36 protein-coding genes, 1 tRNA gene and 2 pseudogenes are annotated in these 44,426 nt (G+C 36.6%); 30 read left to right on the top strand and 9 right to left on the bottom strand.

Annotation, left to right across the window (positions count from 1 at the left end):
• The coding region (locus JM172_RS20475) for a fibronectin type III domain-containing protein (protein WP_483297267.1) at window positions 1-1,431 on the top strand (1,431 nt) is incomplete at its 5' end.
• 473 nt (window positions 1,432-1,904) lie between these two features.
• On the top strand, window positions 1,905-2,750 hold the full coding sequence (locus JM172_RS20470) for an MBL fold metallo-hydrolase (protein ID WP_214484234.1): 846 nt from the start codon (window positions 1,905-1,907) through the stop codon (window positions 2,748-2,750).
• 318 nt (window positions 2,751-3,068) lie between these two features.
• Here the strand turns inward: JM172_RS20470 and JM172_RS20465 are convergent, their stop codons facing one another.
• From JM172_RS20465 to JM172_RS25695, 3 genes and pseudogenes are all read right to left on the bottom strand, one after another.
• Window positions 3,069-4,439 (bottom strand): nucleoside recognition domain-containing protein, encoded by a 1,371-nt coding sequence (locus JM172_RS20465; RefSeq protein WP_352223919.1) that lies wholly within the window; start codon window positions 4,437-4,439, stop codon window positions 3,069-3,071.
• Window positions 4,435-5,166 (bottom strand): annotated as a pseudogene (locus tag JM172_RS20460) (FeoB small GTPase domain-containing protein). Before JM172_RS20460 ends, JM172_RS20465 begins: the two are co-directional and overlap by 5 nt.
• 82 nt (window positions 5,167-5,248) lie before the next feature.
• Window positions 5,249-5,326 (bottom strand): FeoA domain-containing protein, encoded by a 78-nt coding sequence (locus JM172_RS25695; protein ID WP_483297269.1) that lies wholly within the window; start codon window positions 5,324-5,326, stop codon window positions 5,249-5,251.
• A gap of 309 nt (window positions 5,327-5,635) precedes the next feature.
• On the opposite strand from JM172_RS25695, the gene JM172_RS20450 reads away from it, so the two are divergent.
• From JM172_RS20450 to uvrA, 4 genes are all read left to right on the top strand, one after another.
• Window positions 5,636-5,968: an ArsR/SmtB family transcription factor gene (locus JM172_RS20450; protein ID WP_214484232.1), complete on the top strand. Its 333-nt coding sequence runs from the start codon at window positions 5,636-5,638 to the stop codon at window positions 5,966-5,968.
• Window positions 5,969-5,990: 22 nt separating this feature from the next.
• Window positions 5,991-8,057 carry a heavy metal translocating P-type ATPase gene (locus JM172_RS20445; RefSeq protein ID WP_214484231.1) on the top strand — a complete coding sequence of 689 codons (2,067 nt, stop codon included), beginning with the start codon at window positions 5,991-5,993 and terminating at the stop codon, window positions 8,055-8,057.
• Between the two features lie 879 nt (window positions 8,058-8,936).
• Window positions 8,937-10,913, top strand: a complete 1,977-nt coding sequence (gene uvrB, locus JM172_RS20440) for an excinuclease ABC subunit UvrB (RefSeq protein ID WP_214484230.1) — start codon at window positions 8,937-8,939, stop codon at window positions 10,911-10,913.
• A gap of 10 nt (window positions 10,914-10,923) precedes the next feature.
• Window positions 10,924-13,803 carry an excinuclease ABC subunit UvrA gene (uvrA, locus tag JM172_RS20435; protein ID WP_214484229.1) on the top strand — a complete coding sequence of 960 codons (2,880 nt, stop codon included), beginning with the start codon at window positions 10,924-10,926 and terminating at the stop codon, window positions 13,801-13,803.
• A gap of 136 nt (window positions 13,804-13,939) precedes the next feature.
• On the opposite strand, the gene JM172_RS20430 is transcribed toward uvrA, so the two are convergent.
• Both JM172_RS20430 and JM172_RS20425 read right to left on the bottom strand, forming a co-directional pair.
• Window positions 13,940-15,271, bottom strand: a complete 1,332-nt coding sequence (locus JM172_RS20430) for a sodium-dependent transporter (RefSeq protein WP_214484228.1) — start codon at window positions 15,269-15,271, stop codon at window positions 13,940-13,942.
• Window positions 15,272-15,805: 534 nt separating this feature from the next.
• Window positions 15,806-17,527 carry a methyl-accepting chemotaxis protein gene (locus JM172_RS20425; RefSeq protein ID WP_214484227.1) on the bottom strand — a complete coding sequence of 574 codons (1,722 nt, stop codon included), beginning with the start codon at window positions 17,525-17,527 and terminating at the stop codon, window positions 15,806-15,808.
• A gap of 561 nt (window positions 17,528-18,088) precedes the next feature.
• Here JM172_RS20425 and JM172_RS20420 point away from each other — a divergent pair.
• From JM172_RS20420 to JM172_RS20390, 7 genes are all read left to right on the top strand, one after another.
• Window positions 18,089-18,397, top strand: coding sequence for a DUF4870 domain-containing protein (locus tag JM172_RS20420; RefSeq protein WP_214484226.1), 309 nt, complete (start codon window positions 18,089-18,091; stop codon window positions 18,395-18,397).
• A gap of 116 nt (window positions 18,398-18,513) precedes the next feature.
• On the top strand, window positions 18,514-19,623 hold the full coding sequence (locus JM172_RS20415; RefSeq protein WP_214484225.1) for a DUF4097 family beta strand repeat-containing protein: 1,110 nt from the start codon (window positions 18,514-18,516) through the stop codon (window positions 19,621-19,623).
• A gap of 512 nt (window positions 19,624-20,135) precedes the next feature.
• Window positions 20,136-21,065, top strand: coding sequence for an HPr(Ser) kinase/phosphatase (hprK, locus tag JM172_RS20410; protein WP_214484224.1), 930 nt, complete (start codon window positions 20,136-20,138; stop codon window positions 21,063-21,065).
• Window positions 21,066-21,109: 44 nt separating this feature from the next.
• Window positions 21,110-21,922 carry a prolipoprotein diacylglyceryl transferase gene (gene lgt / locus JM172_RS20405; RefSeq protein WP_214484223.1) on the top strand — a complete coding sequence of 271 codons (813 nt, stop codon included), beginning with the start codon at window positions 21,110-21,112 and terminating at the stop codon, window positions 21,920-21,922.
• Between the two features lie 114 nt (window positions 21,923-22,036).
• Window positions 22,037-22,981 (top strand): nucleoside recognition domain-containing protein, encoded by a 945-nt coding sequence (locus JM172_RS20400; protein WP_214484222.1) that lies wholly within the window; start codon window positions 22,037-22,039, stop codon window positions 22,979-22,981.
• Complete coding sequence (gene ppaX, locus JM172_RS20395; RefSeq protein WP_214484221.1) at window positions 22,971-23,618, top strand: pyrophosphatase PpaX; 648 nt, start codon at window positions 22,971-22,973, stop codon at window positions 23,616-23,618. The genes JM172_RS20400 and ppaX overlap by 11 nt, the downstream gene beginning before the upstream one ends.
• Window positions 23,615-24,148 (top strand): acyltransferase, encoded by a 534-nt coding sequence (locus JM172_RS20390; protein WP_214484220.1) that lies wholly within the window; start codon window positions 23,615-23,617, stop codon window positions 24,146-24,148. The genes ppaX and JM172_RS20390 overlap by 4 nt, the downstream gene beginning before the upstream one ends.
• A gap of 277 nt (window positions 24,149-24,425) precedes the next feature.
• Here JM172_RS20390 and JM172_RS20385 read toward each other — a convergent pair whose 3' ends face one another.
• Window positions 24,426-25,586, bottom strand: coding sequence for a cation:proton antiporter (locus JM172_RS20385; protein WP_214484219.1), 1,161 nt, complete (start codon window positions 25,584-25,586; stop codon window positions 24,426-24,428).
• Window positions 25,587-26,666: 1,080 nt separating this feature from the next.
• On the opposite strand from JM172_RS20385, the gene JM172_RS20380 reads away from it, so the two are divergent.
• The 9 genes and pseudogenes from JM172_RS20380 (at window position 26,667) to hisIE (ending at window position 33,443) form a co-directional block, all read left to right on the top strand.
• Window positions 26,667-27,836 (top strand): ATP phosphoribosyltransferase regulatory subunit, encoded by a 1,170-nt coding sequence (locus tag JM172_RS20380; RefSeq protein WP_214484218.1) that lies wholly within the window; start codon window positions 26,667-26,669, stop codon window positions 27,834-27,836.
• Window positions 27,837-27,894: 58 nt separating this feature from the next.
• Window positions 27,895-28,533 (top strand): ATP phosphoribosyltransferase, encoded by a 639-nt coding sequence (hisG, locus tag JM172_RS20375; protein WP_250886800.1) that lies wholly within the window; start codon window positions 27,895-27,897, stop codon window positions 28,531-28,533.
• The gene (gene hisD, locus JM172_RS20370; protein ID WP_214484217.1) at window positions 28,530-29,816 is read left to right on the top strand and encodes a histidinol dehydrogenase; all 1,287 of its coding nucleotides are present in this window, start codon (window positions 28,530-28,532) and stop codon (window positions 29,814-29,816) included. Before hisG ends, hisD begins: the two co-directional genes overlap by 4 nt.
• Window positions 29,816-30,400, top strand: a complete 585-nt coding sequence (hisB, locus tag JM172_RS20365; protein WP_214484216.1) for an imidazoleglycerol-phosphate dehydratase HisB — start codon at window positions 29,816-29,818, stop codon at window positions 30,398-30,400. Before hisD ends, hisB begins: the two co-directional genes overlap by 1 nt.
• The gene (hisH, locus tag JM172_RS20360) at window positions 30,401-31,027 is read left to right on the top strand and encodes an imidazole glycerol phosphate synthase subunit HisH (RefSeq protein ID WP_214484215.1); all 627 of its coding nucleotides are present in this window, start codon (window positions 30,401-30,403) and stop codon (window positions 31,025-31,027) included.
• A pseudogene (locus JM172_RS20355) lies at window positions 31,024-31,305 on the top strand (HisA/HisF-related TIM barrel protein); the annotation flags it as partial. The gene hisH and the pseudogene JM172_RS20355, both read left to right, overlap by 4 nt.
• Window positions 31,306-31,327: 22 nt before the next feature.
• Entirely contained in the window at window positions 31,328-32,065 is a 738-nt protein-coding gene (gene hisA / locus JM172_RS20350) for a 1-(5-phosphoribosyl)-5-[(5-phosphoribosylamino)methylideneamino]imidazole-4-carboxamide isomerase (RefSeq protein ID WP_214484213.1), read from the top strand.
• Entirely contained in the window at window positions 32,062-32,820 is a 759-nt protein-coding gene (gene hisF / locus JM172_RS20345; RefSeq protein ID WP_214484212.1) for an imidazole glycerol phosphate synthase subunit HisF, read from the top strand. The genes hisA and hisF overlap by 4 nt, the downstream gene beginning before the upstream one ends.
• Window positions 32,817-33,443, top strand: a complete 627-nt coding sequence (gene hisIE / locus JM172_RS20340) for a bifunctional phosphoribosyl-AMP cyclohydrolase/phosphoribosyl-ATP diphosphatase HisIE (RefSeq protein WP_214484211.1) — start codon at window positions 32,817-32,819, stop codon at window positions 33,441-33,443. The genes hisF and hisIE overlap by 4 nt, the downstream gene beginning before the upstream one ends.
• Window positions 33,444-33,573: 130 nt before the next feature.
• Here hisIE and JM172_RS20335 read toward each other — a convergent pair whose 3' ends face one another.
• Entirely contained in the window at window positions 33,574-35,085 is a 1,512-nt protein-coding gene (locus JM172_RS20335; RefSeq protein ID WP_214484210.1) for an MDR family MFS transporter, read from the bottom strand.
• Between the two features lie 541 nt (window positions 35,086-35,626).
• On the opposite strand from JM172_RS20335, the gene JM172_RS20330 reads away from it, so the two are divergent.
• The 7 genes from JM172_RS20330 (at window position 35,627) to JM172_RS20300 (ending at window position 42,677) form a co-directional block, all read left to right on the top strand.
• Window positions 35,627-37,117 carry a tetratricopeptide repeat protein gene (locus tag JM172_RS20330; RefSeq protein ID WP_214484209.1) on the top strand — a complete coding sequence of 497 codons (1,491 nt, stop codon included), beginning with the start codon at window positions 35,627-35,629 and terminating at the stop codon, window positions 37,115-37,117.
• Window positions 37,118-37,428: 311 nt separating this feature from the next.
• Window positions 37,429-38,370 carry a thioredoxin-disulfide reductase gene (trxB, locus tag JM172_RS20325; protein ID WP_214484235.1) on the top strand — a complete coding sequence of 314 codons (942 nt, stop codon included), beginning with the start codon at window positions 37,429-37,431 and terminating at the stop codon, window positions 38,368-38,370.
• 466 nt (window positions 38,371-38,836) lie between these two features.
• A complete protein-coding gene (locus tag JM172_RS20320) occupies window positions 38,837-39,295 on the top strand; it encodes an 8-oxo-dGTP diphosphatase (RefSeq protein WP_214484208.1) in 459 nt (152 codons plus the stop codon).
• A 22-nt stretch (window positions 39,296-39,317) separates the two neighbouring features.
• Window positions 39,318-40,205, top strand: coding sequence for an RNase adapter RapZ (rapZ, locus tag JM172_RS20315; RefSeq protein WP_214484207.1), 888 nt, complete (start codon window positions 39,318-39,320; stop codon window positions 40,203-40,205).
• A gap of 3 nt (window positions 40,206-40,208) precedes the next feature.
• Entirely contained in the window at window positions 40,209-41,189 is a 981-nt protein-coding gene (locus JM172_RS20310; RefSeq protein ID WP_214484206.1) for a gluconeogenesis factor YvcK family protein, read from the top strand.
• Between the two features lie 248 nt (window positions 41,190-41,437).
• Window positions 41,438-42,391 carry a DNA-binding protein WhiA gene (whiA, locus tag JM172_RS20305; RefSeq protein ID WP_214484205.1) on the top strand — a complete coding sequence of 318 codons (954 nt, stop codon included), beginning with the start codon at window positions 41,438-41,440 and terminating at the stop codon, window positions 42,389-42,391.
• A gap of 28 nt (window positions 42,392-42,419) precedes the next feature.
• Window positions 42,420-42,677, top strand: coding sequence for an HPr family phosphocarrier protein (locus JM172_RS20300; protein ID WP_214484204.1), 258 nt, complete (start codon window positions 42,420-42,422; stop codon window positions 42,675-42,677).
• A gap of 55 nt (window positions 42,678-42,732) precedes the next feature.
• Here JM172_RS20300 and clpP read toward each other — a convergent pair whose 3' ends face one another.
• The gene (clpP, locus tag JM172_RS20295; protein ID WP_214484203.1) at window positions 42,733-43,317 is read right to left on the bottom strand and encodes an ATP-dependent Clp endopeptidase proteolytic subunit ClpP; all 585 of its coding nucleotides are present in this window, start codon (window positions 43,315-43,317) and stop codon (window positions 42,733-42,735) included.
• A 208-nt stretch (window positions 43,318-43,525) separates the two neighbouring features.
• On the opposite strand from clpP, the gene JM172_RS20290 reads away from it, so the two are divergent.
• Window positions 43,526-43,597: transfer RNA gene (locus JM172_RS20290), tRNA-Arg, on the top strand.
• A gap of 85 nt (window positions 43,598-43,682) precedes the next feature.
• Here the strand turns inward: JM172_RS20290 and JM172_RS20285 are convergent.
• Window positions 43,683-44,426, bottom strand: a 744-nt coding sequence (locus JM172_RS20285; RefSeq protein WP_214484202.1) for a transposase, incomplete at its 5' end; no start/stop codon positions are given.

Here is a 44,426-nt window from a genome sequence, read left to right as displayed (position 1 = left end):
GTTGCCCAAAATGTGACTGCAACAAACTATATTGATGTAGACATCACGAACAACACGACGTACTACTACGTAGTAACGGCAGTGAATGAGCATGGAGAAAGTGGATATTCAGAAGAGATATCTGAAACTCCAGAAGTTCAGGTTCCATCAGCACCAACAGATATAACAATCGTAAATGAGGAAGGACAAGTTACTGTATCGTGGGGAGAAGTAACGAACGCAACGACATATAACGTTTACCGCTCCACAACGATCAATGGTCCGTACATCTCAGTTGCTCAAAACGTCAATGAAACAAACTATATTGATGTAGACATCACGAACAACACAACGTACTACTACGTAGTAACGGCAGTAAATGAGCATGGAGAAAGTGGATATTCAGAAGAGATATCTGGAACACCTGGAGTGCTAGTTCCATCAGCACCAGTAGGTATTAGTATATTGAATGGAGACGGGGAAGTTACTGTATCATGGGGAGAAGTGACGAACGCAACGACATATAACGTTTACCGCTCCACAACGGTCGATGGTCCATACATCTCAATTGCTCAAAACGTGACTGAAACAAACTATATTGATGTAGACATCACGAACAACACGACGTACTACTACGTAGTAACGGCAGTGAATGAGCATGGAGAGAGTGGATATTCTGAAGAGGTATCTGGAACACCTGGGGTGCTAATCCCATCAGCACCAGTAGGTATCAGTATATTGAATGGAGACGGGGAAGTTACTGTATCGTGGGGAGAAGTGACGAACGCAACGACATATAACGTTTACCGCTCCACAACGGTCGATGGTCCATACATCTCAGTTGCTCAAAACGTGACTGCAACAAACTATATCGATGTAGACATCACGAACAACACAACGTACTACTACGTAGTAACGGCAGTGAATGAGCAAGGAGAAAGTGGGTACTCTGAAGAGATATCTGGAACACCTGGAGTGCTAGTTCCATCAGCACCAACAGATATAACGATCGTAAATGAGGAAGGACAAGTTACCGTATCGTGGGGAGAAGTAACGAATGCAACGACATATAACGTTTACCGCTCCACAACGGTCGATGGCCCATACATCTCAGTTGCTCAAAATGTCAATGAAACAAGCTACATTGATATAGACATAGCAAACAACACAACGTACTATTATGTAGTAACGGCAGTGAATGAGCATGGAGAGAGTGAGTATTCAGAAGTTATTGTTGCTGACCCAGAGGCGACAATAGCAAACCTTGTTATTACTATGGAAGATGGCGCTATATTTAGTTACGATTTATCTATTAATCAAATAAATGATTTCGTAACGTGGTTTGAGAATAGAGCTAATGGTGAAGGACAGGATTACTATAAATTTGAATACGATAACAGAGTAGATTACATCGTATACGAATATATTATGTATTTTAGTATCACTTACTAAACCTGAATTTTATAAAAGTAAAATTTATAGTAATATTTATCTCTAGATAGAGTCGCTTAGGCGACTCTATTTTTTAACGATTTAGGATTGTATGTAAATGTAAACAAAATCCTTTACTAGTAGTAGCCTTCTATGCAAAAAAACTAGTGACAGCAAGTTACTCTGTTTATCCTTTTATCAGGCGCTTCAGATAACTACTCTGATTGTATTATAAATACCAAAGGTGTTTTGAAATGGTCATTTATAGTTTACCTAAACGGTTAAATATGATTAGTTATTATCAAAATAAGGAATAATTTATTAAATCTAATACAATTTATGTGATCCATTCACTTAGGACATTTTTTAAAGCATACAAACTATATAAATCTAAGTTAATATTCAGTTCAGTATGCAATTTTTGATAAGTTATTTTTTAAGTTGCTTTCTGTTAGTATATAAACCATGAGTCATTATTATAGGAGGAATTAATGATGTTACATACTCTTACAAAAAATATATATTATATGGATTTTAATCAAGAAACAGATCAGCCGATTTTATTACTTGTCGTAGGTAAAGAAAAAAGCCTTGTCATAGATGCTGGAAATTCACCAAAACATGCGGAAAAATTTTTAGAGGAAGTCCGGCAACTAAATGTTCCAAATCCAAGCTATTTAGCTATTACACATTGGCATTGGGATCATGTTTTTGGAATTGAGACAATGAATCTCCCTACAATCTCACACGAAATGACGAAAGAAAAGATTGAGGAAATGAGCCGATTTGAATGGGACGACAAATCAATTATAGAGCGTGTTCAAGCAGGGATAGAAAGTGAATTTTGTCAGGATTACCTATTAAGAGCGATGACAGAGGATGAAAGAAAACAATTAACAATACAGCTTCCAGATATGACGTTTTCAGGTGAATTAACTATTGACCTAGGTGGAGTGACTTGTATATTGGAACATGTAGGTGGAGACCATGCACCCGATTCTATCGTGATCCATGTACCTGAAGAGAGAGTGCTTGTTATCTCGGACTGCTTATGGGTTGATATTTATGAACGATCATTTAAATATTCAAAAGAAAATATATATCCCCTAATAGACAAAATATTAAGCTATGATGTCGATTACTATGTCTCATCACATATAAATCCTGAAACGAAACAGCAATTGGCCGACTATTATCTAAATGTAGTAAAAGCGATAGGGGATTTAGTGGAAAGTAACGACACAGAACAACAGGCAATCCAAAAATTCGTAAACCACTACAACAGAAAACCAAATGAAGATGAACTATTCTTACTAAAAGCATTTATCAAAGGAGTCTGACCCCCGCTGCTGTAGCGTTAAATGAGTGGGAGGTCAAATCCTTTAATTTTATTTTGGTAGTATGAAAACTCAATTTATGTATGATATATACAGTTGTATCTAAGTCTCAATGATAAAAAAGTGAGCATGGTCTTTTTCGCATTAATTGTTGCTTTTATTCTTACATATAAGCATGTCTAAACCTAGCGTTCGTTGCATCTTTTCTATTGTACAACGATGACTAACATAATAAATCACTTTTTTAGTACTAATTTGATAACAAAGGTTAAAAAGAACCCCATCACTTTTACACTTTAAAAGTGATGGGGGTTAGACCTGTTATACTAGGCCTAGACCTCTTACGACTTGTGCGATAATAAATGTTACACCCACAGCAATCAGTGTAGGAATGAGAAATGATAAAAATGTCCATTTTGCACTTTTAGTTTCTTTATATATATTTACTAATGTTGTTCCACAAGGATAATGGAGCAATGAGAACAGCATGACATTAAGGGCTGTTAACCAAGTCCATCCGTTATCGATGAAGATATTCTTTAAAGAATTTAAATCTTCTACCTCTAGCATAGCACCTGTAGATAAATATCCCATTAATAAAATTGGCAAGACAATTTCATTTGCTGGTAACCCTAAAATAAATGCCATTAAGATAAAGCCGTCAAGACCGAGCAGCTGTGCAAATGGATCTAAGAAATTGACTACATACATTAAGATGCTCGTATCCCCAATGTAAATGTTTGCAAAGACCCATGTGAGTACACCTGCTGGTGCAGCGATAATAATTGCTCGTTTCAACACAAATACAGATTTATCAAGCGTAGCTCTTACAATCGTATTCCAAAATTGTGGCTTACGATAAGGTGGCAGCTCTAACGTGTAGTGAGTTGGAACACCTTTTAAAGCCGTTTTAGATAACACCCACGATACTGATAATGTTACAACGATACCAAATAAGACGATGCCCATAACAGTTGCTGCTGTAACAAGTGTGGCAGTACCTCCAGTGTAGCTTGCAGCCATAAACAATGAAGCCATTAAAATAATTGTTGGCCAGCGTCCATTACAAGGTACAAAGTTATTTGTAAGAATGGCTAGCATTCTCTCCCGTGGAGATTCTATAATTCTAGTCGACATGATTGCCGCGGCGTTACATCCAAAGCCCATCGCCATCGTTAACGACTGTTTTCCATGTGCGCCTGCACGCTTGAATAACCGATCCATATTAAATGCTACACGAGGCAAATACCCATAGTTTTCTAGTAAAGCAAAGACAGGGAAGAAAATCGCCATTGGTGGTAGCATGACGCTTATGACCCAAGATGTCCCTCTATATAGTCCTAATACTAAGACCCCATGTAACCAATCTGGTGCATTTACCGCATTAAATGCAGCCGTAATGTAACCTTCGATGGTGCCAAAAAATGTGGCTAGCATAGAAGATGGGACGTTCGCGCCTGCGATTGTTAGATAAAATATGAGCCCTAAAATTGCTAGCATAATCGGGAAGCCCCAAATAGGAGAAGTGAGAATTTTATCTATCTTTTCAGATCTTTGAAATCTATCTTGCTGATCGAACGTCAAAACATCTGATGTAATGGCATTTGATGTTTCATAAATTTTAGAAACAATTTGATCTCTCGTTCTATCGTCAGAAGAGCTTACTGATCCTTGAGCAAATAATTGATCAATGGCATCCTGGTTGAACTGAATTTGACTCTGCAAGGTGTTGAACCTCCTTTTTTCCTGATAAATGAAGCTTAAGTTCTTCTATTAAGCTCGTATCTCCATCTAAAATACGCAGTGCAATCCATCTCAAAGGTAAGTGAGTGCCAAGCACATTTTGAATTTTTGGAATGAGGTTATTAATCTCCTCCTCCAATTCATCGTTATATTAAATTTGGTATGGTTTAGTTTCTATTTGTCCAAGGCACATTTTATTTATTTGATCTAACAGAGTATTAATTCCTGTTTTGTTTCTGGCAGAGATTTTTACTACAGGAACGCCAAGAGTTTTAGCTAGTTTTTCTTCATTAATATGAATTCCTTTTCTCTTAGCTTCATCAATTAAATTGACACAGACAATTACTCGGTCTGTCATCTCCATAATTTGTAGCGCTAAATTTAAATTTCTTTTTAGCGCAGTTGCGTCTATAACAACGACTGTAACATCTGGCTTTTCAAATAATATATAATTCCTTGCTACTTCTTCGTCGGATGAATTTGAGTATAATGAGTATGTTCCTGGTAAATCTATCACTTTAAATTGGTTTTCTTGATATTCAAAATCTCCTTCAGCTCGCAATACCGTTTTTCCTGGCCAGTTACCAGTTTGTTGACGTAAGCAAGTAAGAGTATTAAATAACGTGCTTTCTCCGGTATTGGGGTTCCCTGCGAGCGCAATCGTAAATGTACTCAATGTGATTCCTCTTCTATTTTTGTAGCATAAATTTTAGAGCTTTTTTCTTTTCTTAGTGTCACTGACCGCAAATGCAATTGGATCACGAAAGGGCTACGCTGTGTAGGACTTTTACGATCGCTCCAGGAACGAAGCCCAAGTCTAGTAATCTTCTTCTCATTGCTCCAGAGATATGTAACCTCTCAATTTTCACTGCATCTCCAGAAGTAAAATGGTATCATTCATTTGTTTTATTGGATGTCCTCATGAATATTCCCCCCTGGCCTAAATGTAGGGGTGAAACTTAATATGTTTCCCTCGATCAACTTTTAGTTACATCATATGTAGTAAGTGCCCAATTGCCAACTTTATATGATTAATTGCAAGAATTTTATTGACGATTATAAGAAAGCTATGGTAGTTTTAAATCAAATTATTGTCAATATGAACATATGTACATATAAATATTATAGAAAAGGTGTGATATTGAATGACTGACAAAAAAAATCACATTGATATAAAAACAGCTTATGAGGAATTAGATGAAGAAACGTTATTTATCGTTTCTCAAACGTTCAAAGCATTATCTGATCCTACAAGAATTCGAATTCTCCATTTGTTATCGGCTCAAGAATGCTCAGTAAATGAAATTGCTGATAAATTAGGCTTACTGCAATCAACTGTATCTCATCAGCTACGCTTTTTAAAAAATTTACGATTAGTGAAATACAGAAGGGCAGGCACAACTTTATTCTATTCTCAAGACGATGAACATGTAATGGATATTCTTGAACAAACTATAAACCATGCTCTACATCATTAGAATAGTAAAAAGGAGCTAGACAATGAAAGAGTACAAAATTGAAGGTTTGAGCTGCGCGAATTGTGCAGCTGATATGGAAAAGCAGATTAAAGGGCTAGATCATGGTGAATCAGCTGCCTTATTATACAACTCGTCTAAGCTAAAGGTTGATGAAAGCATCGACCTCAACAAAGTTAAAAAAATTCTTGCTAGTGATGGTGCAGCCCTTATAACGACTCAAGATCATGATCATTCACATGCCCATTCCCATAACACAAATAAAATAAAGGTATACTTAGGGATTTCTACGACATTATTTTTGTTAACTATTTTATTTGAATCATCAATACCAACTCTACTAGCTGTTTCGTTATATCTTGTGGCAATTGTCATCAGCGGATATCAAACATTTTTAAAAGGTGCTAAAAATTTGGCTCGTTTTAAATTCAATATTGATACGTTAATGACGATCGCTTTAATTGGAGCAATTTCAATCGGTGAATGGAAGGAAGCGACAATTGTTGCCATCTTGTTCGGTTTAAATGAATACCTTGAAGGTCTCGGTATGGAAAAGGCCAGAAAATCAATGGAGAAATTACTACAAGTTGCGCCAAAAGATGCAATATTAATTAAGAATGGTGTTGAACAAGTCGTTCCTATTTCAAATTTAACAGAAGGTGATATCGTTCTAGTGAAGTCTGGGGCAAAAATACCTTCTGATGGTGTAGTAATTGATGGGAAAAGCTCGGTAAATGAAGCAGCGATTACTGGTGAATCATTACCAGTAGAAAAAGAAGCAAGCACCAATGTGTTTGGTGGCAGCATTAATAATGAAGGTGTCCTTAAGGTGAAGATTTTAAAAGCATATGAGGATTCATCCTTGGCCCAAATCTTACACCTTGTGCAAGAAGCACAGGAAACGAAGACACCAACTGAGCAGTTTATTAACAAATTTGCTAAGTACTATACACCAATTATCATGATCATTTCTTTACTTGTTATGCTTGTACCCCCATTGTTATTCGGGGATGCTTGGGGACCATGGCTTTATCAAGGTTTAGCTGTATTAATCGTAGGCTGCCCTTGTGCTTTAATATTATCTTCACCAATTGCGATAGTATCTGGGATTACACGCAATGCACGGAACGGTATTCTCGTAAAAGGTGGTGTTTTCCTAGAGCAGTTGGGGAAAATTGAATCCATCGCATTTGATAAAACAGGTACGTTAACAAAAGGACAACCTCACGTAGAAACAATTATCGAGTATGATAACAATTTGTTAAACATTGCGGGAGCTGTTGAAAGTAAATCTTCACATCCATTAGCAAAGGCGATCATGAAAAAGGTAGCAGAAAAAGAAATAGCTTACGGTGAGGCAGATGATATAGAAACGGCAACTGGACGTGGTGTCATTGCGAAAATTAGTGACAAAACTTATTTTGTCGGTAATGAAAAAAGCATGCCTCACATACACTTTGATGAAAAAATACAGTTAGATATTGATCGCCTAAAGAGCGAAGGGCTCACACTAGTTATCGTCGCTGATCAACAGCATGTATTAGGAATCTTTGGTATATCTGACGAAATACGTGAGGAAAGTAAACATGTTATGAAAGAGCTTCACAAAAAGGGTATAAAACATACCATTATGCTTACAGGGGATCACGGAAAAACAGCAGAAAAGGTAGCAGGCATAGTAGGCGTAACAGATTTTTATGCAAACCTTCTTCCAGAGGAAAAAGTCGATAAAATAAGAAATATACATGACCATGGAAAAGTAGCGATGATTGGTGATGGTATAAATGATGCACCTGCTCTAGCGATCGCTGATCTAGGCATAGCGATGGGAAAAGGAACAGATAGTGCGATTGAAACGGCTGATATTGTTTTAATGCAAGACCATCTAGGTAAACTACCAAGCGCTGTATCCATTGCGAAAAAGGTGAATAGAACGATCAAACTCAATATCACTTTAGCACTAGGATTAAAAGTCATTGCGCTCTTATTAACAATCCCTGGCTGGCTTACTTTATGGATTGCCATTCTAGCAGACATGGGCGCCACAATCCTCGTGACACTCATCAGCTTAACAATTATGCTAGAAAAATAAGGGGTCTGACACCTGCTGCGTTTATGAGTTGGAGCAGTTAGGGTCAGACCCTATAGCTTTGTAAAACGCGTATTGATTTAGACTAAATTCAGTAATAAGTCAGTACTTTTGCGGAAATAAAAATAGATCCTATTGTAGAGATGAGACCATAATTATCCCCAACCTTCAACAAAGGAGTATTTATGTATAAGCAAGGTGTAGCTCAAAAAAGCTGTAATTGCCACTGTTTATCACTTTTCAATATATACTGTATATTTAATGAGAAAATGAAGCTTTTTCTTAGGTGTGAGTTACAATTTATTTATTCGATTTCCCTGTAATTACTAAGTTTTCTATAAAACGCCACATGACATATTACCATTCTTCTATAAAAAATATGCGCTTTACCACAAGTATAAACCACGTAGCTATCCATTTTCATGTTAATTTCATTTTCATTCATTTCAACCCTTTATCAATAAAAAATGTTGTTTCGTACTAACATATAAAGAAGTATAGATTTGTTAGATTCAAATAAAACCTCTTTTATTGTCTATTGTTAGTAAAAATAGTCAATAATCCTCCCAGTAATGAATAAACTGGGCAACAATTATTTATCAATTTAGGAAATATACATGTACACAACTAAAGTTTCGTAGCATCTTTTTTTCTGTAAAGTGATGGCTAACATATAAAGCCACTTCTTATGGGGCCAATTTGGTGATAATAGTAAAAAGGTTTACGAAAGATTCTTTCGAAAAGTGCCCTGTTATTTTCTTTCTTTTAAGTAATGGGGATTTGCTAAAAAAACGAATATAAGTTCGTATTTTTGTTTAATTAATGATAAAATATGGTACAATGTTAATACAACTATTACGGGATTGGAGGCTTTCATCAAAAATGGATCAGTTCGAGTTAGTCTCAGCTTTTAAACCGTCTGGTGACCAGCCACAGGCAATTACTGAAATTGTAGACGGTATTAAACAAAAGAAAAAGCATCAAACATTATTAGGGGCAACTGGTACGGGAAAAACGTTTACGATCTCTAATGTAATTAAGGAAGTTAATAAACCTACTTTAATTATTGCTCATAATAAAACGCTTGCAGGACAGCTATATAGTGAGTTTAAAGAGTTTTTTCCTAATAATGCTGTAGAATATTTTGTTAGTTATTATGACTATTATCAACCTGAAGCGTATGTTCCACAAACGGATACTTTTATTGAAAAGGATGCCAGTATAAACGATGAAATTGATAAGCTGCGTCACTCAGCAACTTCTTCATTGCTAGAACGGAAAGACGTTATTATTATTGCGAGCGTATCATGCATTTATGGTCTAGGTTCCCCAGAGGAATATAGCGAGCTCGTCGTATCATTACGTGTTGGAATGGAAATTGAGCGTGATCAATTGCTTAGAAAACTTGTCGATGTTCAATATGATAGAAATGATATTGACTTTAAGAGAGGAACGTTTCGCGTACGTGGAGACGTAGTTGAAATCTTTCCAGCATCACGAGACGAGCATTGTATGCGTATAGAGTTTTTTGGAGATGAAATTGATCGTATACGTGAAGTCGACGCTTTAACAGGAGAAATTATCGGTGAACGTGAACACGTGGCTATTTTTCCTGCATCACATTTCGTAACACGAGAAGAAAAAATGCAAATTGCCATGAAAAATATTGAACAAGAGCTTGAAGAGCGTTTGAAAGAGCTTCGTGACAATGACAAATTACTTGAAGCTCAAAGAATAGAGCAACGTACTAGATATGATCTGGAAATGATGAGAGAAATGGGATTTTGTTCTGGTATTGAAAATTATTCGCGTCATTTAACACTCCGTGAACCGGGATCTACACCATATACGCTGATCGATTATTTTCCAGATGATTTTCTAATTGTTATTGACGAATCACATGTGTCATTACCACAAATTCGAGGTATGTTTAACGGTGATAAAGCCCGAAAGCAGATGCTCGTAGATCATGGTTTTAGGTTACCATCAGCTTTAGATAACCGTCCGTTACGTTTTGAAGAGTTTGAGGAGCATGTGAAACAAATAGTCTATGTCTCAGCAACGCCTGGTCCTTATGAGTTAGAGCATTCCCCTGAAATGGTTCAACAGATCATTCGTCCAACAGGGCTTTTAGATCCATTAATTGATGTACGTCCAATTGAAGGACAAATCGATGACCTAATCGGGGAAATTCAAGTGCGTATAGCGAGAAAGGAACGCGTGCTAGTTACAACATTGACAAAGAAAATGTCAGAGGACCTAACAGATTACCTCAAAGAAATAGGCATAAAAGTTACATATCTCCACTCAGAGATTAAAACGCTTGAACGAATAGAGATTATACGTGATCTCCGACTCGGCAAATTTGATGTCCTCGTTGGTATCAATTTATTAAGGGAAGGTTTAGATATACCGGAAGTTTCTTTAGTTACTATTTTAGACGCGGATAAAGAAGGGTTCTTAAGATCGGAAAGGTCGTTAATCCAGACAATGGGAAGGGCTGCACGTAATGAAAATGGTAGAGTCATTATGTATGCTGATCGTGTGACCAACTCAATGGATGTTGCAATTAAAGAGACGAAGCGGCGCCGTGAAATACAAGAAGCTCATAATAAAAAGCATGGCATTACGCCAAAAACAATAAGAAAAGAAGTCCGAGATGTCATACAGGCAACTTATGCAGCGGAAAAGCAAGAAACTTACGAAACAGACAAGCCAAAAGTAACAATGACCAAAAAAGAACGAGAAAAGCTAATTGCAGATATGGAAAAAGAAATGAAAGATGCTGCAAAAGCACTCCACTTCGAACGTGCAGCTGAACTGCGTGACATCTTGATCGAGTTAAAAGCGGAAGGATGAAAATAAGAGCATGGTAAAGGATAAAATCATTGTCAAAGGAGCTAGAGCTCATAATCTAAAAGACATCGACGTCACAATACCTAGAGACCAGCTTGTTGTCTTAACTGGTCTTTCTGGTTCAGGTAAATCTTCGTTAGCATTTGATACGATTTATGCGGAAGGCCAACGGCGCTATGTTGAATCATTATCAGCATATGCACGCCAATTCTTAGGGCAAATGGACAAACCTGATGTCGATGCAATCGATGGGCTTTCTCCGGCCATATCGATAGACCAAAAAACAACAAGTCGTAACCCTCGATCAACAGTCGGTACAGTTACTGAAATATATGATTATTTAAGGCTATTATATGCTCGTGTAGGTCGTCCGGTATGTCCTAATCATCATATAGAAATTACATCTCAAACGATAGAGCAGATGGTTGATCGCATTTTGCAATACTCTGAGAGAACGAAAATGCAAGTTCTTGCTCCAATCGTTTCTGGGCGTAAAGGGACACATGCAAAAACTTTTGAGGAAATTAAAAAGCAAGGCTATGTTCGTGTTCGTGTTGATGGGGAAATGACCGAGCTTACAGAAGATATAACATTAGAAAAAAACAAAAAGCACTCAATTGAAGTCGTCATCGATCGGATTGTCATCAAGGATGGCATTGCTTCAAGGCTATCAGATTCACTAGAAACGGCTTTGAAGTTAGGTGAAGGTAAAGTAATCATTGACGTAATAGGCGAAGAGGAGCTGTTATTTAGTGAGCTTCACGCATGCCCGCATTGTGGATTTTCAATAGGGGAATTGGAGCCGAGAATGTTCTCATTCAACAGTCCATTTGGAGCGTGTCCAAGTTGTGATGGACTAGGTACCAAGCTTGAAGTAGATCTTAGCTTAGTCATTCCTAATTGGGATCTATCATTACTAGAACATGCTATTGCTCCTTGGGAACCACAAAGCTCTCAATACTACCCTCAATTATTAAAGGCTGTTTGTGATCATTACGGAATAGATATGAATGTCCCAGTAAAGGACATACCAAAGCATTTGTTTGAGAAAGTATTGTATGGTAGTGGGAATGACGAGATCTATTTCCGTTATGAGAATGACTTTGGGCAAGTGCGCGAAAATCATATTATTTTTGAAGGGGTCATACCTAATATTGAGCGGAGATATCGTGAAACGAGCTCGGATTATATTCGTGAGCAAATGGAAAAGTATATGGCACAGCAGTCTTGCCCAACATGTAAAAGCTATCGCTTAAAGAAAGAGAGTTTAGCTGTTTTAATTGATCAGAAGCATATTGGTGAAATTACTTCTTTTTCCATTACAGAAGCGTTGGATTTCTTTGAAAACCTTAAATTGACTGACAAAGAAATGACAATAGCTAATATGATTTTAAGAGAGATTAGTGAGCGCTTAGGCTTTTTAAACAACGTTGGACTAGATTATTTAACTTTACACCGGTCAGCTGGAACACTTTCTGGGGGAGAAGCCCAAAGAATTCGTTTAGCGACACAGATTGGTTCAAGGTTAACGGGTGTTTTATATATTCTAGATGAACCTTCGATTGGATTGCATCAACGTGATAACGACCGCCTTATTCAGACGTTAAAAAACATGAGGGATATCGGTAATACATTAATCGTCGTGGAACACGACGAGGATACTATGCTAGCAGCTGACCATTTAATTGATATTGGCCCAGGCGCAGGAATCCACGGTGGTCAGGTTGTTTCTGCAGGTACGCCTGAAGAAGTTATGAATGATCCAAAATCATTAACTGGTCAATACTTGTCGGGAATCAAGTTTATTCCTCTACCAACAGAACGTCGTAAGCCGGATGGCCGTTATATTGAAATCGTTGGTGCAAAGGAAAATAACTTAAAAAATGCGAAAGTCAAAATTCCTTTAGGTACATTTATATCTGTTACAGGTGTGTCTGGATCAGGGAAAAGTACACTGATTAACGAGGTTTTACATAAATCATTAGCCCAAAAGCTTCACAAGGCAAAATCAAGACCTGGTGAGCATAAAGAAATTAAAGGAATTGACCATTTGGACAAGGTTATTGACATTGATCAATCCCCAATCGGACGAACTCCACGTTCAAACCCAGCTACATATACTGGTGTGTTTGACGACATTAGGGATGTATTTGCCGCAACAAATGAAGCAAAGGTTAGAGGATATAAAAAAGGGCGTTTTAGCTTTAATGTTAAAGGTGGTCGCTGTGAAGCGTGCCGTGGTGACGGAATTATAAAAATTGAAATGCATTTTTTACCTGATGTTTATGTTCCTTGTGAGGTATGTCACGGGAAACGTTATAATCGTGAAACGTTAGAAGTAAGGTATAAGGATAAGAATATATCAGAGATATTAGAAATGACTGTAGAGGATTCACTCTCTTTCTTTGAAAATATTCCTAAAATAAGGCGAAAGCTTCAAACGATCTACGATGTTGGTTTAGGTTATATCACGCTTGGACAGCCTGCTACGACGTTATCAGGCGGTGAGGCTCAGCGGGTAAAATTAGCATCGGAACTACACCGACGCTCAACGGGAAGGTCTCTTTATATTTTAGATGAGCCAACGACTGGTTTACATGTAGATGATATTTCAAGGTTATTAAAGGTACTTCAAAGACTTGTAGAAAATGGAGATACAGTTTTAGTTATTGAACATAACCTAGATATTATTAAAGCAGCTGATTATTTAATTGATCTTGGCCCTGAAGGTGGAGATAAAGGTGGGAAAATTATTGCAACAGGGACACCTGAACAGGTAGTTAAGCAAGACGCTTCTTATACTGGGAGATATTTAAAGCCTATTTTAGAACGAGATCGAAAGCGTATGGAAGAAATGATAAAAGAAAAAGAGGAGCTTGTCCTGAAAAAATAAGGCTGTTCGTAAACTTAAAGACTTAATTATATTGGCAAGATGTGTTTATGTGCGATTAGCATCGTTTTATTAGCTTAAATAAAGAATTATATTTAAGACACTGGGATAAATCCCAGTGTCTTTTGCTCGTTAAGTATTAAGCTCCTAAAAATAGAACTAGGAATATGCCTAACGGGATGAGAAAGCGAACGCTAACATACCAAAATCGAAATAAATAGCTCCCAATCTGTGATGAAACATTAAAACTTTTTTCTAGTATTGGACGAGATACTTGGTAACCGACAAATAACGAAATAAGTAATGATCCCACAGGTAGAGATATGTTGCTAACAAAGTAATCTGCTAAATCAAATATTGTTTTATTAAATACTTTGATATCTTTCAACATTCCAAATGATAATGCTGACGGGATACCTACAATGAAAATAATGATCCCACCAATCCAAGTAGCGACTTTTCTTTTTTCTTGTTGTTCTTTAATCAGCGCAGCTACGATGATTTCTAAAATTGAAAAGGAGGAAGTTAACGTTGCAAATAATAGCAGTAATAAGAATGTTGTTAGGAATAATCCCCCAAATGCTATCTCATTAAATACAGCAGGTATAACGACAAATATTAGTCCTGGACCAGTATCTGGCTCGAAACCAAGAGAAAAAACAGCTGGAAATATAGCTAGTCCTGCTAATAAAGATATGACAATATTCAATGTTACAATCCATGACGCTGATTTAACAATATTTTCTTCTTTAGGTAAGTATGAACTATATGTAACCATGATGGAAATTCCAAGGCTTAATGAAAAAAGTGATTGCCCTAGTGCTAGAAAAACGGTCTCTTTTGTAACTTCACCTACATTTGGCTGTAAGAAGAATTTTACCCCCTCTATCGCACCATCAAGTGTTAATGAACGGATAACTAAGATGATAAAAAGAAGAAATAGAGCCGGCATCATAACACGGCTAGCTCGTTCGATTCCTTTTTGTATCCCACCTTGCACAACAAGTATAGTTAAGAGAATAAATGAAAATTGTGCAATCGTTGCTTCTAGTGGACTTGCAATGATTGAATCAAATAGTTGTCCATAAGATTCAGTTGGAAGGTTGCTCAGTTTCCCCGATGCACTTCTAATCAAATATAAAATGATCCAGCCACCCACAACACTATAAAAAGATAATAATATAAAACTTGCAATGACACCTAAATAACCAATTCCGTACCATAGGGATCGAGGGGCTAATTGTCTAAAAGCGGAGATGGCATTTTTACCTGTTGCTTTGCCAATGACAAACTCAGCCAACAACATAGGCATGCCGATAAGAAGTGTAAAAAGTAAAAATAGGAGAAAGAAAATCCCGCCCCCATTTGTGCCGGCCATATATGGAAACTTCCAAACAGCTCCTAGCCCGATTGCTGAGCCTGCAGCTGCTAAAATAAAACCTAGCTTTGAATTCCATTGTTCATTCTTCATGATGTATAAATCACCTTTCTTTGCGATATGCTAAAAGCTCTTTTTGTATGGTTCATTGTTGTTAACAAAATAACAACGATATATTATACCCTTTTGTCAGACGTTTATAGTAGAAAAGATTCGTGTTTACTACTATCAGTACGAAAATAGCCAAGCTAAAAAAGTTAATGAATACATTAACATGAAACACAATCGAATTCAAATTAGCCATGAAAAGTGAACGAGTATTAGTAAGCGTAAAATGTGATGAGTACTCCACCCCATATATAAAGGTCTTATTTTTCAACGCTCTTTTCATTGTTATTATTACTTGACTTTTTATTCTAATATTGGATATGCCACGAACTTAAGTGGTATCCCGTTAAATTCCTTCGTAAGAAAGACAACAACGAAGGTGAATCTCTATAACAAAAAGGTCTGCACCCTTGCTGTGCTATGCAGCGTGGGTGCAGACCTTGAATATAGGTTGTTAGGAAACCCATTGTAGGAACTAAGCATGGATATGATTAGTAAGGTCCCAAGAAATAATTGTTCTTACATTTTAAATTGACTAGACTTTTCACTTAGTTCATTAGCCAATGTCACTTGCTCATTCGTGTAATCTGCTATTTCCTTCATCGAATCGACTTGTTTTTCAAAACTGCTGGAAATCTCTTGCATAACAGCGCTTGTTTGCAAACTTGTTGCACTTGTTTCGCTTACGTTATTTTGGATCATAGTCGCCTTTTCTTGAACGTCTATAAGGTTATTATTTATTAGTGCTAGTTCCTCTAGCATAGCATTAAAACGAATACTAACGTCTTCAAAGCTATTCATGACGATTGTTGTGTTTTTACCATTTTCTTCATTTTTATTATTTGCAAATTGTAATAATTGTTGGAAATTAGCCATTTTATCAACATTCACTTTCACAACTTCTAAAATTTCTTTAGAAACTTCTGATGTTTGTGTTGATAAGTTTCTTACCTCTTCTGCCACTACATTAAAGCTTTTACCATCTGCCCCTGCTCTATTAGCTTCAATTGATGCATTTAAGGACACAATTTTAATGCTGGAAGCAATATTTACAATTTGTTTAGATAACTCATCTATATTTTCGAAACTGGACAATAACTCTGTAAATGAAACTAATAATGTGTTGTTCGTTTCTTCTACGTCTTTAGAATTATTTGAGACATTAGCTAAACTCTTAGAAAAAGAGTTAATCTCATCATCTGTTTTAGTTACATTCTTCTTAAACATGTCCAACGATTCAACCGTTACATGGAGTTTATCTGTTAATTCAGTTACGTGTAGTAAAGAATCCTCAGCTGCACTGGCTTGTTGATCTACCCCTCTAGTTATTTCCTCTACTGCCCCTGCAGTATTTTCAATATTGGTATTACTACTTGTCATATTAGTCTTTGTCTTTACAGAAAGGTTCTGTAATTTCTCAACAAATTCTTTTATATCCAAAAAGGTTGTTTTCAATACTTCTACTAAACCATCAATATTATCAGCTAGTTTGCCTAATTCATTCTTTTTATTTGAGCCTGTACTAATTCTAAAATCACCAGATGATAAGCCTTTGTATTTATTAATAACCTTTACAATATCCTTAGAAGTGCTTATATAAACCCAGCTAGCAAAAGAAATGATAAGTATTACTAATGTAATAGAGAATATGATGACTGTGAAAATGATGTTCTCAGCAAGCTTTTCTAACTCTGTTTCAGTTTGTAAAAGGTATTGGAAGGAGGCTCTGTCATGAGTTGAAAATGCTTGCATTAATGTAAGGTAACTATTTTTTTCTAAATCATAGTCTATTAAAAAGGTTTCTAATTCAAAATTAAGCATTTGCTCTCTTATAGATTTTAAACTGGATTCAAATTGACTGTAATTTTTTATTATGCTATCTAGGTGTTGTGAATCTTCCGTGCTGTAATAATCTAATAACGGGTTTTCCGTGAATTGGTTTAATAAACTATCAATCAGTTCCATCGATTTATCTAAATCTGTAACCATTGATTCATCATACGATTTAGAAAAATCGACAACGATCCCATGGGCTTCATCAATTTTGCCAAGTATGAAATGTAAATCCTCAATAACGGCTAAACGATTATTGTATTTCTCTTCAATGTGACCTTTATAGCTGTTCATACTTACAATGGGGCTGATGGCTAGTGTGATAACAGTAATTGTGACAAAAACCATGAGTAAAATGAGCTTCATTCTTATTGTCATATCAAAGATTTTAGTAAAAAAAGAACGCATAAATAAATTCTCCTCCTATAAATTATTGTGAGCCAACTAAATCAAGCATCATTCTCATGTACGTGAGTAATTTATTGTTCGTTATAATTGAATGCGTTTCCAATTAGGTGTATCGAAAAAATTCTTTGTCTTGCTAATTTGCGTACAGAAAAAAATTCGTAAAATATGTGAGATAGTGCATGCTGTTTAGTTCCTTAGTACTAATTAATAGAAAACATGTAAAAAATATCCGGATTTTGTCATATAATATTTATCCATACCGAAACAATTCGGCATAATTTGATAAAATCCCTCTATTCACGAAATTTTTATCTTATTTATTTTACCATTTTGTAAAACACATAAGGAAAAAATATTTTATTTTTAATTGCTTTTCACTAAATTGACAAGATGTCCCATTGGTTGTGTTGTAATCAAACTTTTTTCCTATAAAAATAAGGACAACAAATAGAAAATTTAATATTTAACCATCATTTATTAATTTTTAAATAGTTTTAGGAAAATTCATGAAACTTCTTCTGGCTCATATTCGTATAATAGGCTAAAGGAGATGATGTCATTGTGGATATAAATAAATTATTGTCTTCATTAAGTTATTTCAGCGTGTTTTTTGCACCATTTTTATTTCCGATTGTTGCATATTTTGTAACTGAAAGTAATGAAGTTAAATCACATGCGAAGAGTGCTTTTGTTTCACACCTATTACCGTTTGTATCTATCATACTTGCTATCATTATTGCATTTATAGATATATTTTCTGGAGGTGTAGCTTTTACAACAGTATTTTGGCCAATAGTCATCATTATCATTGTAAATGTAGGAGTAGTTATTTGGAATATTATTAGAGGCATCCAAGTACTGATTCAATAAACTGTAAGTAAAATAGAGTGAATGGAGTATTGTTATAGGTCCAATCTCTACTGAAAAACTAGCTTAATAAAAAACTTTAATTAAAAAAATCGAAGAGAAAAGTGAGGGTGTTTTAAATGGTTGAAGATCGTAAACGGATATTGAAAATGGTTGAAGAAGGTAAATTATCACCTGATGAAGCGTTAACACTTTTAGAAGCACTAGATGATCAGAAGGAAAAGGGAAAAGCGGAGCAAGAAGTAATTACGGACTTATCGACAGATATTGACTATGAAAATGCTCAACAACGTCCGTACAGTCATGAAACAAAGCAAGCTTCAACGAAAGAAAAACTCATTGATTTCATGAATACAGCAGTAAAGAAGGTGAAGAATTTAGATTTAGACTTTAATTTTGGACCTTCGGTTGACGTGCATCATATCTTTCAAAATTCAAACGTATTCATTGATAAGGTTGATTTAGATGTGTATAACGGGAGTGTTGAGCTAATACCGTGGAATGAAAATGATGTTCGAATTGAATGTGAGGCGAAAGTATACAAAGTCGAAAATAATGAAGAAGCAAGAAGAGTATTTTTACAAGACGTGTTATTTTCCACTGATAATAGTCTAATGCGTTTTGCTGTTCAGAAAAAACAAATGAAGGTTCATACAAAAATTTATATTCCTGAGAAAGATTATAGCCAGATCAGAATTCGAGTATTCAATGGGCCAGTTATTAGTACAGGGTTTAAGGTGAAAGACTATAAAGCAAAGACATCTAACGGTTCAGTGACATTAGAACGCATGCATGTCGATGAGATGGAAATTGAGACCACGAATGGAGCTGTTGACGTGTTCGATAGCTATAGTCGGAACTGTGAGGCTGAAGTAGTTAATGGTGGTATTAATGTTAGAGGTAGCTTTGAAAGAGTAGACCTACAAAGTGTTACTGGCAGTATCAAATGTAAGATAAACAATGAAAAAGCGCATACCGTTTTTGCTAAGACGACAACGGGTAGTATAGATATTACTGTCCCAGACGGATTGACAATGGAAGGTGATTTGAAGTCAAGTGTAGGTAAAGTAAAATGTTATGTGCCTAATATTAATATTATTGAGGAAAAAGACGAAATTGTGCAAAAAATATTAAGGTTTACGGTAAATGATAAGGCAACTGAACCGCTTCATTTATTTGCTGATTCAAAAAGTGGCTCAGTACACGTTACTACACATAGTAACGATTAACGAGGATTACTTTTCTACACTCCGTTTTACAAAGGGGATTACCTTTGTGAAGTGGAGTTTTTATCGTTTACCGATCACTTCAATTAAGGGTCTGATAGATATTAATTCGAAGCACCTTCAGCCACTCTCCTTCATACGAAAAAAGTCAATAAGTGCTTTTATGGATGGAGACTCAAGACTTGTAAGGTTTGCTAAGTTCTTTAGGTTGTCTAGCTCCAGCGCCCATCACGTTGAGTCGCTTCACCGTTTCAAAAAGTGCCTTCAAATGAAAGGGATCCATTACTGTTTACGGGTTTCATGGCGCTTAGGCATTTCTTCTTTGTCTAGCTTCGTCTCCTATTTCTTCGAGATCACTTCATCATTTCATTCGAAGTCAAAAACGCTTTAAAATGAAATGCTTCTAGTGCCAGTCGGGACAAATCTATAGGCTAAGGTATTTCTTCTTTGTTAGTAAGGAAAAAAACTGATAAAATAAAGAAAGTGTTTGTGAGTGTTCAAAAAGGAGGATTTCTATGCCTAAGGTTAGAACGATAGACATTATAGATAAGTTTCAGTTAGAGTTGATAAGTGGAGAAGATGGGGTAAATAGACCGATTATTACGAGTGATTTATCTAGACCTGGGATTGAAATGGCGGGATATTTTACTTATTATCCAGCAGAACGAATACAGCTATTAGGTAAAACAGAGCTTTCATTTTATGATAAGTTAACAAAATCGGAAAAACAGCTTCGTATGAATAAATTATGTACTGATATTACACCTGGGATTATTATTTCAAGAGATTTGGACATTCCTGAAGAGTTAATTGAAGCTTCTGAGCGTGAGGTAGTACCTGTTATGCGTTCATCAATGAAGACAACACGCTTAACGAGCCGTTTAACAAACTATTTAGAAAGTAAGCTTGCACCTACAACTGCGGTTCATGGTGTGTTAGTAGACATATACGGTATAGGTGTATTAATTACAGGAAAAAGCGGTGTTGGAAAAAGTGAAACTGCTCTTGAATTAGTGAAGAGAGGGCATAGACTAGTTGCTGATGATTTAGTTGAGATTCGTGAAGAAGACCAAAACACCTTAATAGGAAACGCACCAGATCTGTTGGAACACTTACTAGAAATTCGTGGCTTAGGAATTATAAATGTCATGACATTGTTTGGTGCAGGAGCAGTTCGGAATTTTAAAAGAATTTCTTTAGTGATCACGTTAGAGCTTTGGGATCAAGCTAAACAATATGACCGTGTTGGTCTTGATGAAGATAAAATGAAAATTATTAATTCAGAAATAACACATTTAACAGTTCCTGTTCGTCCAGGAAGAAATTTAGCAGTCATTATTGAAGTAGCAGCTATGAATTTTCGATTAAAGAGGATGGGTATGGATGCTGCAGAACAATTTTCAAATAGATTAGCTGATGTCATTGAAGATAGTGAAGAGCTATAAGGTATACATATTTAATGTAGAAATAAATATTAGGAGTTGAGAGGATGGAAGAGCAAATACAGCCGTTAGATCGTGTTTTTCTTGAACTTGGTCCATTGTCGATTCAATGGTATGGAGCGATCATCGGTATCGGTGTCATTTTAGGTTTATATTTAGCTGTCAAGGAATCTGAAAAGAGAGGTCTTCATAAAGACACGTTTGTAGACTTAGTATTATTTGCAGTACCAATTGCTATTATTTCAGCAAGACTTTATTATGTTATTTTTAAGTGGGATTATTATTCAGAAAATCTTTTAGAAATTGTTATGATTAATCAAGGTGGCTTAGCCATTCACGGTGGTTTAATTGGGGCAGTATTAACGGCTATCGTCTTTGCGAGGAAAAAAGGTATTTCTTTTTGGAAGCTTGCAGATATCGCTGCACCAAGTATCATTTTAGGACAAGCTATCGGTAGATGGGGGAACTTTGTTAATCAAGAAGCACACGGTGGTGTTGTGACAAGGGAATTTCTGGAGAACCTACAGTTACCAGACTTTATTATAAATCAGATGTATATTAACGGGGCGTATTATCACCCAACTTTCTTATATGAGTCAATTTGGAGCCTCACTGGATTTATAATATTACTACTGCTAAGAAAAGTTAATTTAAAACGTGGTGAGCTATTCTTAACGTATGTCATTTGGTATTCATTTGGCCGCTTTTTCATTGAAGGAATGCGAACAGACAGCTTAATGCTAACTGAAAGCTTACGTGTTGCGCAGTTTATCTCGTTGTTATTAATTGGTCTTGCAATTGCTATGATTATAGTCCGAAGAGTAAAAGGGTATGCAGATAAAAGGTATAAAGATTCATAGAAGCTAAACAGTATAATAAGTGACGTTCAAAGTGAACAAATGTAAAGCAATTGGGTATTTACCAATTGCTTTACATTTTGTTATTATTCTAATTAAAAAGCTAGGAGTGGGAATTTGGTTGGGTCAGTTAAAAAGGGGTTTATTGTAGGGTTACAGACAACATGGACATTAGGGAAAATCATTTTTCCAGTTACATTAATAGTGACGATTTTACAATACACTGTTATTCTACAATGGATTATGAAAGGCATATCACCTTTGATGGGCTTGTTTGGACTATCAGGAGATGCAGCAATCCCGTTGGTTCTAGGGAATTTTCTCAATCTGTATGCTGCTATCGGTGCGATTTTAACACTTGATTTGACTGTAAAAGAAGTATTTATTTTAGCTGTGATGTTATCGTTTTCTCATAACTTGATAATAGAGTCAAGCGTTGCTGCAAGAGTAGGGGTAAAGCTCTGGATAATGATGGTTACTCGTATAGGATTAGCAGTTATATCAGCTTTCATGATTAATATTCTGTGGGCAGGCGGAAATGAGTTAGCTCAATATGGATTGATATCCAAGGAAGAAGAAGTTGTTACAGGCTGGGGAAGTATCATCATGGCTGGGGTAGAGAAGGGCTTAATAGGTATTTTACAACTTGCACTTATCGTTATTCCACTTATGATCGGTATACAAATATTAAAAGATCTAAAGTGGTTAGAGACGTTCTCCAAGTGGATGTCACCCTTGACGAAATTATTAGGTATGAAGGAGAATACGTCAACAACCTTAGCAGCTGGACTTTTATTTGGACTTGCATATGGATCTGGTGTGATGATTCAAGCAGTGAAGGAAGACGGTGTGTCTAAAAAAGATACTGTACTTGCATTTATATTTCTCGTTTCATGCCATGCTGTTATTGAAGATACACTCGTATTTATACCTTTAGGAATTCCAATTTTACCATTGTTATTAATACGTGTTTTCGTTGCAATACTATTAACGATGATTGTCGCTTTTATATGGAAAAAAGCAGAGTTGCATAACAGAAAGGAAGCTAACTATGACCATTAAGACGATACTGTTTGATTTAGACGGAACATTGATTGACACGAATGAATTAATTATCCAATCGTTTATGCATACATTAGAACAGTACTACCCTAATGATTACTCAAGAGAAGATGTGCTCGAATTCATTGGCCCACCGTTGTACGAATCATTACACTCAGTAGATAAAGATCGTGTTGAGGATATGGTAAAAACCTATCGCGAGTTTAATTTAGCAAATCATGATTTACTCGTAAAGGAATATGATAGTGTGTTTGATACCGTTAAAGCACTACACGAGCAAAAATTCAAGTTAGGAATTGTGACAACAAAAATGAGGTTAACGACAACAATGGGGCTAAAGCTCACAAACCTAGATCAGTTCTTTGATGTTGTCATTACTTTAGATGATGTTGAACGTGCAAAACCAGATCCTGAGCCAATTCATAAAGCATTACAGCAACTGAATGCTCTTCCACATGAAGCGATTATGGTCGGTGATAATCATCATGACATGTTGGCAGGGCAAAATGCTGGAACAAAAACTGCCGCCGTAGGGTGGGCGATTAAAGGTAGAGAACATTTAACACAATACAGCCCAGATTATGTTTTAGATAAAATGAGTGATTTACTCTCCATTGTAAAGGCTGAGAATCAGTGAGAAAAACAACAAGATATCCTGTAAATGGAGCCAATTCATTATGGCATGTATATAAAACAGTACCCTTTTGGAAAGTAGTAAAAAACTTTATCGTTATCCAAACAGCCCGCTATACGCCATTTTTAGGGATGAAAAACTGGTTATATCGTACATTTTTAAGAATGAAAGTTGGCGAACAAACATCTTTTGCATTAATGGTAATGCTAGATGTCATGTTTCCAGAAAAAATTACTGTAGGACGAAATACTGTGATCGGCTACAATACGACTATATTAGCACATGAATACTTAATTGAAGAGTACCGTCTTGGCGATGTTATAATTGGAGATGAGGTGCTAATTGGGGCTAACTCCACTATTTTACCTGGTGTAGTAATTGGTGATCGTGCGATAGTGTCTGCAGGGACGCTTGTACATAAAGACGTACCTGCTGGAGCATTTGTAGGCGGGAATCCCATGCAGATTATTTACACGAAAGAAGAGATGGAAAAACGTATTGAAAATGGTGTTAACGATAAAATCATGAGTTAATGCTTACATAGCAAAGAACCTGTTTCAACAAACAGGTTCTTATTTATGATATAGGCTTTTCTCGAGTTGGTAGCTACTTTTGGTGCTAGTAATAAATATTGCCTATTTAAAGTTTAATCTTTAAGTTAGTAAAAATGGTGCGTTAACCTAGTCCCTTCAGATCACTTCATCCTAAAGTAAATTGTACCTTCAGTGCTTCACGGGACTTCGAACAAGCCTTTCAATTTTTACAGCTTTTTAGCTACTTGGGGAAAATGCCCTCTCATGCTTGATGAGACTACCCAGTCGTCTCCACTTTATTGTTTTCATGCTTGTTTTCAGAGAAAAACCACTTCATCATAGGTGGTGTAACGATTGTTGTAATTAGGACTACAACTACAATTACTGCAAATAATTCTTGGCTTAGCAATGCGGCTTCTAGTCCTATCGCTGCAATAATTAATGCTACTTCACCTCTTGATACCATACCAGATCCGATACCCATAGAACTTCTCCAATTGAACCCAGCGGCTTTTGCACCAACTGCTGAACCAAGCAGTTTTGTAAGGATAGCTACGATACTAAGAATGACGATTAGTCCAATGTTATCACCAATGCCGAATAATTCTACAGTAACACCAATTGATGTGAAAAATACAGGTACAAAAATCGAGTAGCTGATTGTTTCTACTTTTTCGAACACTTCATGTTTATGATTAGTTAAACTGATCGCAACACCAGCGATGTAGGCACCAATAATTGCTGCAACACCTGCATACTCAGCGATAAACGCATAGGTAAAACAAATGATTAAGGCTGCAGAAATGACTGACTCAGTTACTTTTAATGGTGCAAACTTATTTAATACCCAAGGGACTACTTTCCAAGCTAAACCTATAGCTACGGCGAAGAAGATAACTTTCTTTATAATTACTTCCCCTAAATGAACATCCCCACCTGCTAAGCTCATTAAAAAGGCCAATGATACGATAACGAGAATATCATCAATGACAGCTGCTCCTAATATCGTTGCACCTTCTTTTGATTTAAGCTTATTCATTTCTTTCAATGCTTGGACTGAAATACTTACGCTTGTAGCAGAAAGTAATAATCCAAGAAATATAGCTTCAAATGTAGGTAAACCAATAATTACTCCTGATAAATATCCGATTGATAAAGGTACGATGATTCCAAGTACACCTACGTAAGTTGAAGCTTTTCCAGTGCGTTTAAATTCATCAACATCGGTTTCTAAACCCGCAATAAACATTAACAAAATGACACCGATTTGACTAATTTCACTCAAGATTTCTGTATCGTTAACGATTCCTAAAACGGTAGGGCCTAATACAATCCCTATTAATAACTTACCTAGAACAGATGGCTGGCCTAGCCTGACACTAATATCCCCTGCTATTTTTGAAGCAAATAAAATAGCTGCTAATTCAATAATAAGCACTGGTTATCTCCCCCTCTTTGTATACGTAATAATCAACTATAGTGCTCGTAGAATTCTTTTTCCCTAGTAAAAGACCTTTAAAAAGTAATAATTCCTCAGTAAACATCCGTGTTTAGTGGTGTTTTTGTCAATATTACTCCAATGTTTAATACGACTCACTTCTTAAAAAGATTCAAGAATTCATGATTTCTTTCGTAATATTCAACTTGTGTAATAGTAGGCTATATTAGTATCTCTCCTTTCCATCATTTTTTATCTAGAATGAATGAAGTAACTTTTGGTACTCTATTCATTATTTTTCTCACAAAAAAACCCTTACCAATGATGGTAAAGGTTTTTTACATAAAAAGGCCTTTACCAAATGATAAAGGTCTCGCTAACAACGTATGTTGCCAACAAAGCCGAGAGTATGATACTCCGTAATGACGACTTTGCTGTAAAAGCTACTCCCCTTTAGGAGAAAATTTAATTATATAAATGATCATAAAATAAACATTATAATTTTGTCAATGAATTAGGCTCAGTTGGTAAAAATTGTTGCTGTAGCTTCTAAACTATAAGCTGAGATTTGTTTTATCGAGGAAAAGGTGCCATCAGTTTTAGTTGTCTACGTGTTTGTTTTTTATTACGAGAAACAAATATTTAGGTAAACAGCCATTTATTAATATGGCTTTTTACCCATTATTTGTATATTTAATGCTGTATCTATGCAATATGGTATTTTTTAACTTATCGCAGACACCTTTTAGAATACAGCTACCTGTAGGTCACTACAGTATAAGCAGAAGAAGATTAAATTAATAAGCTCTATATAATATTATTTCAAAATAATAAAACCTCATTGTGAACAAATTAAATCATGAGCAATATATAACAATTTGTATCTTGACGGATGATAAAAGCCAAGTTACAATACTAAAAACTTTAATTTATTAGCAAATTAGCGAACTAAAGTGTTTTGGTTCAATTTTGGAATAAATTTCTATGTAGCTAGCGCATAATTGACATGGCCTCCGTTGCTTGTAAGGGATGCATAAGGCGCTGAAGCTTCACAAATTATTAACTAAAGGGCGGATTGAAATGCAGAAGCTTTTTATGTTTGAAAAGCCATTAGGTATGAGAGACACATTACCTTCTTTGTATGAAACTAAAAAAGAACTTAGGAGTGAGTTACTAAGGGGGATTGAGCAATGGGGTTATCAGCTAATTGAGACGCCAACGCTAGAGTATTATGATACCGTAGGGTCATCATCAGCGATTGCGGATAGGCAGCTGTTTAAACTCTTGGACCAGCAAGGTCATACGTTAGTTTTACGGCCGGATATGACAGCCCCTATTGCTAGGGTAGCTGCATCAAAATTATTAGCAAATAAGAACCCGTTACGTCTTGCCTATTCAGCAAACGTTTATCGCGCTCAACAACGCGAGGGGGGACGTCCAGCAGAGTTTGAACAGGTTGGAATTGAGTGTATAGGTGATCAGACACTAAGTGCAGACGCCGAAGTGATTGCTCTGCTAGTATCCTTATTACAAAATATTGGGTTAGAGACATTTGCAGTTACTGTTGGTCACATCGGATTTGTTAATGAATTATTTTTAGAAACGGTCGGTAATGAAGAACGTGCTAACACGTTGCGACGCTTCTTATATGAAAAAAACTTTGTCGGATATAAAGAACATGTGAAAGGTTTGTCTCTATCATCTATTGATAAACAACGTTTATTACAATTATTACATTTACGTGGTGACGAAAATATCATAGAGGATGCTATGCAGCTTGTTGACGGGGAGAGAGGTAAACAATTGCTTCTGGAATTGCAACTAGTATGTGAGCACCTACGATCGTTTGGTGTTTCCCAATTTATAAAATTAGATCTTACATTATTGAGCCATATGAGCTATTATACAGGTCTTTTATTTGAAGTATATGCAGAAAAAGTAGGTTTCTTACTTGGAAACGGTGGGCGCTATGATAATCTACTATCCAAATTTCATGTTGATGCACCAGCAACAGGGTTTGGAATACGAATAGATCGTCTATTAGAAGCGCTTGGATATTGTGGTCAAGAACCTCTTATTCATAGCGTCATTTACAGCTCTGATAACTTAAAACGAGCAATCGAGTTTGCAGACGAACGTAGAAAGAATGGTGAGCGTGTCATACTCCAAGATATATCTGGCCTTACGAACGTCGATGCTTATACAAAATCTTTTGCACAGGTTTCTTTTTTTATAGGAGAACAAAGCTGAAATTAATATATTGTATCTCATCACAGAAGGGAGATGAATAGGCTTGCTTACTATTGCTATGCCAAAGGGGCGCATTTTTACGGAAGCAGTTGAATTACTGAGAAAGGCTGGCTATCGGTTGCCTAATAAATTTGAAGCTTCACGTAAGTTGATTATAGATGTAGAGGAAGAACAAATTCAATTTATCCTTGCTAAGCCGATGGATGTGACAACGTATGTTGAATACGGTGTAGCTGATCTCGGTATCGCAGGCAAGGATGTCATGCTCGAAGAAGAGAGAGATGTATATGAGCTACTTGATCTTTATATTAGTCATTGTTACTTAGCAGTTGCTGGATTGCCCGGTGTAAAAACAACATATGTCTCACCCAAAGTAGCGACAAAATATCCAAATATTGCATCTACGTATTTTAGAGAGCAGGGAGAGCAAGTTGAAATTATAAAACTGAATGGTTCTATAGAATTAGCACCACTCATCGGCTTAGCTGATCGCATCGTTGATATCGTTTCAACAGGTCAGACTTTGCGGGAAAATGGACTTGTTGAAATGGAGCATATAGGACATGTAACTTCGAGACTAATTGTAAATCCAGTAAGCTATCGAATGAAGGAACAACAAATTGATGAGCTTGTTGAACGTCTTGCATCAATTATTGAGCAACTCGATTTTGCGATGGATGGTGAAAAAATGCTATGAACATAAAACGGGTATCAAAGGACATGACGTTGAAGCGAACAATTGATAGTGGAACAGAACAGCAGAGACAGTCAGTATTATCAATTATTGAGCAAGTTAAAGCAGATGGAGATGTAGCTCTTAGAGATTTAACAACGAAGTATGATGGTGTTCAGCTATCCTCTTTTCGTGTGACTGATGAAGAAATCTCAACTGCTTATGAAAAAGTAGATCAAACACTCATACAAGTAATGAGAGAGGCAGCAGAAAATATCCGAGATTATCACCAACGTCAAGTACGACAAACATGGATATCGATGAAAGAGGACGGATCATTATTAGGGCAAAAGATTACGCCGCTTGATGCTGTAGGGGTATATGTTCCTGGGGGAACGGCGGCTTACCCGTCTTCTGTCTTAATGAATGTCATACCCGCACAGGTTGCAGGCGTTGAACGCATTGTTATTGTTTCACCTCCTCAACATGATGGAGCGTTACCTCCCGCAGTTATTGTAGCTGCACATGAAGCAGGAATTAAAGAAATATATAAAATTGGAGGAGCACAAGCCATAGCGGCGCTTGCGTATGGGACTGAATCAATTCGTTCTGTTGATAAAATAGTCGGTCCAGGAAATATATATGTAGCACTTGCGAAACGTGAAGTGTTTGGGCATGTTGCTATTGATATGATAGCGGGACCTAGTGAAATTGTTGTATTAGCAGATGATACAGCTAATGCAAATGAAATTGCTGCTGATTTATTATCTCAAGCAGAGCATGATGCATTAGCCTCAAGCATCGTTGTGACACCGTCTATAGAACTTGCAAAACAAGTACAGCATGAGATTGAAAAACAACTTGAAACATTACCGCGTAAAGAAATCGCTCATGCATCATTACGAGATTATGGAGCGATCTATGTCACAAATAATTTAGTGGAAGCCATTGATGTTGTAAATGAACTTGCACCAGAACATCTAGAAATTATGACCATAGACCCAATGTCTATTGTAGCAAGTATTCGTCATGCTGGTGCTATTTTTCTTGGAAGGTATAGTTCAGAGCCAGTTGGTGATTATTTTGCTGGACCGAACCATGTACTTCCGACTAATGGGACTGCGCGTTTTTCAAGTCCTCTTTCAGTGGATGACTATGTTAAAAAATCAAGCATTATTTTATATAGTAAGGATGCGTTAATTACTAACGGAGCAAAGATTGCCTCTTTTGCACGAGCTGAAGGATTAGAAGCACATGCCCGTGCCATAGAGGTTCGTTTACCAACAGCTGATAAGGAGGGGTCATGATGAGGAATACGAGTGTAAATAGAGAGACGAATGAAACATCGATTCAGCTATCATTTGATATTGATGGAAAGGGAAATGCTGACCTTGAAACGGATGTTCCATTTCTAACACATATGTTAGATCTGTTTACCAAGCATGGACAATTTGATTTAGCAATACGTGCAAATGGTGACACTGAAATCGATGATCATCATACAACAGAGGATATAGGTATTTGTCTAGGACAGGCGCTAAGAGAAGCTCTTGGTAATAAGAGTGGAATTAAAAGATACGGAAATGCTTTCGTACCTATGGATGAAGCACTAGCACAGGTTGTCGTTGACCTCAGTAATCGCCCTCACTTTGTAATGAAGGGCGACTTGCCTAGTAAACGTGTCGGTTCTTTTGATACTGAGCTCGTTCATGAATTTCTTTGGAAGCTAGCGCTTGAGGCGCGTATAAATTTACATGTGATTATTCATTATGGTCATAATACACATCATATGATTGAAGGGGTATTTAAAGCATTAGGTCGAGCGCTTGATGAAGCAACTATGATCGATCCGAGAGTAAAAGCGGTACCATCTACGAAAGGGTTGTTATAAATGATCGGCATTGTTGATTATGGTATGGGGAATTTATATAGCGTGAGTAAAGCATTAGAACGGATGGGTGTTGACTATGTTATAACAGATGACCAGCGTCTGCTAAAACAAGCGAAAGGTTTGATTCTTCCGGGCGTTGGAGCATTTAAAGACGCGATGGCAATTTTAAACGACAGCGGATTGACTACATTTTTGAAGGATTCTGCTCAGCAAAGGAAACCACTCCTCGGTATTTGCCTAGGTATGCAGTTATTGTTTGATGAAAGTGAAGAAAATGGACTAACAGAGGGGCTTGGCTTAATTAAGGGACGTGTCGTCCGCTTTCCTCAAAATGACGCTTATAAAATACCACATATGGGATGGAATAAACTACATGTTCGCCAACCTTCATCACTTCTAGAAGGTGTGAAAAATGGATATGTATATTTTGTACATTCTTATTATGTTCAAGCAGGTAATCAGTCAGATGTGATTGCAAGTAGTGAGTATGCTGTGGATGTTCCAGCTGTGGTTGGTAAGGGCAATGTCTTTGGAGCGCAATTTCACCCAGAAAAAAGCAGTGATACAGGCTTAAGAATACTAGAAAACTTTGTAGCGCTTGTTGAAGGGAAGGTGTTGTCGTCATGAAACAATTTATGATTTATCCAGCGATTGATATTAGAAATGGCAAATGCGTTAGATTATTACAGGGCGACTACGCAAAAGAAACGATTTATGGAGAATCGCCATTAGCAATGGCGCAGCTCTTCGAAAATCAAGGAGCAACTTGGATTCATACTGTCGATTTAGATGGAGCAAAAGAGGGAAAGCCAGTGAATGACAGTAAAATCATTGACATTGCTGAACAATTACAAGCAAACGTACAGGTTGGTGGTGGAATTCGAACAGAGGCTGACATCGTCTATTTGAAGGGAAGGTGTTGTCGTCATGAAACAATTTATGATTTATCCAGCGATTGATATTAGAAATGGCAAATGCGTTAGATTATTACAGGGCGACTACGCAAAAGAAACGATTTATGGAGAATCGCCATTAGCAATGGCGCAGCTCTTCGAAAATCAAGGAGCAACTTGGATTCATACTGTCGATTTAGATGGAGCAAAAGAGGGAAAGCCAGTGAATGACAGTAAAATCATTGACATTGCTGAACAATTACAAGCAAACGTACAGGTTGGTGGTGGAATTCGAACAGAGGCTGACATCGTCTATTATCTAGAGAAAGGTATTAAGCGCATTATTTTAGGAAGTGCAGCAATTAACAACCCACCTTTTGTCAAAGAAATGCTTAAGAAATATCAGCAACATATTGCCATAGGTATCGATGCAAAAGATGGTTATGCAGCGATAGAAGGTTGGCTGGAGACTTCGACAATCAAAGCGACTGTAATTGGTAAGGAGCTTGCAGAACATGGAGCGGAAACTTTTATCTTTACAGATATTAAGACGGATGGCATGCTGTCAGGTCCTAACACCAATGCCGTCGTTGAAATGGCACAAGCTACGAATAAGCAGGTTATTGCATCAGGTGGAATTTCCTCACTTGATGATGTGAAGAGCTTAATGCAATACAAGCAAATAGGTGTAAGTGGTGCGATTATTGGAAAGGCGCTATACACGAATCAATTTACTGTAAGTGAGGCAGTGAGTGCGGTGAAAGACATATGATTACGAAGCGAATAATTCCATGTTTAGATGTCAAGGAAGGAAGAGTTGTGAAGGGAATCCAGTTTGTTGAACTACGTGATGCAGGTGACCCTGTTGAATTAGCCTCCTTCTATGATCAAGAGGGTGCAGATGAGTTAGTCTTTTTAGACATATCCGCTTCACATGAAGGAAGAAAAACGATGGTTGACGTCGTGCAAAGTGTTGCTGGTCAGCTAGCCATTCCGTTCACGGTTGGTGGTGGCATTAATAGTTTAGCAGATATGAAAAAGATGTTGCGTGCAGGTGCGGACAAAGTTTCAATAAACACAGCGGCTGTTAACAACCCTCACCTTATCACTGAAGGGGCAAATTATTTTGGTTCACAATGCATTGTCGTAGCGATTGACGCAAAATATGATCAAACGATTCAAACATGGCGAGTGTTTACACACGGAGGAAGGCAGGCAACTGAATGGCGCGTTATTGACTGGGCGAAAGAGGTTGTTAGACGCGGGGCAGGAGAAATTTTATTAACGAGTATGGATAGTGATGGTGAAAAGAGTGGTTTTGATATTGATTTGACGAAAGAAGTAAGCATGGCGGTTTCTGTACCTGTAATCGCATCTGGGGGAGCGGGTCGTGCAGCTCATTTTGTCGAGGCATTTACTGAAGGGAAAGCTGATGCTGCATTAGCTGCATCAATTTTTCATTACAAGGAAACATCAGTTAGAGAGGTGAAAACCTTTTTACATCAGAAGGGGGTGCATGTAAGGTGACGGTACCACATCTTACATTTAATGACCAAGGATTAGTGCCTGCAATTGTTCAAGATATCGTCAGTAAGGAAGTATTAATGTTAGCATATATGAATGAGGATTCTTTAGAAAAGTCTATCGAGACGGGAGAAACGTGGTTTTATAGTCGCTCTAGACAACAGTTGTGGCATAAAGGCGCAACATCAGGAAACACTCAAAAAATTATTGAAATGAAGTATGATTGTGATAAGGATGCATTACTAGTACTCGTTGAGCCAGCAGGTGTAGCTTGTCACAAAGGCACATATACATGCTTCACAGAAGAAATCGTAAGTGCAAAAGAACAGCTAGGACATGAACGCTTTGCTATTATAAATCAGTTAGAGCAAATTATAGCAAAAAGAGAAACAGAACGTGAAGAAGGCTCTTATACTACGTATTTATTTGATAAAGGTGTAGATAAAATATTGAAAAAGGTAGGAGAAGAAGCCGCGGAGGTCATTATTGCAGCAAAAAATCGTAATAGTGATGAACTTACTTGGGAGACAGCTGACCTACTTTATCACTTACTCGTATTGTTACGTGAGCAGAAGCTTCCATTAGATGATGTGCTAAATGTTTTAGAAAAAAGGCATAAGCAATAAATTGAACTTTCCAATCTCGAAGGTTTATTTAGGAAAGAGAAGAAATTGTGTCAAAGACGATAAAATTCCACCTAGTATTTTTGAGTATAGATCAAGCTAGGTGGAATTTTGACGTTGTTCAATTGATATACTAAGCAGTATCTTTTTTAGGCAGTAGCGCAATTAATATTAGACTAACAATGGCAAATCCGAGAACAACATAATATACAGAGTGAAGAGAGAAGGTTAGTCCATCTTGAAGTATTTGTTTTACACCTTCAGACAGCTGATTCCTTTCTTCCTCATTAAGTAAAATATTTGCTGAATTAATCGTTAACCCTTCAGTGTTGGTTCCCTGTTCATGAATATATTGCTGAAACTGATTGTTTAAGATTCCTCCAAGTAGAGCGGCACCTATTGTATTACCAACATTTCGCATGAACATGTTTGCTGCTGTGGCGACCCCGCGTTGTTTCCAGTCAACTGTACTTTGAATAGAAACAATAAAAGAAGTAGTCGTTAATCCCATCCCTACACCGATAAAAAATGAGCCAGTGGCAGCAGTAATAGGTCCTGCATCAGGAGACATGAAAACAAATATCATGCTTCCGAATATTAATGAAGCCCCACCGAACAAGGATGTTGTTCTAAAGCCAATTTTCAATAATAACCTACCAGCAACGGTCGCTGCAATTGGCCAACCGATACTCATCGTCGTCAATGTAAAACCAGCAACAATCGGTGACTGTTCCATGACCCCTTGTACAAATGCAGGTAGGAAACTAGAAATTCCGATAAGCATGATGCCTGTTGTCAAAGAAGCCATATTAGCAATAAATATGGAGCGCTCTTTCCATAAGTTAAAGGGCATCATCGGATCTACAGCACGTCTTTCTTGAAAAACGAATAACGTAATTGCAATGATTCCTATCGTTAGTAGACCTAATGTAGGTAGTGAAGTCCAAGACTGATTATTACCGCCTTCGACGAGAATAAACATAAAGGAAGCAATTGAAATGGTCAATAGTATAGCACCAAGGTAGTCAATGTCATGTTTCTTTTTTTCAACGTCTTCATGAAGAAAAGTCCATAAAGCGATGATCGCCAAAATACCAAGTGGTATATTAACCCAAAAGACATACCGCCAGCTAACGTACTCAACTAATAGCCCGCCTAAAGCAGGGCCGGTAATTGCAGAAATTCCCCAAACACTTGATAAATATCCTTGGATTTTGGCTCTTTCCTCTTTTGTATAAATATCACCGACAATGGTTGAAGCGATCGGCATAACAGCTCCTGCTCCAAATCCCTGTATGACACGAAAAAGAATTAGCATGCCCATTGATTGAGCAAATCCACATAATATAGAGCCTAATAAGAAAATGATAATACCAAAGGTAATAACTGGTTTGCGACCAAATAAATCAGACAGTTTACCATAAATAAGTACTGTAACAGCATTCATTAATAAATATCCAGAAAAAACCCAGCTATATAAAGAGAAACCCCCTAATTCTCCAACAATGACTGGCATAGCTGTAGATACAATGGTAGCTTCGATAGCAGCCATAAACATAGCAAGCATCACAGCAGCCAGGACTAAAGGTTTTTTTGTTTGCTTTTTCATTGGGACATTTGCAATATCATCTGCGGCTTGTCTCATAGGGTTGCTCCTTCCTCTTTAACGCACATTATTATAGTATTATAACCTAAAACTTACACTGTTTTTGGACAACATATGTATGTTATACTACCATCGGTGAAATGAACTTAATTTTAAGTATTTAATTTAATAAGTAGTAGAAATTATTTATGGCTGTTTACACTTTAAATGTTGTTTTTTGTGCTAAGAGTTAAATCTGTATACCATTAGGTTTGTGAATGTGACTACTCTCATCATAAATGGTTTTGGGTTATTAGTACCAACAAGCAACAAATTTTCTGAAAAGAGCCAGTTTAAATATTAAGCCAGAATTGTATGTTTGCCTCAGGCACCATCAATGCGAGGTCATAAAGTCAAAATGCAAGAAGATTAACAAGCAATCTTCCTGTCATTTCATCTAATTTAGCAGATATATTAATGAGTAGTATTGTCCACAAGGCGTGGACTGATTTTGGTGAATCTAGCACCTTATGTTTAACAGGAAATACACTTTTGAACAAATTGAGTGTTCAAGTAGGAAGATATTTTTATGGAGGCACGAATGGGGAAAAACTCAAAACAATCAGCGATTATCATTCCATTTCAAGATGATGAGAAACTTTTCTTGAAAGGAAAAAAAGCTTATCGAAATAGCGATTTATATAAAGCGAAGAAGTATTTATCTCGTGCAATACAACTGAAACCAAATGAGCCGGAGTATTTATGTCAAATGGCGATCGTTCTTATGGAGAATGGAGAGTTTCAGCAATCAAATATTATGTTAACTAATATATTGGAAAATGTAGACCCAACGATGGTGGAATGTTCATATTTTATGGCAAATAATTATGCTCACCTAGGGTTATTTCAAATGTCACGCAAATATGCGCTTGAGTATCTTAAACAAGCTCCAAATGGAGATTTTAGTGAAGATACTGAGGATCTACTCGAGCTGTTAAGTATTGAATATGATGTAAGCACAGAAGCGCAAGATAGTGAGGAAGATGCGCTCATCTTAAATCAAGAAAGAGCGCGAAGCTTGTTAGAAGATGGTCAGTTTTCAGAAGCTATACAATTATTAAACTCTATGATTAAGGAAAACCCTGAATTTTGGTCAGCTTATAATAATTTAGCGTTAGCCCATTTCTACTTAGGCGATTTAAATCGTGCTATACAAACCCTTGACGAGGTTTTTGATAAAAACCCTGGGAATCTACACGCGCTTTGTAATATGGTTATCTTCTTTTATTACCATAAAGAAGATGAGCTTGTTAAGCCACTTATCAATAAACTTGAAAAAGTATACCCAATCACGGTTGAGCATCGCTACAAGCTTGGAGCGACCTTTGCGCTAGTAGGAGAGTCAAAGCTAGCGTACAAGTGGTTAAAACAGCTTTATAGACAAGGGTTTGAAGGTGATGGCACGTATTATTATTGGCTAGCAAATGCCGCGTATTACTCTGATCACGAAAGCTTTGCAAAGAATATATGGAAAAAAGTTATTGAACTCAGTCCAGATAGGCACGGCACAGAGCCTTGGAAAGTTCATATTGCTCATGAGGTTGTTAAAGGTGCAAACTCACTATTGAAGAGTGAAAATAAATATGAACGATTGTATGGTTTGTTTTTAGTTAGTCAAGGAGGTAAAGTTGAACCAACTGGGATTTATCAAGAAAATGATCAAACAAAATATACAACATTTGAAAGTGAGTTTGCTCAATATATGACTGATAAAATTAGCCAGAAGGGATTAAATAGTCATACAGGCTACATTAAGAATTCATACATGATATTGGATCATATTTTTAAAAGTAATAAACTGAGTCATGTAGAAATGGCTGACCTTTTCAACAAGGCATGCTTAGTATTTGATAATGGAATAATTATGAAATATGAACTTTTGAATACACAAGCTTGGGCTGCAGCAATTGAATATAAATGGAAAAAGTTATTACGTAAAAAAGTTACTCAACGAGAGGTTGCCTTAAAATATGATGTTTCGGTAAAAACTGTTTCAAAATATGGTGAATTTGTGAATGTTCTTCTTCAGTGAGCAGATTATTGGACGATTCATTCAGTGTCTTATAGGATACAATTAAGGAAAGGCGCTTTTCGTATACTTTGTTGGTATGTTAAAAACTAAAACAGCACATAAGTATTTATGAGATTATCATCGTTAATAAAGATAAAAGGATGCCTGGAACTTTACGTGCTTATATCTTAATACGAAAAGTAACAATCAATGCGAAAACAGCCAAAGGAAAAGGTATTATATATTCATTGACTTATAGAGATGTTCTAAGTGAAAGAATATTTTATAACATTCTTATGAGTGAATCAGTTAATAATGAAGGAGTGAATAAAATGGCAGAAGATACAATTTACGATGTAGTAATTATTGGAGCAGGACCTGCTGGAATGACAGCAGCGGTATATACATCAAGAGCTAATTTGTCAACGATTATGGTGGAACGTGGTGTTCCTGGTGGTCAAATGGCGAACACTGAGGACGTTGAGAACTTTCCGGGATTTGAATCAATCTTAGGGCCAGAGCTATCTGATAAAATGTTCGAGCATTCGAAGAAATTTGGTGCTGAATATGCATATGGCGATATTAAGGAAATTATAGATGGTGAAGAGTATAAAACTGTGGTCACTAGTAGTAAGGAATTAAAAGCAAGAGCAGTTATTATTGCCACTGGTGCAGAATATAAAAAACTAGGCGTGCCTGGTGAAAATGAATTAGGTGGTCGAGGTGTATCATATTGCGCAGTTTGTGATGGAGCCTTTTTTAAAGGAAAAGAACTGGTTGTTGTAGGTGGTGGAGATTCTGCAGTAGAGGAAGGGGTATACCTAACTCGTTATGCATCTAAAGTGACGATTGTTCATCGTCGTGATCAGCTTCGAGCGCAACAAATACTACAACAGCGTGCATTTGATAATGACAAGATTGATTTTATTTGGAACCATACTGTGAAACAGGTTAATGAAAAAGACGGAAAAGTGGGTAGTGTGACACTAGTTGATACTCAAACAGGTGAGGAACAAGAATTTAATACTGATGGTGTGTTCATATACATCGGTTTAAATCCATTATCAAAACCGTTCGCAAACCTTGGTATTACGAATGAAAATGGATATATTGAAACGAATGAGCAGATGGAGACGAAGATTCCTGGTATTTTTGCATCAGGAGACATTCGAGAAAAAACTGTTCGACAAATCGTTACAGCTACTGGTGATGGAAGTGTTGCAGCCCAAAGTGCAGCGCATTATATTGAAGAGTTAAAAGAGAAATCGAAATAATTATAACAAAACCGTAATAACGTTTTAACCGAGTTGTAACACAGGTGCAACAATTATTAGGTACTATAAATATAAGTAATTGACCCCCTTTTATAAATATATCCTTGGCACGGGAAATGACCCCGTGCCCTTTTTTTATATTACCTTAATTCGTGAGATCCTCTAATTTTGAACGTTAGAGGTATACGTACTTATTTCTAAGACCGGAAAAGTAATAATTAATGCGAAAACTACATTATATAGGTATGTTATAAGCTATATTCTCTGTTTGTCATTTATGACAATACAACGACCTGAACGCAATGTCCTTTGCTTGTCTTCTGAAACAGATGATGCCAATCGTTAGCGATAGGACGGTTGATATTGAGTGGAAATGAGTGCCTTCCGTATTTCTTTTATACCATTTATTGTGACGAGCTAGTAGAAATAGTATAATTAATGGTATAAATACAACGAGGTGAAAGGCGTGCAAAGAGTAACTAATTGCGTCTTAGTTCATGAAGGTCAAGTATTACTTTTACAAAAGCCTAGTAGAGGCTGGTGGGTAGCACCTGGTGGCAAAATGGAACAGGGAGAATCCATTAGAGAATCTTGCATACGTGAATTTCGTGAAGAAACAGGTATATTTATAAAAGATCCAAGCATCAAAGGTATTTTCACAATATTGATAAAAGAGCAAAATCAAATCATTTCGGAATGGATGATGTTTACCTTTCTATCCACACAATTTGATGGTAGCAATGTGAAAGAGTCAGAGGAAGGGAAGGTTGCATGGCAGAAAGTGGATCAAATATCCAAGCTACCTATGGCGCCAGGTGACTATCACATTATTGACTATATGGTTAATGGAAAAGGTATCATTTATGGTACTTTCACATATACGCCGAACTTTGAGTTGCTTTCTTATCGATTAGATCCTAGTTAAACGTGTTTGAGGGGGTAATAGTATGAGTACTGGCTCAATGAGTGATATCCAAATGGTCATTATTACAGGAATGTCTGGTGCAGGGAAAACGGTAGCCATACAAAGCTTTGAAGATTTAGGATATTTTTGTGTTGATAATCTACCGCCTTCTTTACTTCCGAAATTTCTAGAACTTATGAAGGATTCCGGTAATAAGATGAATAAAGTAGCACTTGGAATGGACTTAAGAGGAAGAGAATTTTTTGAAACACTATTTGAAGCACTAGATGATATGGCAGAGAAATCGTGGATCACACCTCAAATCTTATTTTTAGATGCCAAGGATGCGACTTTAGTTAGTCGTTATAAAGAGACGAGGAGATCTCATCCGCTGTCTCAAGAAGGACTTCCTCTTGAAGGTATTCAGCTAGAAAGAAAAATGTTGGAAGAATTAAAGGGAAGAGCACAGCTGATTTATGATACATCTGATTTAAAACCTCGTGACTTGAGGGAAAAGATATTACAGCAGTTTGCAACCCAAGGTAAACAAATTTTTACTGTTAATGTTGTATCTTTTGGCTTTAAATATGGTTTGCCGATAGATGCTGATTTAGTCTTCGATGTTCGTTTTTTACCGAACCCTCATTATATTGATCATATGAGACCTAAAACTGGTCTCAATGAAGAAGTTTCATCATATGTATTAAAATGGAACGATACGCAAAAATTTTTAACAAAAGTTGTTGATTTATTGACTTTTATGCTGCCACATTATAAAAGAGAAGGAAAGAGCCAGCTCATCGTTGCAATTGGATGTACTGGTGGTCAGCACCGCTCCGTAACACTAGCGGAGTATTTAGGTCAATATTTTGAAAATAGCTATAAAACTCGTATATCTCATCGAGATATTGACAAGCGAAAGGAAAAATAATACATGGAAAGAAAAAAACAGCCTAATATTGTAATTATAGGCGGAGGTACAGGCTTACCTGTCTTATTGCGGGGCTTAAAGCAATACCCTGTGAATATCACCGCTATCGTTACAGTGGCTGATGATGGTGGGAGCTCAGGAAGACTTAGAAACGAGCTTGACATTCCACCACCTGGTGATATTAGAAATGTGTTAGTAGCTTTATCAGATGTTGAACCATTGGTTGAAGAGTTGTTCCAGTATAGGTTTGAGGATGGCAATGGTTTGTCTGGACATTCATTGGGAAATATTATCTTAGCTGCAATGACAAATATAACAGGCGATTTTGTTCATGCAATTGGAGAAATGAGCAAAGTGTTAAACGTGAGAGGTCAAGTGTTACCAGCTGCTAATAGAAGCGTTAATTTGCATGCTGAAATGGCAGATGGAACATTGGTATCTGGAGAATCAAAAATACCTGATTATGGAAAGAAGATCCAACGTGTCTTTTTGACACCTGAAGATGTTAAGCCGCTTTCTGAGACAATAGCAGCAATACGCGAAGCAGATTTAATTGTTATTGGCCCCGGAAGTTTATATACAAGTATTTTACCTAACCTATTAGTTTCTAATATAGGAAAAGAGGTTTGTGCTGCAGCAGCAAAAAAGGTCTATATGTGTAATGTGATGACTCAGTTTGGAGAAACATCAAACTATACAGCAAGTGACCATGTTAGAGCACTTTATGATCATATGAAATGCGATTTTCTTGATGTGATTATGGTGAATGAAGAGGAAATCCCTGCGTACATTATGGATAGATATGCAAAAGAAATGGCTCAACCAGTCATATATGATATCGAACGATTAAAGGATTTAGGGTTAGATATTATTCACGATAATATTATTAGCTTTGAAGATGGAGTCATTCGACATGACACAAAGAAAGTAGCATCTCTCTTATACTCACTTTTACAGAATGTTCACAAAATCCATGGAATGTAACGGTCGTATACAAAGTACTCATTTACCTTTTATGTACGAGTGTGATAGCATTTTAATGGAACTACTTAATTTTTGAATGCAAAATACAATTTTGTTTGTATTTGCATATACTAGTTATATTGGAAGGAGTCAAGGAGGTTGCTCAATGTAAGTAACCTCAGAGGTGACAGAAGCTATACCGCCTTATTCTGCGTCGACCTTTTTGTCCTCCTATTTAACGCGCATATAGATAAAAGGGGCTGAGAGGTATGTCATATGCATCAGAGACCAAAAAGGAACTCACAAATATTGAAATTAAAGATTGCTGTGCAAAGTCAGAGCTCTCTGCATTAATAAGAATGAATGGGTCATTAACTTTTTCAAATCGTAAACTCATTGTAACTATCCAAACTGAAAATGCAGCAATCGCAAGACGTATCTATACATTGCTAAAGAGATTGTATGATGTCTCAGTTGAACTATTAGTTAGAAAAAAAATGCGTTTGAAAAAGAATAATGTATATATTGTTCGCTTAATTGAAAGCGCTAAAGGTATTCTTGAAGACTTAAAAATCATCGATGAAGGTTTCTCGTTTCTTGGAAGGATTTCAGATGACTTAATTAAGAAAAAATGTTGTAAAAGATCTTATTTGCGTGGAGCTTTTTTAGCAGGCGGATCGATCAATAATCCAGAAACGTCTTCATACCACCTAGAGATATTTTCGTTATATCGGGAACATAGTCAAGCACTTTGTGAATTAATGAACACCAGCTTTCAATTAAATTGTAAAATGATTGAAAGAAAAAAAGGCTTTGTAACGTATTTAAAAGAAGCTGAAAAGATTGCTGAATTTCTAAATATTATCGGTGCCCATAGTGCATTGTTAAGATTTGAAGATGTCCGTATTGTTAGAGACATGAGGAATTCAGTTAATCGCTTAGTGAACTGTGAGACTGCCAATTTAAATAAAACAGTCGGTGCAGCTATTAGGCAAGTAGAAAATATTCGGTATATTGATGAAACAGTAGGGCTTAGTTCACTTCCCGACAAGCTTCGAGTTATTGCAGAGCTAAGAATTACTTATCAAGATGTTACATTAAAGGAACTAGGTGAAATGCTACCTGGTGGAAGCATAAGTAAATCAGGGATTAATCATCGCCTTCGAAAAATAGATGAAATCGCAGACAAGCTGCGATCAGGTCATTCTATTAAAACAAAATAATAGCTTTTGAAAAAGGGAGGAACATGAAATGGTTGAAAAAAAAGTAGAGGTACAATTGAAAACAGGATTACAAGCTCGACCAGCAGCTCTATTTGTTCAAGAGGCGAATCGTTACGCTTCAGATATTTTTTTAGAGAAGAATGGCAAAAAGGTAAATGCTAAAAGCATTATGGGCTTAATGAGCTTAGCGGTTAGCAATGGTTCAACAATTACATTGTATGCTGATGGGCAAGATGAAGAAGAAGCACTTGAAGCATTATGTAATTTTGTTATTCAAAATGGCTAAATAAAACCCTCTCACAACAGTGAGAGGGTTTTTTGCTTATTTAGTAAGTAGATGATTACTTCGCAGGATCTAGAACTTTATCGATTAAGCCGTATTCTGTGGCTTTTTCTGCAGTCATAAAATTATCACGCTCTGTATCACGTTCGATCACTTCTAACGGCTGACCAGTACGTTCAGAAAGGATACCATTTAATTTATCACGTAAGAATAAAATGCGCTTCGCAGCAATTTCTATTTCGGTTGCTTGACCTTGTGCACCACCTAGTGGTTGGTGAATCATCACTTCACTATTTGGTAAAGCAAAACGCTTGCCTTTCGTACCAGCAGCTAGTAAAAATGCACCCATCGATGCAGCCATACCAATACACATTGTTGAAACATTCGGTTTAATAAACTGCATCGTATCATAAATAGCCATACCAGCAGTAATTGATCCACCAGGACTATTTATATATAACGAAATATCTTTATCAGAATCTTCTGCTGTTAGAAATAATAATTGTGCTACAATTGAATTTGCTACATTATCATCAATTGCACTCCCCAATAAAATAATACGATCCTTTAATAATCGTGAGTAAATGTCATATGCTCTTTCTCCGCGATTTGTCTGTTCGATAACAGTAGGAATTAGATTCAATTCAATTATCCTCCTTTTTAAACTTTATTTAGATATTTATGTAATTTTTATCATACACCTATGGTCAATAAAGGTCAAACGAAAAGTACTAACAATACTATCTTATTCATGTTTTTTTAAATCCATACCTGCTATACCTAAATACTACTGAATTCTGCTTGCATTGTACATCAATCTAACATATAATATTGAAAGCAATCTGTTATATGCCCTCGTAGTGTAGTGGATAGCACGAGAGATTCCGGTTCTCTTAGGGTGGGTTCGAATCCTGTCGAGGGCGTTACATAAGAGAAAAGAGGCTGGGACATAACTAGCCTCAAAAAATTCACCTTTTTTCTATTTAGAGTGGTAGGGCCTCTATTACCTTATTTGTTGGCAGTGATTTTGTTTAAATTCACAGCCATTAACGCAATGCCCATTTCGTTTTCCACCTTCGATTTTCCACGTACAGAAAATCGAGAGAAACACAAATTCGCCTTCAAAAATCCAAAAACTGGTTCCACATCGATTTTTCGTTTTCGATAGATGGCACTCGTTTTCTCTTCTGAAAGCTTCGCTCTTACATATTCTTTTTGCTGTTCCCATTTTTCATTCACCATTAGTTTTCGATTGTTGCCTTCTTTTGCTTTTGTACATAATGAACGGAATGGGCATGAGGAACAGTCTTCACACTCATAGATTTTGAACTTCCGTTCAAAACCTGTACGGTCATTGCGAATAGAATGATATTGAAATTGAAGACGTTTTTGATTAGGACATGTATAGGTATCTGTTTCCTCATCATACTCCCAGTTGTCAGGATTAAATGTGTTTTGTCGGTACTTTTTCTTTTTTTCTTTTAAATATAGGTTATATGTAATAAGTGCTTCTCGTTTTCTATTAGAAAGGATATCATTATAGTTCTGTTCACTGCCATAACCTGCATCTGCAACAATGTGGTTCGGTAACTCGAAATAGTGTTGCTCAATTTCATCTAGAAATGGAATTAACGTACGTGTATCTGTTGGGTTTGTAAACAAACTATAGGCAAGCGTGTATTGACCTTCCGTTGCGATTTGTACATTGTAACCAGCTTTCAATTGTCCGTTTTTCATATAATCATCTTTCAT

The organism is Bacillus sp. SM2101, assembly GCF_018588585.1.
Taxonomy (GTDB): domain Bacteria; phylum Bacillota; class Bacilli; order Bacillales; family SM2101; genus Nanhaiella; species Nanhaiella sioensis.
This window is presented reverse-complemented; position numbering and strand designations above follow the sequence as displayed.

Coding starts and splice junctions, on each gene's coding strand:
- JM172_RS20470 (WP_214484234.1), top strand. CDS start 1,905: ATGTTACATACTCTTACAAAAAATATATATTATATGGATTTTAATCAA.
- JM172_RS25695 (WP_483297269.1), bottom strand. CDS start 5,326: ATGAGAAGAAGATTACTAGACTTGGGCTTCGTTCCTGGAGCGATCGTA.
- JM172_RS20450 (WP_214484232.1), top strand. CDS start 5,636: ATGACTGACAAAAAAAATCACATTGATATAAAAACAGCTTATGAGGAA.
- JM172_RS20445 (WP_214484231.1), top strand. CDS start 5,991: ATGAAAGAGTACAAAATTGAAGGTTTGAGCTGCGCGAATTGTGCAGCT.
- uvrB (WP_214484230.1), top strand. CDS start 8,937: ATGGATCAGTTCGAGTTAGTCTCAGCTTTTAAACCGTCTGGTGACCAG.
- uvrA (WP_214484229.1), top strand. CDS start 10,924: ATGGTAAAGGATAAAATCATTGTCAAAGGAGCTAGAGCTCATAATCTA.
- JM172_RS20430 (WP_214484228.1), bottom strand. CDS start 15,271: ATGAAGAATGAACAATGGAATTCAAAGCTAGGTTTTATTTTAGCAGCT.
- JM172_RS20425 (WP_214484227.1), bottom strand. CDS start 17,527: ATGCGTTCTTTTTTTACTAAAATCTTTGATATGACAATAAGAATGAAG.
- JM172_RS20415 (WP_214484225.1), top strand. CDS start 18,514: ATGGTTGAAGATCGTAAACGGATATTGAAAATGGTTGAAGAAGGTAAA.
- hprK (WP_214484224.1), top strand. CDS start 20,136: ATGCCTAAGGTTAGAACGATAGACATTATAGATAAGTTTCAGTTAGAG.
- lgt (WP_214484223.1), top strand. CDS start 21,110: ATGGAAGAGCAAATACAGCCGTTAGATCGTGTTTTTCTTGAACTTGGT.
- ppaX (WP_214484221.1), top strand. CDS start 22,971: ATGACCATTAAGACGATACTGTTTGATTTAGACGGAACATTGATTGAC.
- JM172_RS20380 (WP_214484218.1), top strand. CDS start 26,667: ATGCAGAAGCTTTTTATGTTTGAAAAGCCATTAGGTATGAGAGACACA.
- hisG (WP_250886800.1), top strand. CDS start 27,895: ATGCCAAAGGGGCGCATTTTTACGGAAGCAGTTGAATTACTGAGAAAG.
- hisD (WP_214484217.1), top strand. CDS start 28,530: ATGAACATAAAACGGGTATCAAAGGACATGACGTTGAAGCGAACAATT.
- hisB (WP_214484216.1), top strand. CDS start 29,816: ATGAGGAATACGAGTGTAAATAGAGAGACGAATGAAACATCGATTCAG.
- hisH (WP_214484215.1), top strand. CDS start 30,401: ATGATCGGCATTGTTGATTATGGTATGGGGAATTTATATAGCGTGAGT.
- hisA (WP_214484213.1), top strand. CDS start 31,328: ATGAAACAATTTATGATTTATCCAGCGATTGATATTAGAAATGGCAAA.
- hisF (WP_214484212.1), top strand. CDS start 32,062: ATGATTACGAAGCGAATAATTCCATGTTTAGATGTCAAGGAAGGAAGA.
- JM172_RS20335 (WP_214484210.1), bottom strand. CDS start 35,085: ATGAGACAAGCCGCAGATGATATTGCAAATGTCCCAATGAAAAAGCAA.
- JM172_RS20330 (WP_214484209.1), top strand. CDS start 35,627: ATGGGGAAAAACTCAAAACAATCAGCGATTATCATTCCATTTCAAGAT.
- trxB (WP_214484235.1), top strand. CDS start 37,429: ATGGCAGAAGATACAATTTACGATGTAGTAATTATTGGAGCAGGACCT.
- rapZ (WP_214484207.1), top strand. CDS start 39,318: ATGAGTACTGGCTCAATGAGTGATATCCAAATGGTCATTATTACAGGA.
- JM172_RS20310 (WP_214484206.1), top strand. CDS start 40,209: ATGGAAAGAAAAAAACAGCCTAATATTGTAATTATAGGCGGAGGTACA.
- whiA (WP_214484205.1), top strand. CDS start 41,438: ATGTCATATGCATCAGAGACCAAAAAGGAACTCACAAATATTGAAATT.
- JM172_RS20300 (WP_214484204.1), top strand. CDS start 42,420: ATGGTTGAAAAAAAAGTAGAGGTACAATTGAAAACAGGATTACAAGCT.